At 45.7% G+C, this 57671-nt stretch carries 58 protein-coding genes, 2 tRNA genes and 1 CRISPR repeat array (2 of these 61 only partly in view); of the genes, 32 read left to right on the top strand and 28 right to left on the bottom strand.

All coding sequences use genetic code 11. The features are described from left to right. From LPQ35_RS00975 to LPQ35_RS00960, 4 genes are all read right to left on the bottom strand, one after another. Positions 1-295, bottom strand: partial view of a fumarate hydratase gene (locus LPQ35_RS00975; RefSeq protein ID WP_193806670.1) — the 5' portion only. It extends 527 nt beyond the left edge of the window; the window shows 295 of its 822 coding nt (coding positions 1-295); it begins with the start codon at positions 293-295; the stop codon falls past the left edge of the window. A gap of 48 nt (positions 296-343) precedes the next feature. After that, a complete protein-coding gene (gene dapB, locus LPQ35_RS00970) occupies positions 344-1114 on the bottom strand; it encodes a 4-hydroxy-tetrahydrodipicolinate reductase (RefSeq protein WP_193806671.1) in 771 nt (256 codons plus the stop codon). 140 nt (positions 1115-1254) lie between these two features. Further along, positions 1255-1518 carry an SHOCT domain-containing protein gene (locus LPQ35_RS00965; RefSeq protein ID WP_193806672.1) on the bottom strand — a complete coding sequence of 88 codons (264 nt, stop codon included), beginning with the start codon at positions 1516-1518 and terminating at the stop codon, positions 1255-1257. Between the two features lie 34 nt (positions 1519-1552). Further along, a complete protein-coding gene (locus LPQ35_RS00960) occupies positions 1553-2062 on the bottom strand; it encodes a hypothetical protein (protein ID WP_346297656.1) in 510 nt (169 codons plus the stop codon). Between the two features lie 374 nt (positions 2063-2436). Between LPQ35_RS00960 and LPQ35_RS00955 the strand changes: the two genes are divergently transcribed. Continuing rightward, entirely contained in the window at positions 2437-3084 is a 648-nt protein-coding gene (locus LPQ35_RS00955) for a 30S ribosomal protein S3ae (RefSeq protein WP_193808599.1), read from the top strand. A 66-nt stretch (positions 3085-3150) separates the two neighbouring features. On the opposite strand, the gene LPQ35_RS00950 is transcribed toward LPQ35_RS00955, so the two are convergent. From LPQ35_RS00950 to thpR, 6 genes are all read right to left on the bottom strand, one after another. Continuing rightward, on the bottom strand, positions 3151-4920 hold the full coding sequence (locus LPQ35_RS00950; protein WP_193808598.1) for a ribosome biogenesis/translation initiation ATPase RLI: 1770 nt from the start codon (positions 4918-4920) through the stop codon (positions 3151-3153). 93 nt (positions 4921-5013) lie between these two features. Further along, a complete protein-coding gene (locus LPQ35_RS00945) occupies positions 5014-5268 on the bottom strand; it encodes a hypothetical protein (protein ID WP_193808597.1) in 255 nt (84 codons plus the stop codon). Positions 5269-5272: 4 nt separating this feature from the next. After that, complete coding sequence (locus tag LPQ35_RS00940) at positions 5273-7129, bottom strand: threonine--tRNA ligase (protein WP_193808596.1); 1857 nt, start codon at positions 7127-7129, stop codon at positions 5273-5275. Between the two features lie 546 nt (positions 7130-7675). Beyond that, a CRISPR array of direct repeats spans positions 7676-8313; the repeat unit is 30 nt; unit sequence GTTGAAATCAGACCTTTAAGGGATTGAAAG. Positions 8314-8472: 159 nt separating this feature from the next. Then, a complete protein-coding gene (locus LPQ35_RS00935) occupies positions 8473-9183 on the bottom strand; it encodes an MBL fold metallo-hydrolase (protein WP_193808595.1) in 711 nt (236 codons plus the stop codon). After that, complete coding sequence (cca, locus tag LPQ35_RS00930; protein WP_193808594.1) at positions 9180-10508, bottom strand: CCA tRNA nucleotidyltransferase; 1329 nt, start codon at positions 10506-10508, stop codon at positions 9180-9182. Before cca ends, LPQ35_RS00935 begins: the two co-directional genes overlap by 4 nt. A 4-nt stretch (positions 10509-10512) precedes the next feature. Then, positions 10513-11055 carry an RNA 2',3'-cyclic phosphodiesterase gene (thpR, locus tag LPQ35_RS00925; protein WP_193808593.1) on the bottom strand — a complete coding sequence of 181 codons (543 nt, stop codon included), beginning with the start codon at positions 11053-11055 and terminating at the stop codon, positions 10513-10515. A gap of 44 nt (positions 11056-11099) precedes the next feature. Here thpR and LPQ35_RS00920 point away from each other — a divergent pair, with 44 nt between their 5' ends. From LPQ35_RS00920 to tsaA, 6 genes are all read left to right on the top strand, one after another. After that, on the top strand, positions 11100-12158 hold the full coding sequence (locus LPQ35_RS00920) for an AAA family ATPase (protein ID WP_193808592.1): 1059 nt from the start codon (positions 11100-11102) through the stop codon (positions 12156-12158). 146 nt (positions 12159-12304) lie between these two features. Continuing rightward, on the top strand, positions 12305-12439 hold the full coding sequence (locus LPQ35_RS00915) for a hypothetical protein (RefSeq protein ID WP_346297655.1): 135 nt from the start codon (positions 12305-12307) through the stop codon (positions 12437-12439). A 113-nt stretch (positions 12440-12552) separates the two neighbouring features. Beyond that, positions 12553-12627, top strand: a tRNA-Arg gene (locus LPQ35_RS00910). Positions 12628-12725: 98 nt separating this feature from the next. Further along, on the top strand, positions 12726-12971 hold the full coding sequence (locus LPQ35_RS00905; protein WP_193808591.1) for an AbrB/MazE/SpoVT family DNA-binding domain-containing protein: 246 nt from the start codon (positions 12726-12728) through the stop codon (positions 12969-12971). Further along, on the top strand, positions 12964-13374 hold the full coding sequence (locus LPQ35_RS00900; RefSeq protein ID WP_193808590.1) for a PIN domain-containing protein: 411 nt from the start codon (positions 12964-12966) through the stop codon (positions 13372-13374). Before LPQ35_RS00905 ends, LPQ35_RS00900 begins: the two co-directional genes overlap by 8 nt. 15 nt (positions 13375-13389) lie before the next feature. Next, complete coding sequence (gene tsaA / locus LPQ35_RS00895) at positions 13390-13785, top strand: tRNA (N6-threonylcarbamoyladenosine(37)-N6)-methyltransferase TrmO (RefSeq protein ID WP_193808589.1); 396 nt, start codon at positions 13390-13392, stop codon at positions 13783-13785. A 58-nt stretch (positions 13786-13843) separates the two neighbouring features. Here tsaA and LPQ35_RS00890 read toward each other — a convergent pair whose 3' ends face one another. After that, entirely contained in the window at positions 13844-15022 is a 1179-nt protein-coding gene (locus LPQ35_RS00890) for an inositol-3-phosphate synthase (RefSeq protein WP_193808588.1), read from the bottom strand. 62 nt (positions 15023-15084) lie between these two features. Between LPQ35_RS00890 and LPQ35_RS00885 the strand changes: the two genes are divergently transcribed. The 6 genes from LPQ35_RS00885 to LPQ35_RS00860 are packed head-to-tail and all read left to right on the top strand — an operon-like array spanning position 15085 to position 19496. Next, positions 15085-15303: a hypothetical protein gene (locus tag LPQ35_RS00885; RefSeq protein ID WP_193808587.1), complete on the top strand. Its 219-nt coding sequence runs from the start codon at positions 15085-15087 to the stop codon at positions 15301-15303. Between the two features lie 45 nt (positions 15304-15348). Beyond that, the gene (locus tag LPQ35_RS00880; protein WP_193808586.1) at positions 15349-16047 is read left to right on the top strand and encodes a helix-turn-helix domain-containing protein; all 699 of its coding nucleotides are present in this window, start codon (positions 15349-15351) and stop codon (positions 16045-16047) included. 2 nt (positions 16048-16049) lie between these two features. Beyond that, positions 16050-17087 (top strand): hydroxymethylglutaryl-CoA synthase, encoded by a 1038-nt coding sequence (locus tag LPQ35_RS00875; protein WP_193808600.1) that lies wholly within the window; start codon positions 16050-16052, stop codon positions 17085-17087. A gap of 5 nt (positions 17088-17092) precedes the next feature. Next, the gene (locus tag LPQ35_RS00870) at positions 17093-18247 is read left to right on the top strand and encodes a thiolase domain-containing protein (protein ID WP_193808585.1); all 1155 of its coding nucleotides are present in this window, start codon (positions 17093-17095) and stop codon (positions 18245-18247) included. Between the two features lie 5 nt (positions 18248-18252). Next, entirely contained in the window at positions 18253-18642 is a 390-nt protein-coding gene (locus LPQ35_RS00865) for an OB-fold domain-containing protein (RefSeq protein ID WP_193808584.1), read from the top strand. Positions 18643-18683: 41 nt separating this feature from the next. After that, positions 18684-19496, top strand: a complete 813-nt coding sequence (locus LPQ35_RS00860; RefSeq protein ID WP_193808583.1) for a TIM barrel protein — start codon at positions 18684-18686, stop codon at positions 19494-19496. Here the strand turns inward: LPQ35_RS00860 and LPQ35_RS00855 are convergent. From LPQ35_RS00855 to LPQ35_RS00845, 3 genes are read right to left on the bottom strand one after another with little or no spacing between them, the layout of a single operon-like run. After that, the gene (locus LPQ35_RS00855; protein WP_193808582.1) at positions 19487-19864 is read right to left on the bottom strand and encodes a helix-turn-helix domain-containing protein; all 378 of its coding nucleotides are present in this window, start codon (positions 19862-19864) and stop codon (positions 19487-19489) included. The genes LPQ35_RS00860 and LPQ35_RS00855 overlap by 10 nt on opposite strands. Before the next feature lie 5 nt (positions 19865-19869). After that, positions 19870-22470, bottom strand: a complete 2601-nt coding sequence (locus LPQ35_RS00850; RefSeq protein ID WP_193808581.1) for a valine--tRNA ligase — start codon at positions 22468-22470, stop codon at positions 19870-19872. Positions 22471-22474: 4 nt separating this feature from the next. Further along, positions 22475-23203, bottom strand: coding sequence for a fumarylacetoacetate hydrolase family protein (locus LPQ35_RS00845; RefSeq protein ID WP_193808580.1), 729 nt, complete (start codon positions 23201-23203; stop codon positions 22475-22477). Positions 23204-23283: 80 nt separating this feature from the next. On the opposite strand from LPQ35_RS00845, the gene cofD reads away from it, so the two are divergent. Beyond that, positions 23284-24177: a 2-phospho-L-lactate transferase gene (cofD, locus tag LPQ35_RS00840; RefSeq protein ID WP_193808579.1), complete on the top strand. Its 894-nt coding sequence runs from the start codon at positions 23284-23286 to the stop codon at positions 24175-24177. Here the strand turns inward: cofD and LPQ35_RS00835 are convergent. Further along, entirely contained in the window at positions 24158-24763 is a 606-nt protein-coding gene (locus LPQ35_RS00835; protein ID WP_193808578.1) for a helix-turn-helix domain-containing protein, read from the bottom strand. The two genes, cofD and LPQ35_RS00835, sit on opposite strands and share 20 nt — an antisense overlap. Positions 24764-24919: 156 nt before the next feature. Here LPQ35_RS00835 and LPQ35_RS00830 point away from each other — a divergent pair. Next, positions 24920-24994 (top strand) — tRNA-Asp (locus LPQ35_RS00830). Between the two features lie 237 nt (positions 24995-25231). Here the strand turns inward: LPQ35_RS00830 and LPQ35_RS00825 are convergent. Next, a complete protein-coding gene (locus tag LPQ35_RS00825; RefSeq protein WP_193808577.1) occupies positions 25232-25939 on the bottom strand; it encodes a DUF4234 domain-containing protein in 708 nt (235 codons plus the stop codon). 299 nt (positions 25940-26238) lie between these two features. Between LPQ35_RS00825 and LPQ35_RS00820 the strand changes: the two genes are divergently transcribed. The 9 genes from LPQ35_RS00820 (at position 26239) to LPQ35_RS00780 (ending at position 35136) form a co-directional block, all read left to right on the top strand. Then, the gene (locus LPQ35_RS00820) at positions 26239-27147 is read left to right on the top strand and encodes an ATP-binding cassette domain-containing protein (RefSeq protein ID WP_193808576.1); all 909 of its coding nucleotides are present in this window, start codon (positions 26239-26241) and stop codon (positions 27145-27147) included. Then, complete coding sequence (locus LPQ35_RS00815; protein ID WP_193808575.1) at positions 27122-27922, top strand: ABC transporter permease; 801 nt, start codon at positions 27122-27124, stop codon at positions 27920-27922. Before LPQ35_RS00820 ends, LPQ35_RS00815 begins: the two co-directional genes overlap by 26 nt. Positions 27923-27979: 57 nt before the next feature. Then, the gene (locus LPQ35_RS00810; RefSeq protein ID WP_193808574.1) at positions 27980-30055 is read left to right on the top strand and encodes an OB-fold nucleic acid binding domain-containing protein; all 2076 of its coding nucleotides are present in this window, start codon (positions 27980-27982) and stop codon (positions 30053-30055) included. A 106-nt stretch (positions 30056-30161) separates the two neighbouring features. Further along, positions 30162-30392, top strand: coding sequence for a CopG family transcriptional regulator (locus LPQ35_RS00805; protein ID WP_048093705.1), 231 nt, complete (start codon positions 30162-30164; stop codon positions 30390-30392). 15 nt (positions 30393-30407) lie between these two features. Next, positions 30408-31547 carry a sulfate adenylyltransferase gene (sat, locus tag LPQ35_RS00800; RefSeq protein ID WP_193808573.1) on the top strand — a complete coding sequence of 380 codons (1140 nt, stop codon included), beginning with the start codon at positions 30408-30410 and terminating at the stop codon, positions 31545-31547. Position 31548: 1 nt separating this feature from the next. Next, positions 31549-32505, top strand: coding sequence for a DHH family phosphoesterase (locus tag LPQ35_RS00795; RefSeq protein WP_193808572.1), 957 nt, complete (start codon positions 31549-31551; stop codon positions 32503-32505). After that, positions 32490-33866, top strand: coding sequence for an alkaline phosphatase family protein (locus tag LPQ35_RS00790; protein WP_193808571.1), 1377 nt, complete (start codon positions 32490-32492; stop codon positions 33864-33866). The genes LPQ35_RS00795 and LPQ35_RS00790 overlap by 16 nt, the downstream gene beginning before the upstream one ends. Then, positions 33863-34387, top strand: a complete 525-nt coding sequence (gene cysC, locus LPQ35_RS00785; protein ID WP_193808570.1) for an adenylyl-sulfate kinase — start codon at positions 33863-33865, stop codon at positions 34385-34387. The genes LPQ35_RS00790 and cysC overlap by 4 nt, the downstream gene beginning before the upstream one ends. A gap of 2 nt (positions 34388-34389) precedes the next feature. Then, entirely contained in the window at positions 34390-35136 is a 747-nt protein-coding gene (locus tag LPQ35_RS00780; protein ID WP_193808569.1) for a TSUP family transporter, read from the top strand. A 22-nt stretch (positions 35137-35158) separates the two neighbouring features. Here the strand turns inward: LPQ35_RS00780 and LPQ35_RS00775 are convergent, their stop codons facing one another. The 5 genes from LPQ35_RS00775 to asnB all read right to left on the bottom strand — a co-directional run bounded on the left by LPQ35_RS00775 (position 35159) and on the right by asnB (position 43279). Next, positions 35159-37678 carry an oligosaccharyl transferase, archaeosortase A system-associated gene (locus LPQ35_RS00775; protein WP_193808568.1) on the bottom strand — a complete coding sequence of 840 codons (2520 nt, stop codon included), beginning with the start codon at positions 37676-37678 and terminating at the stop codon, positions 35159-35161. A gap of 128 nt (positions 37679-37806) precedes the next feature. Then, positions 37807-38856, bottom strand: a complete 1050-nt coding sequence (locus tag LPQ35_RS00770; RefSeq protein WP_193808567.1) for a DUF354 domain-containing protein — start codon at positions 38854-38856, stop codon at positions 37807-37809. Next, positions 38840-40096, bottom strand: a complete 1257-nt coding sequence (locus LPQ35_RS00765; protein ID WP_193808566.1) for a nucleotide sugar dehydrogenase — start codon at positions 40094-40096, stop codon at positions 38840-38842. Before LPQ35_RS00765 ends, LPQ35_RS00770 begins: the two co-directional genes overlap by 17 nt. Then, entirely contained in the window at positions 40089-41135 is a 1047-nt protein-coding gene (gene wecB / locus LPQ35_RS00760; RefSeq protein ID WP_203219051.1) for a non-hydrolyzing UDP-N-acetylglucosamine 2-epimerase, read from the bottom strand. Before wecB ends, LPQ35_RS00765 begins: the two co-directional genes overlap by 8 nt. Positions 41136-41299: 164 nt before the next feature. Continuing rightward, complete coding sequence (gene asnB / locus LPQ35_RS00755) at positions 41300-43279, bottom strand: asparagine synthase (glutamine-hydrolyzing) (protein ID WP_193808564.1); 1980 nt, start codon at positions 43277-43279, stop codon at positions 41300-41302. A gap of 316 nt (positions 43280-43595) precedes the next feature. On the opposite strand from asnB, the gene LPQ35_RS00750 reads away from it, so the two are divergent. The 5 genes from LPQ35_RS00750 (at position 43596) to LPQ35_RS00730 (ending at position 48946) form a co-directional block, all read left to right on the top strand. Then, positions 43596-44696 carry a hypothetical protein gene (locus tag LPQ35_RS00750; RefSeq protein WP_193808563.1) on the top strand — a complete coding sequence of 367 codons (1101 nt, stop codon included), beginning with the start codon at positions 43596-43598 and terminating at the stop codon, positions 44694-44696. 64 nt (positions 44697-44760) lie between these two features. After that, on the top strand, positions 44761-45678 hold the full coding sequence (locus LPQ35_RS00745) for a sulfotransferase (protein WP_193808562.1): 918 nt from the start codon (positions 44761-44763) through the stop codon (positions 45676-45678). Further along, on the top strand, positions 45672-46646 hold the full coding sequence (locus LPQ35_RS00740; protein ID WP_193808561.1) for a hypothetical protein: 975 nt from the start codon (positions 45672-45674) through the stop codon (positions 46644-46646). Before LPQ35_RS00745 ends, LPQ35_RS00740 begins: the two co-directional genes overlap by 7 nt. Positions 46647-46650: 4 nt before the next feature. Further along, positions 46651-47766, top strand: a complete 1116-nt coding sequence (locus LPQ35_RS00735) for a glycosyltransferase (RefSeq protein ID WP_193808560.1) — start codon at positions 46651-46653, stop codon at positions 47764-47766. Further along, on the top strand, positions 47741-48946 hold the full coding sequence (locus LPQ35_RS00730; protein WP_193808559.1) for a glycosyltransferase: 1206 nt from the start codon (positions 47741-47743) through the stop codon (positions 48944-48946). Before LPQ35_RS00735 ends, LPQ35_RS00730 begins: the two co-directional genes overlap by 26 nt. On the opposite strand, the gene LPQ35_RS00725 is transcribed toward LPQ35_RS00730, so the two are convergent. The 3 genes from LPQ35_RS00725 to LPQ35_RS00715 are packed head-to-tail and all read right to left on the bottom strand — an operon-like array spanning position 48910 to position 50591. Continuing rightward, positions 48910-50004, bottom strand: a complete 1095-nt coding sequence (locus LPQ35_RS00725) for a glycosyltransferase (protein WP_193808558.1) — start codon at positions 50002-50004, stop codon at positions 48910-48912. The two genes, LPQ35_RS00730 and LPQ35_RS00725, sit on opposite strands and share 37 nt — an antisense overlap. Positions 50005-50011: 7 nt before the next feature. Then, positions 50012-50392, bottom strand: coding sequence for a PIN domain-containing protein (locus LPQ35_RS00720; RefSeq protein ID WP_193808557.1), 381 nt, complete (start codon positions 50390-50392; stop codon positions 50012-50014). Then, positions 50376-50591: a hypothetical protein gene (locus LPQ35_RS00715; protein WP_193808556.1), complete on the bottom strand. Its 216-nt coding sequence runs from the start codon at positions 50589-50591 to the stop codon at positions 50376-50378. The genes LPQ35_RS00720 and LPQ35_RS00715 overlap by 17 nt, the downstream gene beginning before the upstream one ends. Before the next feature lie 368 nt (positions 50592-50959). Between LPQ35_RS00715 and LPQ35_RS00710 the strand changes: the two genes are divergently transcribed. The 3 genes from LPQ35_RS00710 to LPQ35_RS00700 are packed head-to-tail and all read left to right on the top strand — an operon-like array spanning position 50960 to position 54802. Continuing rightward, complete coding sequence (locus tag LPQ35_RS00710; protein ID WP_193808555.1) at positions 50960-52570, top strand: alkaline phosphatase family protein; 1611 nt, start codon at positions 50960-50962, stop codon at positions 52568-52570. Positions 52571-52583: 13 nt separating this feature from the next. Beyond that, positions 52584-53807, top strand: a complete 1224-nt coding sequence (locus LPQ35_RS00705) for a glycosyltransferase (protein ID WP_193808554.1) — start codon at positions 52584-52586, stop codon at positions 53805-53807. Further along, a complete protein-coding gene (locus tag LPQ35_RS00700; protein WP_193808553.1) occupies positions 53804-54802 on the top strand; it encodes an FkbM family methyltransferase in 999 nt (332 codons plus the stop codon). Before LPQ35_RS00705 ends, LPQ35_RS00700 begins: the two co-directional genes overlap by 4 nt. A gap of 17 nt (positions 54803-54819) precedes the next feature. Here the strand turns inward: LPQ35_RS00700 and LPQ35_RS00695 are convergent, their stop codons facing one another. The 4 genes from LPQ35_RS00695 to LPQ35_RS00680 form a co-directional block, all read right to left on the bottom strand. Beyond that, entirely contained in the window at positions 54820-56346 is a 1527-nt protein-coding gene (locus LPQ35_RS00695; protein ID WP_193808552.1) for an oligosaccharide flippase family protein, read from the bottom strand. 50 nt (positions 56347-56396) lie between these two features. Continuing rightward, on the bottom strand, positions 56397-56822 hold the full coding sequence (locus tag LPQ35_RS00690; RefSeq protein ID WP_193808551.1) for a putative toxin-antitoxin system toxin component, PIN family: 426 nt from the start codon (positions 56820-56822) through the stop codon (positions 56397-56399). Further along, positions 56801-57061 carry an AbrB/MazE/SpoVT family DNA-binding domain-containing protein gene (locus tag LPQ35_RS00685; protein ID WP_193808550.1) on the bottom strand — a complete coding sequence of 87 codons (261 nt, stop codon included), beginning with the start codon at positions 57059-57061 and terminating at the stop codon, positions 56801-56803. The genes LPQ35_RS00690 and LPQ35_RS00685 overlap by 22 nt, the downstream gene beginning before the upstream one ends. A 232-nt stretch (positions 57062-57293) precedes the next feature. Further along, on the bottom strand, positions 57294-57671 hold the 3' portion of the coding sequence (locus LPQ35_RS00680; RefSeq protein WP_193808549.1) for a dTDP-4-dehydrorhamnose 3,5-epimerase family protein. It continues 120 nt past the right edge of the window; the window shows 378 of its 498 coding nt (coding positions 121-498); its start codon lies beyond the right edge, outside the window — the gene reads right to left on this strand; the stop codon is at positions 57294-57296.

The raw sequence follows: 57671 nt of genomic DNA, 5'->3' as shown, positions 1-57671 counted from the left end.
TTGTAGCTCTTCTTACACCCTCAATTATCGCATCTCTCAGATTGAAGTCCAGGCTGAAGTCCCTCCCAATCTCAGCGAATATTATTGGAAGGCCGGTGTCCTGGCACATGGGCACCTTCAAACCCCTTGCGGCCTCTATGTTCCTCAGAATTGCTCCAATCGTATTCCTCGCCACCTCATTGTCTTCCTGCTCGTATGCATTTTTCAAAGCCTGAATAACATCTTCGGGCAGCTCGGTTTCGGCCTTCCTGAAAAGCTCAACAACAGTCTCAGCAACCTCTTCAAAGGATACCATGACCATCCCCCCGAAAGGTTGGCGGGAAAAAAGATAAAGGCTTCGAAATTAAATGCCAAGAACGTCCTTCATGGAGTAAAGGCCCGGCTCATCAACACCCGCAATCCAGCCTGCAGCCTTCACGGCCCCTCTCGAAAACGCTTCTCTGTTCCAGGCCCTGTGAGTCAGCTCGATTCTCTCCCCGAATCCTATGAAAAATACCGTGTGCTCCCCAACCACATCTCCGCCTCTGACTGCAAACACGCCGATCTCTTCATCACTCCTGAGGCTCTCACCCTCTCTGCCGAACACAAACCTCAGGTTTTTGCCCGATGCTTCTCTTAAAATCTCTCCTGCTCTCAGCGCAGTCCCGCTTGGTGCATCTCTCTTAAAACGGTGGTGGATCTCAAAGATTTCCATGTCATAGTCGGAAAGCTTCTCAGCCAGCATCTCCAGTGCCTTCCAGAATATGTTCACGCCAACGCTGAAGTTAGGCGAGAGAACAACAGGAATTTTACTGGCAATTACTTCGATTCTCTTCTTCTGCTCCTCACTCAAACCGGTTGTCCCTACAACTGCCTTTACGCCCTTCTCAGCACACACCTCGAGCAGTTTCATGGTCGCAGATGGGACCGAGAAGTCAATCACGACGTCGCATGAAAGCTCTTCCACATTATCTGAAACAGGAACGCCAATATTTCCAATCCCGGCAACTTCTCCAGCATCTTCCCCTATCCTTGATACGTCAAAAGCCTGAACAACCTCAAAGCCCTCTTCAACTGCGTTCTTTATCACAAGTTTTCCCATTCTCCCTGCTGCGCCGTGTACAGCGATTTTCATGATTTTTTATTTGAATGGAATACAGAAAAAGGTTTTGTTCAAGCGACACAATCACATTACGCAAGGAGAAATCGATTGAGATGTATTTAACTCTGATAAATAGCATTAAGAGGGCGAGGAAAACCCCTGTTGGTATGAGGCTACCTCAAAAGTTCTTCTTTGAGCTTCCTGTACTCCTCAGCACTTATCTCTCCCCTTGCAAACCTCTCGTCAAGAATTCTGAGCGCTCTGCTTTCCTCTCCAGAGCTTGAACCGCCCCTGTTCTGGCTGAGAGCATTTATCACCAGATAAATTACTGCTATGATCACCACCAGCCAGATTATCTGCCAGATGAATCCAAGGCCATAGCCATAGCCCATGCCGTCGAACCCGTAGCCACCCATCATTCCACCGTAACCCATCATTTCACATCCACCTCCGTTAAAAATTTGAGAAATACTACCACCCCATCATGGGGCAGTGGGCGTAGCCGTATCCAGGTGAGAAGCCCTGAACTCCCTGCATCCATACTGGAATGTTCGAGTTCTCATCTCCAAGGCTCTGACCATTAACCTCGATGTACACAGGAATTATCGAGTTCCCGTATTCCAGGCCCTTAACCTTGACCTCATCTCCCTGCTTTATTCCAAGATTGGCTGCAAACCACCATGGCATCGTCACGTACTTTCCACTGTCCAGCACCACTCCCATGGGGTATACGGTCGACACCTTTCCACTGACATCGACCAGCTCAGCCTGTCCCTGGTTTCCGTAGGCGTAAGGGACGTATCCCTCATCTCCGTCATACCCGCCCATCATGGGATATCCATAGCCGTAACCCATCATGGGTCCCATCATGCCCGGCATGCCAAATCCATATCCAAACCCACCCATGTGGGCTGAAGCTGTATACACCGCAAGGGCCATCAGGCCTACAACCACACCCGCTATCAAACCACTCTTCTTCATCTCACATCACCTCTGAGCATTAGTATGTGCTCAGAGGCAATAGGTCTTGGGGGTGAAAACGAGGTGTGGAATGGGGAGGAGATGTTTCAGAACGGTTTACCTGGGGAGGGGATGGTTCATGATGGGTATTTGGGATGTGAGGTTCTTTTTTACAGGTGCAGAAACGATATGGTTTCTGTTTCTGGTGTAATGTTTTTCATCCCGTTGGTTATGCGGGCTACTGGTCAGGGCTGCACGGGAATGCTGTTTCGTCATCCTGCATACTGTCATCGGAGGTTTTATGGTACGGCCTGAAGAAACCTCCGGAACTGTACACTGGAAGCACAAAAAGTTTATTAATAGCGTCAGGTTTCCAGAGGTTAAGGGGTGTTAAGATGGCGAGGAGGAGACAGGCAAGAGTTAAGGACAAGTGGACGATGAAGAAATGGTTTACGCTCATCGCTCCGGAATACTTTGGAATGGCGGAAGTAGGTTACACGCCAGCGGATGACGAGAACAAGGTCCTCAACAGGACGGTGGAGGTTACGCTGGCAGAACTCACCAACGACTACTCAAACCAGAACCCGTACAAAAAGCTCGTATTCAAGGTTTACAGGGTTGCGGGAGAGAATGCATACACCAAGTTCCACAGGTTTGAGCTTACCAGAGACTATCTGAACAGCCTCACAAGGAGGAGGACGAGCAAGATAGAGGACATCGTGGATGTTCGGACAGCCGATGGTTACATCATCAGAGTTAAGACTGTTGCATTCACGGTCAAGAGGTGCCAGAGCTCTCAGAAGAGAGTCATCAGGAAGGTCATGAACGAGATCGTCAAGGATAAGGCCTCAAAGCTCAACTTCGTCCAGTTCCTGCAGGAGGCAATCCTCGGAAAGATACCATCCGAGATTTACAGGGAGGCAAAGAAGGTTTACCCGCTAAGAAGGGTCGAGATCAGGAAGATCGAACTGCTGAAGGAACCAAAGGTTACCGCCGAAAGCCTGGCAAAGTCCGGGGAGAAGGTTGAGGCAGAAGCTCAGTAATCCACTATTTTATTTTTCGATTTTAAATTAAAGAATTGATACGAATTTGGGCGTGTTTCATCCGTTTCAGTTTTCCCTCACGTAGTAGTAATACTCGCCAGCAGTTTTCTGCTCTCTGTCAAGTCTTGACTCCGGTTTGTTTATTCTCGGCCTTTTGGTCTCTTCATCCCTTCTGAACGTTATGTCGAGGTTCCTGAGGAATCTGTTCATCCCGTCCCTCAGACTGGCGGGCTTTCTTGCCACGCCCCTCTTTCCAGGCTCGCCCTCGAAGACCATAACTCTGTCCGAAAGCATGTCCACAAGGTATATGTCGTGGTCAACCACGAGCACGGTTTTGCTGTTATTCATGGCAAATCTTTTCAGAATTCTTGCAACCTCTGTTCTCTGCTCGACATCGAGGTGGGCTGAAGGCTCGTCGAGGAGGTAGAAATCAGCATCTCTCAGCAGACATGCAGCTATCGCCACCCTCTGCAGCTCTCCGCCGCTCAATTCATCAATATTCTTTTCGAGAATCTTCTCAAGCTGAAGGGGCTTTATGTATTCTGTTCTGTAGTACGATGACTCGACCATCGGGTTTATGCTTCTCAGAAAGCTTATGACAGGCATTGAGATGTCTCCTTTCACGTACTGGGGTTTATAGGACACCTTCACGTCCAGATCGACCTTCTTCTCGTCATCCTCAAGCACTCCGGCAAGAACCTTCACGAACGTACTTTTACCGGTTGCGTTTGGACCCAGAACGCCCACAACCTCTCCAACCCTGAAATCTCCTTTCTCAGCCTCGAGCGTGAAGTTCTCGAAGCTTTTTCTGAATGCCGGATATTCGATGAGGATATCTTCCTGAACACCCTCTGACGGCTGGAATATCTCGAATTCTATCTCTTTTTCCCTGATTCTTATGTTTTCCTCGGCCAGATGCCCTCTGAGGTACTGGTTGATTCCCACCCTGACGCCCTTTGCGTTTGTTATGACGCCGTAGACTGCTGGCTCGCCGTAGCTTATGTGGACATAATCTGCAAGCATGTCAAGTATGGCAAGGTCATGCTCAACTATCATCACCGGTCTCTTTTCCGCCACCTCTCTGACAACCTTTGCCGACTCTATCCTCTGGTATATGTCGAGATACGATGTTATCTCATCCAAGAAGTAGAAATCAGCATCTCTCAGCAGACATGCAGCTATCGCCACCCTCTGTAGCTCTCCGCCGCTCAGATCCTTTATGTCTCTGTTCACGGCGTTTGTCAGGTTCAGCTTGCCTATGTATTCGTCAAGTTCGCCTCTTTCATCAACCTTGGAGAGCAGGTCAATTGCCTTTCCCCTGTATACCTTGGGGATGCCCTCAATGTACTGGGGTTTAACGCTGACCCTCACACCACCGTCTGCGAGAGATTTAAGGTAGTCAAAAAGCTCGGTCCCCTGGAATCTGTCAAGAACCTCATCCCAGTCTGCTTTCTCCTTTCCGAGGTTGGGTATGAGCTGACCTGAGAGGATTTTCAGAGCCGTACTCTTACCCGTTCCATTCGGGCCGAGAATGCCGACAACATGTCCCTTTCTCGGTATGGGCAGATTGTACAGAACAAAACCGTTTTTACCGTAGCGATGAACCTCATGACCCTCAAGCTGGGATGGCAGGCCGACTATCGTTATCGCCCCGAACGGGCATTTTTTGACACATATGCCGCATCCCTGGCAGAGCTCCTCGCTTATGATGGCTTTTTCCTCGATAACTATTGCCTCTCCTCCCGTTCTTACAACGGGGCAGTACTTCAGACACTCCTGCCCGCACTTCTTGGGCTGACATCGCTCCCTGTCAACAACAGCGATCCTCAGGCTCATCCGGTTGTTGGAAAATTGGGCTGAATATAAGGGTTCCGGGAATACCTGCCGACCTCTGGAGTTATGACTGAAGGGAATTAAATTGGGGAATGTTCACATGTTCAGCAGAATCGTCCAGGAGATGTACCAGGTTGCGAGTGTCAGAAAGCCTATCCCCACCCAGTCCTTTGATTCGATTTCAACGCCATACTTCGGAAGTATGAGCTTGTGGAGATAGATGAAGAAAACGAGCACTATAATCCCCACGGGATCCCTTGTACGGAGGTCGCCCGTGACGAAGTACGACAGCACTCCGGCAACCAGACCAACAATCAGCGGCACAAACGTTTTCAGAAGATTTTTTTCCATATCATCACCTCATAGATGGTCTTTTAGATAGCAGTACGGGCATGGGGAGCGGCTTGTACGGTCTACCTTCGCACTCCTTTTTAACTTCTTCGATCAGCTCGTCAACGGTCATTTCAACCTTCTTCTGCTTTTCCTTGGTGGATTCCTTTCTAACGGTAACGCTCAGCTTTCCGCTCTCCAGCTCCCGGTCTCCCACAACGACCACATACGGGACCCACTGGGTTGCAGCATCCCTCACCTTCTTTCCTGTGGTTTCCTCCCTGTCATCGACATCTGCCCTTATTCTGTTTGCTCTGAGAACTTCTGCGATTTCAATGGCTTTTTCGAGATGCCTTTCGGCTATCGGAATTATCCTGACCTGTGTTGGGGAGAGCCATACGGGCAGCATGGGGAGTTTGCCCTCCTCCGCTTTCATGTACTCCTTTTCAAGCAGAGAGTACATCACTCTCTCTATTGCACCACTTGCAGAGCAGTGCAGGATGAGCGGGTGTTTTTCCTTACCGTCAGAATCCACGTAAGTAATGCCATATCTCTCCGCGTTCTCCACGTCAATCTGAACTGTTGAGAGAGCAGAGGCTTTGTCAAGTGCATCAACGAAATTGAACTCGAACTTCAGCACGAAGTAGAAGAACCTCCTGTCCCACATCTCGATGAGTATGGGCTTGTTCAGGACTTCGGCTATCGAGTGGATGAACTCCTTATTTTCTTCATAGAAGTCCTTGGTTATCCTGATAGCAACTTCATAGTCCTCAGGCTCAAGGCCTATTTCTCTCAGCACCTCGACCGACAGCTTGTACTGGTTATAGAACTCCTCCTTTGCCTCTTCAATGTCTCTGACTATTGTGTGCATGTCGGGCATGGTGAACGCTCTCAGCCTTCTCAGTCCTACAAGCTCGCCTCTCTGCTCTTTCCTGAATGAGTATCGAGTGAGTTCGTACATTTTCAAAGGCAGGTGCCTGTAGGTTATCGTGGCCTGAGACGTCATTAAAAACTGGCCGAAACAGGCGGCGAACCTCAGGAAGAAATCCCTCTTGTCGCCCTTGATTATGTACTGCCTGGCCGGGAACCTTTCCAAGTACTTCCTCAGGGTTGGATGGGCCCTATCGTACATTATTGGGGTCTCTACCTCCATCGCCCCGTACTCAATGCACTTCTCTGTTACAAACATCTCGAGAAGGCTCTTTATCAGTCTGCCGTTGGGATAGTAGCGCATGTGTCCGCTGTCTGATGCTTCCTCGTAATCTGCGATTTCGAGCCTTTTCATAAGCTCAACGTGCGGAGGAACCCTGTCCACGGCTCTCCTCTTTGATATCTCATAGTCCACGAACTTCTTCAGGTTTGGGTACTGACTGAAGTCAAAATCTTCAACCTGGGCAAGCTCCTTTTCCGGCGTGAGGATGTACCAGTAGCTTTTGGCCTTCTCCTCATCCCTCAACGCCTGGGTTACCTCAATATCCTCACCTTTGATCTCCCTGGAAAGCTCGCTGAGAGGGTGTCCCTTGCATGAGATTTTGAAGGCTTTGTACCATCCAAACGGCGAGCGATGAACCTCGAAGCTGGAGGAGAGTTTCTCTTCCATGAATTTCAGTAGCTTTACGGCAGTTTCTGGATCGGCAAGATTTGACGAAAGGTGAGCGTAAGGATAGAGAACAACCTTTTCGGCATTAACCTTTTTTGCGACTTCAGATATTTCCTCAACGGCTTTTAATGCTGTATCTTCCGTATCTCCTTTTTCGACAGAAATGAAAACCACAAGGGCCTCATCTACCCTCTCACCCTTGCCCTCAAATGGTTCGGCAAGTCTGGTCTTCTTCTTGACCTCATACTCGATGTAGTCCGAGTGAAGCAGGAGTATTTTCATGGGGGCTAAAAATACGGGAAGGCTTTAAAGTTTTCGACATTCCCGGTCATTCCTGCAATGCTGCTCTCCTGGAAATCCGGAACGTGGACGGAGCATAGGTGTGGTCAAGCCCTCCGGCCTGGACGCAGTTTTTCTTCCGGTGAGTCGAGTTGTGCCTCAGGCAAACACGGTTGTTTTCCAGTAAATCCCAGCCAGTATGGCTTCTTTACTGATTCTGGTTCTGTGCTGCCTCTCAATCGGGAAAATTGCCGTTTAAATTGAGTCGCAAATCTTTTAATCCATCATTTTTATAGTAAAACCTTTTAATTTTCACTTCCTTCTTTCCAGAATTCGGGCCAGATTATTTTTATCTCCCTTCTCTCCCCAGACAGAATTAATCAATTTCAGAATAGAACCTTCTAAATAACCCGAATTCAAAAACAAACTCCGGAATAAAAGTCGCATAACGTTATAAATGACCTGCATCACTGGGGGTTTGCTGCAGTATTTAAATGAAAGAAGCGAGAAGAAAGCTTTTTAAAGGATTTTAAGGGTATATTAGCGGAGGTTGAAATCAGACCTTTAAGGGATTGAAAGTTCCAAACCGGGTACTTCCTCGACCCGTGGTCTCCAACGTTGAAATCAGACCTTTAAGGGATTGAAAGGATCTATTTTTGACTAAACTCCACCTACTCAATTACACGTTGAAATCAGACCTTTAAGGGATTGAAAGAGAAATTGAAATCACGGGGACTACCAACATTGCAGAGAGTTGAAATCAGACCTTTAAGGGATTGAAAGGTAGGTGGGAAAATAATTGATGATAAGACGATCACACTACGTTGAAATCAGACCTTTAAGGGATTGAAAGATCTCAATCAACGTCGAGTCTGAGATATAGCTAGTCTGGTTGAAATCAGACCTTTAAGGGATTGAAAGTTTATAGTGTATAAGTGAGGGGGTGGGCGTAGTGGCGTTGAAATCAGACCTTTAAGGGATTGAAAGAGCAGACACACTGTACAAGTTAGTGGAGAGGTGGATGTTGAAATCAGACCTTTAAGGGATTGAAAGATTTCGGCAATAATTGGCAAGATATTCCTAACATGAGGGTTGAAATCAGACCTTTAAGGGATTGAAAGCATACTTTCTGAATTTTGAAGATACTTTCTTTTTAAGTTGAAATCAGACCTTTAAGGGATTGAAAGTACCCTTCCTAAACAATTCAATCACCTCCGTATTTGTTAAAATCAGACCGGTATTGGGTTAAAAACTGGAAGGAACTATCACGCATTATGGATCTGTGACTATCTAAGCTAAACGTGGATTAGTTTCTCTATCTGTGATGTGTTCTCTGCTTTGCTAAATCACAGCATCAAAACTTCGAGATCGTTCGGATACTCAGCTCTGACTCCTTTCTTTTCGAGAAACGCTGCAATATTTTTCCTGTTCCCGTACGCTGGGGGGTAGAGGTGTATGAAGTACGCCTTCCTGATGTTTCCGGCGTTTTCTGCGAAGTTCTCGGGTGAGGTGTGGAAGTCTGGCTTTCCGCCGAAGTCCAGGGACATTTCATGAATCACCGTATCGACATCGTGGTAAAGCCCTGAAAATGCTGACGTGTCCCCTGAAATCAGCACATCATTCACTGCATATCCCAAGCTCTCCAGAGAGTGTATCGTTTTCCTCGCCTCGAATTTCAGGTGTCCGATTGAAAAGATATCTCCGTCAGAAACCTCGTAAACTCTGAAGTCAGGTTTTCCGATTAGATATGGAGATGCTGAGAAAAAGCTGTCCATGAAGTTTCTGGCGCCTTCCGGGGCGTGGATGTCGATTTTCTTCGCACCGTTTAGCCACCTCGCCTTCAGAATTCCCATCAGCTCTCCGCAGTGGTCGAGATGAAAATGGGTGAGAACGATTGCGTCAATGTCTGTTGCATCATACCCTGCCTGCTGGAGTCTGAGCATTGTTCCGAATCCGCAGTCCACAAGCACGAGCTTATCGTCCTCTATCAGAATAGACTGCTGCGCCTTTCCGGCGAGGCTCACCGCAACACCCGTACCGAGGAAGGTTATTTTCATTCTTTCACCCCCAGAAAGTCAGCCAGGGTGTGGAGAAGGTCGTCGAGCTTCAGTATTTCCCTCCCAGAATACACGGATCCGTATCTTATGTAGTCAGAGACGTCCTTTCCCATCGACTCGTGCTGGGTTCTTATGGCGTGCTCTATCACCTGCTCCACCTTTTTCAGTCTCCTCGTTCTGTATGTGACGTATCTGCCGTTCTCGAAAAACCGGCTGTATTCTCTGTTCTTTCTGATAAACCTCATTGAATTCTCGTAGCTCTCTATCTTGGGGCCATAATGCTTTTTAACTCCGGAAACCTCTCCAGAAAGGGTTTCAAAGAGCAGGTAGCAATTCTGCCCAGCGTGGTGTCCCGTTCTCATCACCTGAAACTCGTTCTCCTCGAGCAGCTTTTTTATTCTCTTCTCTGCCCTCTCAAGCTGTGTGTAGAGGTTGTCCTCAACTATTGGCGGTCTCTCAAAAACAACCACGTAAACAAACCTGTTTTCAAGCTCGTAATTTAGTCTCTCCGCACTGACTGGACTCTCTCTTGCTATGAAAAACTCCTCGGAAGGCTCCTCAAGGAAGAGCCTGCACCGCTCTATGAACTTTGCAAGGCTGTCAACGCTCAGGTTTGCGGCGACGTTTCTCTTTCTGTCAACAGGGTCTATAACGAGAACGTTCTGAAGACCTTTCTTCACCCTGACCTCTTCGTTCTCGACATCTATGACGAGATCCCTTCTCCAGCGGGACGCATTCCTTACAAGGTTTTCAAAAGAGCCGTAAAAAACAATAAGAAGCTCGCACAGATAGCCAGAAAAACCCCTGACCCTGTATTCCGCACCGTAAATCCCGCCGGCTTTGAGGAATCTCTTCAGGAGCCTGACCTCGTTCTCCTTTCCTTTGATTCTGTCTTTAAGCCACTCGTGGTGAAACGGGGTTCTGTCTACCGCACTCTTAATTCTTTCGGGGCTTTTCAGCCTGTAACACGGCACGACGTCAATCTCGACTCCATCCACAGTCCCGTGGACGTAGGGATGTGCCGCATACCTCAATTCGTAGCTGTCCACAATCTGCTTTCCGATCTCTATTCCGACCTTTTCCAGCTCTTCAAAGCTGTAGCTTTCGGGAAAAAGCAGAAAAACGTCAATTTCAAGCCCTTCCGGGAGCCAGGTGTTTCTTGCATAACTCCCGAGGAATCTGTACTCGATTTCAGGATAATTTCCGAGTATTGTTTCAAGCCTGCTTTTGATGGTCTCTTCAACCGATTTTGCCTTTCTGACAAGGTTCTCATCGGGAATGACGTTGGGAATGACCCTCTGAATGACCTCTGCAACATCTGTCATCTCTCTACAACCCCCCGAAGACCTCAACGTCCTCGTAAATCGGTCCCTTAGGTGTGAGAGTTGACTTCTTCAGCCTGAAGTTATCCACCACCATCTCTCCATACTCTCTGCTGTACGTTTCCAGCTCTTTCAGGAGCTTGGCCTTGTCCTGGGGTCCGATCCTTTTAACTCTGCCGACTGTGAGGTGTGCCTTGAAGTCCTTGTCTTTCTTGAACCCGAGCTTCCTCATGCTTTCCTCCACGTCCTTTGCAAGGCTGTAAATCCCGTCTCCTTCAACTCCTATCCATATAACCCTCAGGTAATTTGAATTCGGGAAGAACCCGATACCTCTGAATCTTATTTTAAATGGCTCGAGTTGAATCTGCCTCAGCCTGTCCCTTATCAGCTCAGCCTTTGCGTCATTGACCTCTCCGAGAAACTTCAGTGTGATGTGGAGGTTCTCCGGTTCTACGGGTTTTATTCCTCTGTAACCTGACAGAAGGGATAGAAGTGGTAAAAGCTCTTTTCTGATGTCTTCGCTGATATCGATGGCAACAAACAGTCTCATAAGGGCAAAGATTATTAATAAGTTCAAATAGTTTTTCGGTTTGAATGACTGGCAAGAGTAGAGGAGAGGTCAGATACGTCATACTCAAACCTCTTGGTTATCCGCTCAAGGCGAGCTATCATGAGTATCCCAAGGTGGACAACCTGAAGGTATTTGACCGCTATGCAAAAGACCAGTGGAAGGGAGAGTATATCTTTAAGGGAAAGATGCTATTCGACGTTAGAATGTTTCCGGATTTTGCCTTCGAGGTTGTTAACTGCGAGCCGGAAGAGGGTATGATCGGTGACGGCACGATATTTCTCGTGGAGAGCAAATCAAACGATATAACTACCGAGCTTGTTGTGGATGTGGGGCTTGAGGATGTTGTTGGCCAGGATGAGGCGAAGAAGAAGGCAAGGATAATTCTCGAATATCTCAAAAATCCAAAGAAGTTTGGAAAATGGGCTCCGAAGAACGTCCTATTTTACGGTCCTCCCGGGACCGGAAAGACCATGACAGCAAAAGCCCTCGCAAACGAGGCTCACGTCCCGTTTCTCTCTGTGAAATCCACCAAGCTCATAGGCGAGCATGTTGGGGATGGTGCGAGGAGAATTCATGAGCTGTATGAAAGGGCGAGGCAGCTCTCCCCGTGCATTGTTTTCCTCGATGAATTTGACAGCATTGCCCTTGACAGGAGCTATCAGGACCTGAGGGGCGATGTGAGCGAGGTCGTGAACGCCCTTCTCACCGAGCTTGATGGAATAGAGATGAACGATGGTATCTGCACAATTGCGGCCACAAACAGAATAGATATGCTTGACGCATCCATCCGGAGCAGATTTGAGGAAGAGATAGAGTTCAGATTGCCGGGTCTTGAGGAGAGGCAGAAAATACTTGAGAAGAACCTTTCGGACTTTCCGGTTTCTGTCAACGCTGATCTGAATGAGATAGCAAGGGTCACTGAAGGTTTCTCCGGAAGGGACCTTGTTGAAAAGGTGATCAAAGCCTCTCTCCATCGTGCCATCGTCGAGGGCAAGGACGTGCTGAACACCGAGGACTTCATAATGTCCATAAGCAGAGTGTCCAAACCGTCGAAACAACCTCCAAAACAGATGTTTGTTTAGCTCTGCCTTTTTAGCATCTTCATTTTTGTCCGGTATTCTGCCACCATATCTGTTTTTTCAATGTCGTGGGTTCATTGGATTTTGAGCATACATAATGATTAATAACGAAAGATTTTTAAATCTTAACTATTTATCATTTAATAAGGGTGATTGAAATGGTGTGTCTCAACTGCGGTGATGGAAGGTTTTCCTACATGTCTGAGGATGAGAGGTTTTCGTATTACGTCTGCAGATCATGTGGGAACACGAGCGCTCTTCCTAAGGGTATGAGGATATCCTGAGGGATTGAACGGCTCACGGGTTTTAACTTTTTGCATTAATTTTCATTACCATTTGGCGCTCTGCCATAACTTTTATATTCCCTTGGTGGCCCCTTCTTAAAGTAATGTTTTCAGGGCCCGTAGCCTAGCTAGGATAAGGCGGCAGCCTCCTAAGCTGCAGATCGCGGGTTCGAATCCCGCCGGGCCCGCTTATTCTTCGGGTCAGCATTTCTGTAACCTCTGCGGGATTGGCTGTTTTATGCTGGACTGATAAGATTTATTAAGTACTACCGACAAACTGTAGTACATGGGTGTTGTAACAAGGAAGTATCAGATAACGATTCCACCGGAGGTTAGAAAGTCACTCAATATAAAAATTGGAGATAGAGTCGAGATAGTCAGAAATGAAAGAGGGGAGTTTGTGCTGAGAAAAGTTGGAAGAGACTTAGGTGAGTATATCGAGATTCTTGAGGATGCTGCAGGTTCGCTAAAAATGAATAAAGAAAAGTTGAAGAAACTTCAGGAAACTATTGGGGAGAGTTTTGATGTCTGATGTGTTTTTAGATACTAATGTTCTGGTAAGGGTGTTAAACAGAGAAGAAGGTTACAAAGATACGATAAAAAGCCTCGCAAAAATAAAGGTGAATAATTTCACCTTTAAAATGTCCTGCATAGTACATTTCGAGATACTCTGGGGATTTTCGTTGTATGGGGGCGAGGTTGAAAAATACGAAAATATACTGAAAAAATATGAATTTGAGATAGTTCCATTAACGAAGGAGGATGTTGAACTTGCCTCAAAATACTGCAACGAAAAAAGCAGGATTAGGGATTATTTCATAGGTGCTACAGTTAAAAACAGAAAGGGGACACTCCTTACGTACAATCTGTCTGACTTCAAATGGATCGGCGATGTTCACACTCCGGAAGAATTTGTCGAGAATCTTCTGAAATGAATGGGGTCCGGGCGTATGAGACTTACTCCAATAGGCGAGGTTGTGGAAGGCTATCCCAGCACGGAATCTGCCCCGAGACAGGGTATCTTTGGCGATAAAGTATCGAGAATAAAAATCTACGACGAGTTTTCAGACGGTCTGGAGGGGCTTGAAGGGTTTGACAGAATTATCGTTCTGTACTGGTTCCACCTCTCCAGGAGAGATGTTTTGAAGGTGAAACCATCCTGGACAGATGGTGTCAGGGGTGTGTTTTCAATAAGGTCTCCGGAGAGACCAAATCCGATTGGACTTTCGGTCGTTGAGCTTCTTGGAATCGAGAATAATGTGCTGGTGGTCAGGAATCTCGATGCGGTAACGGGAACTCCTGTTATTGACATAAAACCGTTTTTTATGGAGATCGACTGTTACTGAATACTGCAAGGCCACCGATCCATGGAAAAAAGTGGAAAGCGTGTTGAATGATGCAGGGTTAGATGTTTTCTCTGAACCACTCGACCAGCTCAACGAACTGAGAATGGGTATTCACGTTGTTCGTGTCCATCGGACTCTTGAAGAAGAATCCCATTTCTTTTATGACTCCGTAGAGGCCTTTCTTCTTGGCGAACAGCAGAAATCTGGCGATGTCTATGGTGAGCGGTGCCGCGACAATGGCATCGATCGCATCCCAGATGAAGTAGAACTTCATCTGCGTTCCCATGAATCCCTGGAAGTGTATGAAGTCAAAGGCGGTCTTGTTGTCCACCAGCGACGGGAAGTACTCTATCTGGGTGATGCTGAAAGGTGAATAGCCGTAAATCTTTTCGAGAACCTTGTCTTTGCTTATGACCTTGCTCTCCTTGTTCTCCCTGTGGCTCAGCACAAGGCCGTCGAGGTCTCCCAGGATGTTGTAGCTCATCCAGCCCAGCACCTTCAGATTCCTGTAGGCAAACATGGGTGCGAGGGTTGTTTTTACCAGTGTCTCTCCGGTCTTGCCGTCGTTGCCGGCATGCGGTACCTTTTTCTCAATTGCAAGCTCCTTGAGTGCAGGGATTGATGAGCCTGCGCTTGGAGTGAAGTTCCCGTAGGGGATGCGGTTCTTCAGCGCAACGTAGGCATAGAGTATGCTTGCGCTTGCATGCTCCTTGACATCGTTTTCGATCATCTCTTCAAAACCGTCGAGGGACCCATGATATTTTTCGCTGTAATTGAGCAGCGGCTCTGTGGAGGCCGAGTTGATGACAACCGTGTCATCGTCTGCGAAGGATTTGAGGTCTTTCTCCAGCTGTTCCACTATCTCTGCAAGGGTTTTTTTCTCGTTTTCCAGGATGTCAAGCTCGCCAAGAGCTTGAACTCCACTGCCGCAGTTTATGGCAGTTCCCCTGCTCGCTCTGATCTGCTCAAGCTCACTTCTAACTTCTTCAAGGTGTTCTTTCTCGAAGTGCCTGTTCTGCTCCCAGTGCTGGAGTGCTGCCACGTAGGCATTGTCCGCCTTTCTTACCTCATGACCTCCAAACTCGAAGTTGAGTGGAGCGTATTTTTCTATTCCTTCAAACTGAGGAAGTGAACTGACGAGTCCCGTGGTATCTATCCTGCCCTGCTCTATGAGCTTTCCACCAGCCATTGCAGTAGTAGAAACAATACCATAAGCACCGATGAACCAGATTCTCATAGCATCACCTCCCATAAGTGTGAATCTGAAAAGTTTTAATTCGGAAAGGTTTAAAAATTTTTGTGAAAGAGATTGAGGAAATTGGCGGGATTCTTGCAGAATTTGAATTGATTGATGGCAGAGTCTGCATAAAAAAGGAGTTTTTCCACGAATTGCTCAAAGTTCTGGGGAAGATAGCGGCTCAGATCGACATGGGGTTTCATGATGATGCCAGGGAGACTGTATCTCTTCTCGGCGAGGTGATTTACTCCGGCACCAAATCGTTGTTGGACGAAACATAGTTCGCCAATCGAAGAATTTATAAAGTTCATTTCTACACTTGCCACATGGAACTGATAGCCAGACGATTTGCAGAGATCATTGCTGGAAATATAGTTTTTTCTGAAAATTATGGTGAGTCCATAAAGAAGTGGAGGGCTCTGTTTGAGGTCTCACAGAAGGAACTTGCAGAGAGGCTTGGTATAACTCCATCCGTTATAAGCGATTATGAGGCTGGAAGAAGAAAATCTCCGGGCATGAGTTTTATCAAAAAGCTTGTTGAGTCTCTCCTTGACATAGACAGGGAGAGGGGCTGGAAGACCGTCTCCAGGTATAAGGATTTACTGGGTGTGGAGTTTGACGTTATTCAGGATATAACGGAGTACTCCGGACCGGTACCGTCAAAGAGGCTTGCCGAAATCATTGACGGTGAGCTGATAACCGATTTTGGCAGAATGGCGATGGGCCATACGGTTGTTGACAGCCTTAGGGCAATACTGTCCCTGAGCAGCTATGACTTTTACAAGCTTTACGGCCTTACGAGCGAGAGGGCTTTGATTTTCACCGGTGTTACCACCGGAAGATCCCCGATGGTCGCCGTGAGGGTCGCCAACCTCAAACCCTCTGTCGTAGTTCTGAATCCAATTAACGGTGAAAATGTGGACAGACTGGCAGTCAGAATTGCTGAAATTGAGGGAATAGACCTGATTGCAAGCGATGTTGAGAGGGATGAGCTTGTTGAGAGGTTGAAGCAGCTGGAGGTGTGATGATGGTCGGGCTGGTGTCTTACGGGACGTACATTCCAAAATTCAGAATAAAGGTCGAGGAAATAGCGAGAATCTGGGGTGAAAATCCTGAAACGATAAAGAACGGCCTTGGAGTTTATGAAAAGAGCGTTCCCAGCATAGATGAGGATGCGGCCACAATAGCCGTTGAGTGTGCAAGGGAAGCAGTGAGAAGAGCAGATATCGACCGAAATTACATTGGAGCGGTTTTTGTGGGCTCCGAAAGTCACCCCTATGCTGTAAAGCCCACTGCAACAATAGTTGGTGAGGCACTGAATTTGAACAGCTTTTTCCACGCCGCGGACCTTGAATTTGCCTGTAAGGCAGGAACTGCAGGAATCCAGAACTGTGTTGCCATGGTGAACGCGGGAATGATAAGGTACGGTCTGGCCATCGGTACGGACACGAGCCAGGGCGCCCCCGGCGACCCTTTGGAATACTCAGCAGCAGCGGGAGGTGCTGCTTTTCTGGTCGGAAAAGATAACGTTATAGCCGAGCTTAAGGACACACTCAGCTTTACCACCGACACCCCCGACTTCTGGAGAAGGGAGGGGCAGCCCTATCCGAGTCATGGGGGAAGGTTCACAGGAGAGCCGGCGTACTTCAGGCATGTATCAACCGCTGCAAAGCGCATCATGGAAAGGAATGGGTTATCGCCAGAGGATTTCAGCTATGCGGTTTTCCACATGCCCAACGGAAAGTTTCCTGTCAGGGTGGCGAGGATGCTGGGCTTTACCGGAAAACAGATAGAGCAGGGTCTTGTGGTCAGATACATAGGTAACACCTACTCCGGCTCATCTCTGCTCGGTTTTTCTGCAGTTCTCGATATCGCGAAGCCTGGAGACAGGATCCTCCTTGTTTCATTCGGAAGTGGAGCAGGCAGCGACGCATTCGTTTTTGAGATTACCGACAACATTGAAAGCATCGAAAGAAAGCCTGAGGTCTGGGAGAAGATAAGAAAAGGAGTTTACATAGACTACGGCACGTATGCGAAGCTGAGAAGGAAGATAAGGATGGGGTGATGAAATTGAAGAGAGTGGCGGTCATAGGGGCCGGAATGTCGAGATTTGGAGAGCTCTGGAACATGAGCTTCAGGGATATTGTGATCTCCGCAGGGCTTGAGGCTCTCGAAGATGCAAATCTTGAAGGCAGGGAGATCGAGGCGATGTATGTGGGGAACATGAGTGCCGGAAGATTCATAGCTCAGGAGCACGTTTCGGCCCTCATCGCAGATTATTCGGGCCTTGCGTCCATCAACATTCCTGCAATAAGGGTCGAAGCAGGTGATGCGAGCGGTGGAGTTGCTCTGAAGGAGGCGTACATAGCCGTTGCGTCGGGTATTCACGATATTGTCATCGCTGCGGGGGTGGAGAAGGTTACGGATGTCGGCTCGTCGAGTGAAATAATGGATTCATCCATAGACAAGGAATGGGAGGCGTTCAACGGTGCAACCCTTGCAGGGCTGTTTGCAATGATGGCAAGACTCCACATGCACGAGTATGGCAGCAGTGAGGAAGACCTCGCCAGAATAAGTGTTAAGAATCATAAAAATGCCGTAAACAATCCCAAAGCACAGTTCAGAAGAGAAATCACTGTTGAAAGCGTTCTCAATTCACCATACGTTGCCGAACCGCTCAAGGTTCTCGATTCAGCACCGATAAGTGATGGAGCCGCCGTTCTGATACTTGCGAGTGAGGATGTGGCCAGGAAGTACACGGATACGCCCGTATTTCTTGATGCGGTTGTTCAGTCCAGCGATTACCTTGCACTGCAGAACCGGAGGGACATCCTTGAAATGAGGGCAGTTAAAACAGCTACAAGAAAGGCACTGAAGCTTGCTGGCTGCAGCCTTGACGATGTGGGTGTTTTCGAGCTTCACGACTCGTTTACAATTGCTGAGATGCTCCTCTATGAGAACGTGGGCATCGCTGAGAGGGGCAAGGGTCATGAGGCCATCAGAGAGGGCGTGGTTGAGCTTGGAGGAAGCAACCCGGTGAACCCTTCTGGAGGGTTGAAAGCCTGCGGGCATGCTGTGGGTGCCACTGGAATAAGGCAGGCCGTGGAAATAGTCTATCAGCTGAGAGGGGATGCTGGAAAGAGACAGGTTGATGCTGAGACTGGCATGGCCGTGAATATTGGAGGTACAGGAGCAACAGCCGTGACTTCTGTATTCAGGAGGTGAAAATCATGCTTCCCAGATTCTGGAGGAAGATAAAGTACCGGTACAACCTCGTGGGGACGAAATGTGAGAACTGTGGCAGCATTTACTATCCTCCCAGAAACATCTGCCCGGAGTGCAGAAGAAAGAGCAGGATGGTCGAGGTTGAGCTTGGTGAAAGGGGCAGGGTGGTGACCTACACCGTAATCCACGATGTGCCTGAAAGCAGCAAGCTGATGAAGCCCTATGTGGTTGGAATTGTGGAGCTTGACAGCGGTGCCAGAGTTACTGCCCAGATTGTTGAGGACCCTGAAAGGGTCGAAATAGGGTCGAGGGTTAGGGCAGTCTTCAGAAAGTACGGTGAAGAAGGGGAGGATGGAATAATCTACTATGGCACGAAATTTGTGCTTGATGAGTGAACCTGTAAAATTTTTTAATTTTCCCGACCATTATGTGAGTGATGTTTTTCGGAACTGCCGGTGTGCCAAACACCTCTGCAGGGAGAAGCACCCTGGATGGAATCAAAGCCATCAAAGAGCTTGGGCTGGATTGCATGGAGGTCCAGTTTGTCAGGGGAGTGAGGATGAGAGATGACACTGCCAGAAATGTAGGCCTGCTGGCAGAGTCACTTGGCATAAGGCTGAGTGTTCATGCCCCCTATTACATTAACCTCAATGCGGACAGCGAGGTTAAGGTGAGGCAGAGTCTTCAGAGGCTCATGGACTCGGCAAGGATCGGTAGCCTGATGGGTGCCAGAAGCATAGTTTTTCATCCCGGATACTACATGAGGAGGCCGAGAGATGAGGCCTACAGGAGAATCAGGGACGCTCTGGTTGAAGTTTCTGACGCTGTTGCAGAAATGGGCGTGATTTTGAGGCCTGAAACTTCGGGAAGGAGAGAGCAGTTTGGGGAGCTTGAGGAGATACTCAACCTATGTTCCGAGGTGGAGAACACGCTTCCATGCATCGACATAAGCCACATCCATGCCAGAACCATGGCTTACAACAGCTACGAAGAGTTCTCAGAACTGCTGGAGGTTGTGGAATCCCTGCTCGGCAAAGAGGCTATCAGAAACTTGCATGTTCACGTGAGTGGAATAGATTATGGTGCGAAGGGTGAGGTCAGACACCTCAACCTGAGAGAATCTGACTTCAAGTATGTGGAGTTTTTAAAGGCTCTTAAGGACTTTTCGGCGGGCGGGCTGGTTGTGTGCGAAAGCCCGAACCTCGAAGAAGATGCTGCTATGCTTAAGGAACTGTATTCTCAGCTCTGAGCCTGATGGAGCGAGAACTTCTCCACAACCTCATTCAGCTTGTTGAACCAGTTTTCAAGCTCGGCTTTCAGTCTGTCCTTCAGAACGTCGATGGGGATGGGGACGTAGAGATACTTGTATCCCCCGTGTTTCAGTATCCTGTATTCTCTCTCAACGAGGCCCTTTTCCATAAGTGAGTGGAGGCTTCTGTAAACTCCACTCCTGTCCTTTCCTATTATCTCTGCAAGCTCATCAACGCCGGTGTTCGGATGCTCGTGGAGGGCGAGGTACACCTCTATCTCTGACGGAGTCAGGTTTAGAATGCATTTTAAAATATTTTGAAAGGTTGTTTCACTGGAAAACAACTCTCTGAGCTTTTCCTCATCCATCTCAATCACCTTTTCTCGATTATTATTACTGCGGAGGATGTTTCGACAACATCGACGTTTTTGCCGCTTATCGATTTCTCAAACTTGAACTCGAACCACTCGCTTTCCAGCTCGTATTCCTCGCCGTTTATGCTTAAAGTAACTCGTCCCTCATTTATAAACTTTAGGATTTCTGCCTCGCTCATCTGTTTTACTGCATTTATGACCGCTCCAGCTCTGTCTCTGAACTTTGGACCGATTATGCTGAATTTCGGTTTAACCTCCGCAATCCTCATCTGGATTTCAGGCATCTCTTCAATGATCTCGACTTCGGCATTCACGGCCCCCGCAATATCTCTTGTATCTATGCTCTCCTTCACAAATATGCCGATTCTGCCCATGGGGGCGTTCAGGGCAAGCCCACTGTCGTGCTTGTACCTCCTTATTGCCTCCACGATCTCCTTTATCATCTCGCCCTTTTTCTCTGCAGCTTCATCAATCAGGGTTTCATCTGCCTCAGGATACCTCTGAAGATGCACGCTTCCGTCTCCGGAGAACACCTGCCAGCATTCCTCCGCCATAAAGGGTGTTATTGGAGCAATCAATCTTATCAGGGCAGAGAGAATCCTGTGGAGCGTGTATTTGGCGGGGATTTTCTCCTCGTCGCTGCCGGAATACAGCCTGTTCTTCACGATTTCAATGTAGTTGTCTGCAAGCTCGTACCAGGTGAAGCTCCTTATTGCCTTCAGGGCGTTGCTGAAGTTGTACTCCTCCATGCTCCTGTCAACCTCGATAATGAGCCTGTTCAGCTTTGAGAGGATCCATCTGTCCGCATCTCTCAGCAGTTCTCTGTGGGTTTCGTCCGGCTCATAGCCTTCAAGGTGCATCATTCCGAATCTCAGAATGCTCCAGAACTTCTGCTGGAATCTTGACGCCGCAACGACTTCCTTCCAGCTGAAGATGACGTCTGTACCCATGATTCCGCCTATTGCCGCCCACTGTCTCAGCGCATCTGCACCGTACTTTTCTATAACCTCTTCAGGAGAAATGACGTTTCCGAGACTCTTGCTCATTTTCCTGCCATCTTCCCCGAGAACCATTCCGTTTATCACGATTTCATGCCAGGGTATCTCTCCAACAAGTGCAATGCTCCTCAGTATGGTGTAGAATGCCCATGTTCTGATTATGTCGTGGCCCTGGGGCCTCAGATGAGTGGGATATTCCTTCTGGTCATCCGGCCACCCGGTGATTGCGAGCGAGGTTATGCTCGAGTCCATCCAGGTGTCCAGTACATCGTCCTCCCCATCGAACTCGCTTCCACCGCAATTCGGACACGATTCTCTGGGCTTGTCCCGTGTTGGGTCTACAGGCAACCACTCCTCCTTCGCAACAACAACCTCTCCACAGTTCCTGCAGTACCATACGGGAATGGGTGTTGCGAAAACTCTCTGCCTGCTTATGACCCAGTCCCAGTCCATGCTCTCCACCCAGCTTTCGAGTCTGGAGAGCATGTGTTCCGGGACCCACCTCACCTTCCTTGCAGCCTCCAGTATCTTTTCCTTCTCGATTTTGACGAACCACTGTTTCTCGGGCACAATCTCTACGGGGGTCTTGCACCTCCAGCAGACTCCAACGTTATGGTCCACCTCTTCCTGCTTTATCAGTCTGCCCTCCTTTTCCATGTCTTCGAGGATCTTCTCTCTCGCTTCCCTGACACTCAGCCCTGCATATTTCCCGGCTTTTTCATTCAGCCTCCCGTCTCTTGTCAGAACGTCTCTAAGCTCAAGCCTGTGCTTCTTCCACCATCTAACGTCCTGTCTGTCTCCAAAGGTACAGATCATCACCATTCCCGTACCGTATTCCGGATCGACGTCCTCGTCGGCAATGACCTTCACCTCATGCCCCGTTCCGGGCACTCTCACGGTTTTGCCCACGACGTCCCTGTAGCGTTCGTCTTCGGGATGGACGGCTACTGCCACACACGCCGGTATGAGTTCCGGTCGGGTTGTTGCGATGATCACATCCTCATCGAACTTTATGTAGTTGAGCTTGGTCTTACCGCTCTTGTATTCGATTTCGGCAAGAGCTATGGTGGTTTCACACCTCGGACAGTGGATCACGGGGTGCTCTCCCCTGTAGATAAGCCCCCTGCTGTACATTCTTACGAAGCTGACCTGCGTCTTTCTGTAGTATTCGGGGTACATGGTTATGTATTCCTTGCTCCAGTCAATGCTGAACCCCACCCTGCGCATCGTTTTTCTCATCTTCTCTATGTTGCCCTCTGTAAACTCCACGCACAGTTCTCTGAACTTCTCTCTCGGAACATCGTTTTTCTTTATTCCGTATTTCTCCTCAACCTTCACCTCTGTTGGCAGTCCGTGGCAGTCCCACCCCTGAGGAAACATGACCTCGTAACCCTTCATTCTCCTGTATCTTGCTATAAAGTCAATATAGCACCAGTTGAGGGTGTTGCCAATGTGGAACGTCCCCGTGGGGTATGGGGGAGGTGTGTCTATGATGAAATGAGGCTTTTTGGAATTCCAGTCAAAATAATACATTTCATCCTTCCACTGCTCAACCCATTTCTCCTCGACCTTATGAGCGTTGTATTCTTTCTCCATTTCCATTCGATCACCTCACATGATTTGTCAGCTTTCCGATATTTTCAATCTCAACCGTAACCACGTCCCCACTGCTGAGCTTTCCAACACCCGCGGGGGTCCCGGTGGATATGACGTCCCCTTCCTTCAGGGTCATGATTGAGGATACATACGACACAAGCTCAAAAACGCTGAAAATGAGGTGTGACGTGTTCGACTCCTGAACGACCTTCCCGTTTAGAACGGTTTTTATTTTCAGGTTGTCTGGCTCTATGTCTGTGGCAATGTAGGGGCCAATTGGTGAGAATGTGTCGAAGGATTTGGCAATGCCCCACTGCCACCCCTTCTGCTGGAGGTCTCTTGCGGTTACGTCATTGAAGCATGTGTATCCGAGAACAACCTCTTCAGCCTCCTTCACGGTCACGTCCTTGCACCTCTCTCCAATAACCACAGCAAGCTCACCCTCGTAGTCCACCCTCATGCTTTTTTCAGGCAGAATTATTGCATCTCCGTCTCCAATTATTGAAGAAGGTGATTTCATGAAAAGCACCGGCTCGTCGGGAATGCTCATGTTCAGCTCTTCCGCGTGGTCTCTGTAATTCAGCCCGACGGCGATTATTTTCTCGGGGGTTACGGGGGGCAGAAACCTCACATCGTCGATGCTGAAATGGGATGAATCGAGAAAAATTTTCCCATTGACAATTTCAAAGTAATCTTCGATAATCTCTCCTCCAGCAATAAACCTCCCGTATGCAATCATTGACTTAGCCTCCCGCTCACAAAATATATTGGTTTCTGTATGACTCAACATTTTTATTTCCTTCCTGCATTCCCGTTCTGATGCTGACTTTTCTCTCTGGCGGGACGGGAACACCGAAGCTCCTTGCCGGGATGAAGGAGGTGGAAAGAGACTTCGCTGTCGTGGTGAACACAGCCGAGGATGTGTGGGTTTCAGGAAATAAAATCTGCCCGGACATAGATTCTGTCATTTACGCTCTTGCGGGCATTATAGACGATTTAAAGTGGTGGGGCATAAAGGATGACACCTTCCACACACACAACCGGCTGAAGGAGCTTGGAATCGATGAGGGTATGATGATTGGAGATGCAGACAGAGCTACGCATGTCTTCAGGAGTGAGATGCTCAGAAGGGGCTTGAGCCTCAGAGAGGTAACCGGGAAGCTTGCCAGGGCTATGGGTGTGGAGCAGAAAGTCCTGCCAATGTGCGAGGAGGATGTGGCAACGCAGGTGATAACTAAAGAAGGCAGAATGCACTTTCAGGAGTTCTGGGTTAAAAGGAAAGGCGAACCTGAGGTTGTGGGCATAGAGGTGGAGGGGATCGACAAGGCAAAACCTGCTGAAGGAGTTCTGGAGACGATAGCGGAAAGCAGAGCAGTTATTATTGGACCCAGCAACCCTGTTACGAGTATTGGTCCAATTCTGATGATTAACGAAATCAGGAAGGCTTTAGAGAATAAAAAGGTCATAGCAGTGTCTCCGATAGTCGGAAAAAACCCTGTAAGCGGACCTGCGGGAAAATTCATGAAGGCTCTGGGTTACGAAGTTTCTCCCGAAGGAGTTCTGGATTTTTACCAGGGGTTGGTAGATGTGTTTGTTGTGCAGCATGGAGACGGGTTCAAGAGCGATTCAGCAGAGGTCGTCGAGACCAACACCATCATGAAAACAGGAAAAGATGCGGTAAACCTGGCGAAGTTCATTCTGAACCTTCTTTGAAGTGCCTTTCGAGAACCTTTTTCATTCCCCTCCTCAGGATTTCCGAAAGGGTTGAAGAGGCGATTCCGAAGTGGTCCGCTATCTCTTCAAGTCTGATCTTTTTCGGAAAGTCGAAGTAGCCCCTTTCCAGAGCGAATCTCAGGATTTCCTCCTCTCTGTAGGTGGTTCCGGTCTTGGACGGCTTCCCCTTGTAAAGGATGTCGAACTCCACACCGTAGTCCTCAAGTTTTGACATCAGGGACTTGAACGCCTCGTCATCGCAGATGAGGTCCCATATCAGCGTACTGTCCGAAACGTCAACGTTTTTGAGAATGCATCCCGACTGAAGTATTGGCAGTGCCACCATGCATGTGTGCTCCTTTATCAGAATTTTTGCCTCATCCTTCGAGAGGACGATGCTGTCGCATGTTTCCGGAAGCTCCGACAGGGATCTGCTGATGTCTCGCCCCTTGATCTGGAATAGACCTTTAATTGACTCACCAACGTCGGTCAGACCCTCCACCTTTGTTATCACATTCTGCATGGCCTTTATAACGCCAAGGGCGCAGTTTTCGGGAAGTTTTGTTCTGATCTGGAGTTCAATCACGGATAAAACTCCCGCAATGCTGTATTTAAACAAATCGAAAATCTGATCTGGCAGCATGTCTCTTAAGTTCTGTAACCTCTACCCCCATCTGCATGCCTGCCTGCTGACCAAAATGCTTAAAAACCCTGCTTGACTGAGAGAGAAACAGCTTCTGATGCCCGGGTGGTGTAGCCAGGCCTAACATGCGGGCCTGTCGAGCCCGCGCCTCGGGTTCAAATCCCGGCCCGGGCGCTTTCACCTCTGGTTCGACTCCTTGCAGCAGTATTTTTGCTTGAGTGCTGAGTTTTCTGTGTTAGAATGTCAAAAACTTTTTAAGTATTTGTCTAGATTCTTTGAAGTAGCTTCAAGTATGCTCTTGTAGCAAAATTTTATTATTGGGTCATTGTTTATCTGACACTTTTTCTGGAGGCTGCAAATACTCGAAGATTGCACCTCTGTTTATTTGCATAAAAAATAGGTGATGATGAATTATGGGGTATCGCGGTCTCTGTATTTCAGGGTTTCAAGTATCTTCATTTCTACTAGTCTATGGTCTTTAAAATGTTCGTTGGGATCGTTTATAAGTGTATATATCCAGTAGATTTCAAACAAACCCAGAGTTATGATTGTTAGTACTGTGTAAACTATGGTATTTCTCTCGGGGAATTTTCCAATTTTTGAAAGCTTTATGGAATCTCCAACTGGTAAAATATCTGAGAGCTGTTCAAGAAATATTCTTTCATTACGGTCATGCTTTACAAAATCTCTATTTAAAAAGTGGAAGATATATATCGTTACCAACAGACCGATGAATGGGATCATGTTGGATAGGAAATATATAACGATCCATATTACTGGGTTCTTTTCGTCGCCCTGCTCACTTTTCATCCTCATTACTGTGTCTTTCAATCTGTGTGAGTTAAGATAATTTGATATTGATTCGTAAAGCACTGCTGTCCTTTCGAAATGTGTATTTCTTCTAGAGATCAGAATATAGAACAAGTAAACACCGACTACCGTGCCCAAAACCAACAGGATCAATCCAAAACTCAATGACGAGGGGTCATTCAACCCTCCTAGAATGAATAGGATTCCGAAGAACATTAAGATCGGGGGAACAAACATCAGGGCCCATGGGACCATTCTGTCACTTTCCTCACTTTTTCTGACCAATCTCTCTATAACATCTACATTCATGTACTTCATAGCCAGGTGCTATTGAAAAATATTTCTATTTCTCATGAATATGTTTTATGAAGATTCAGTATTGTGATCTGCTAGAAAATCACTAAATACAACGATCTGATAATGTGTCGGAATGATATGGGTATGTCTTTCTGTTTCTCCCGTGCCTTGGTCTCAATGGTTGGCCTATAAGCTCATCTTTATCTGATCGAGATGATGCTTTACTTTCTGCTGAGAAATGGATTTTACATTACTACAATCACAACCTATGGACAAATAATGTTTAAAATCCATGATAACCAGTAGTGGTGGTGAACGCTGTAGAGTGCAGAGATATCTGGATGGTCTACAGGAACTTCATGGAGGAGCCGTTTACTGCGCTGAAGGGGATATCGCTTGAGATTGGCGAGGGAGAGGTTTACTGCATCCTCGGACCGAACGGTGCGGGAAAAACGACTCTCATCTCGATTCTCTCGACCATTCTGATCCCGACAAGGGGAGAGGTCAGGATTCTTGGTATGGATGCCCTCCGGCAGACAAAGGAGGTCAGGAGAAGGATCAACATATCGAGCGGAACGAGGCTGCCGTGGGGGATGAGGGTTTACGAGATCCTCAGGTTTTACGCTCTCGCCTACGGCATCTCTGATAAGAACGTTGTAGACAGGGCGCTGGCAGAATTTGAGCTTGAGAAATACAGAGATCTGAGGTTTGACGAGCTTTCTGCAGGTAACAGGCAGAAACTCAATCTTGCAAGAGCTTTCATAAACGATCCTGAGGTCGTGTTTCTTGACGAACCGACCGCAAATCTCGATCCGGACATAGCAAGGAAAGTCAGGGAAATGGTGCTTGGGATAAAGGAGGAGAGAAACGTTACGCTCATCCTCACAACGCACAACATGGGTGAGGCTGAAATGCTCGCAGACAGAATAGCCTTTATCAAAAACGGTGAAATAGTCGCCGAAGGCACCTCGGATGAGCTGAAGAGGTTCGTGAGGTCGAGAGACAGGATAATCGTTGAGGTTGAAAATCCGGAGATTGGAGAGATTTCGCTGAGCCGCCCTTACGAAATTGACGGCAGCAGGATTGTTTTCTATTCGGAAAGTGCGGAAAAAGAGCTTGCAGAAATAGTCTTTGGGCTAAAACGTGCTGGGTTTGAGATAAAAAGCGTTAAAACGGAGGAGGTTACGCTTGAGGATGTCTTCATCGAGCTTGCGAAGTAGTGTAGCGGAGCTAATTGCCTTTGCGTACAGAAACTATGCGGTTACCAAAAACGAGTTTTACGCTTTATTTGAAATGCTTTTCTGGCCGGTGGTCAGCCTTTTTACGATCGGCCTTCTTGGGGAGTTCTTAACCCTGAAAAGCGAGGAAATTTCCTTCATTCTCATAGGTGTGATAGCCCTGAGCGTGATCCAGATAGTGCAGATTGACGTAACTTATGTCATGCTTTACGACATGTGGAGTATGAGTTTAGAGTATTCGGTAGTCTCATCGGCACCATTCTCGAAAATGGTTCTCGGAGCGTGGCTTTTTGGAGTGCTGAGGGGATTTGTGGCGTACGTCCTGCTTGTGATTTCGAGTACCGGGCTTTTTGGTCTTGAGTACACTTTGCCCCTTCTCAGCTCAGCCCTGTTCATTTTCGGGATTTTTCTCGGGGCTCTGATCATAGGACTTGTGAACTGCATTTTCATTCTGGTTTTTGGCAGGAGGGCGGAGATTTTTGCATGGACCCTTGCAGCCATAGTCATGATCTTCTGCGGAATTTACTATCCCGTTGAGATACTCCCGGAGCCCTTCAGGACTGCTGGTTACCTGATACCCATCACGCACTTTCTGGAATACTTCAGGTCCTTTTACGGCTACCAGCCTGCATTTGGAAATCCACTGTTTATCGGATTTGCAGAGTCTCTCGTTTACCTCGTGCTTCTGTTTTACACCGCAGAAATAAGTCTGAAGAGGGCGAGAAAAACCGGGCTTGTGCTGAAACTTTCAGGTTAATGAAGTCAACACTCTTCATAAAATTTTTTAAGAACGCATCTCCATGTTTGAGACCAGATGAAGTGCGATACCTGTGATGGTAAAGGCTACATTGAGGTCGAGCAGGAGTGCAGGATCTGTTCCGGCACCGGAAAATCGAAGAGCTTTGATCCCAAAATCACTGCAGAGCTTTCAGAGGAGCAGCTAAAGCTTTTCATGCAGGGTATATGCGGCGTATGCGGAGGCACAGGTATGGAAAAAAGAATGGAGGTCTGCCAGGATTGCAGGGGTACAGGGAAGGCAGGGAAATGCAGGGTGTGCGGAAAGAAGGTTGTGGGGAATCACGACCTCTGTTCTGACTGCAGGAGAAAACCCCACGCCTATCTGCTCAAGAACAGCTGCGGCCTTGAGGACGTCCGTCTGGGAAAGATATATGCGGGCAGGGTCTCGAGCGTTACGGATATTGGAGCATTTGTCAATCTGAACAAAAGGCTCAGGGGGTTGGTTCACAGGAGAAACCTCAGAAACACCCCTCTTAAGGAAAACGACGATGTTTTTGTCAGGGTTGAGAACATCAGGCCCACAGGTGAGATTGATCTTGCTGTTGCGGAAGGAAAGGATTATCTGATCGTTGAGGTGTCAAAAGAAGCTCCACTACTGAAAATATCTCAGCTTGAATCAGCTACCGGCAGAATGGTCGAGGTGAGGGGGAGGGTGGAGCACATCAAGCTCACAGGTGGTCCAACGATATTCACGATTGCAGACGAAACCGGACTGGTAAACTGTGCCGCTTTTGAGGCCGGTGAGAGGGCATATCCTGAAATAAATGCTGATGACGTTGTGAGGGTCATCGGGATTGTGAAGAGGAGGGATTCCAAGCTTCAGATAGAAGTTCTCGAGATGGAAAGGCTGCTCGGGAAGGAGGCAAGTGAAATCGAAAGGCTCATCGAAAGGGAGATCGAAAGGAAGGCTGAGCCGGAATTCAGGGGATTTCTGATTGAGAGCGAGGTTCTTGAGAATTTGAAGGATCAGATGATGAACGTTGCGAGGGAGCTTAAAAAAGCCGTCCTCGAGTCAAGACCAATCATTCTGAGGCACCACTGGGATGCTGATGGTGTTTGCGGTGGTGTGGCCCTGGAAATCGCCCTGCTGGATTACATTGAGAGGGTACATCCGGACCCGGATGCAAAGAACTATCTTGTTAGGAGGAAGGTTTCAAGGGCGCCGTTTTATGAGCTTGAGGACGTTGTCAAGGATCTCGATGAGAGTCTTGAAGACATGGCGAAATTTGGTGATAAAATTCCGCTGGTCGTTCTCGTTGATAACGGCTCAGGGCAGGAGGATATTCCTGCGATAGAGCAGATGCTGATTTTTGGGGCTGATGTCATAACTGTTGACCACCACTTCCCGGATGACGAGGTTGACAGGTATCTGCTCATACATGTGAATCCATACAAGGCGGGAGGAGACAGCAGCTACACCTCAGGCGTTTTATGCACGGAGATAGCGAGGATGATAACCGACAGAGATCTGAAAATTTTGCCGGCGGTTTCGGTGGTTGCAGACAGGGCTGAGGGTGAGGTTGAGAGATACATAGAGCTTTCCGGCTATGAAAGGGATTACCTGCACGACATAGGCCTGGCCTTGGAGTTCGAGGGATTTTACCTGAGATTCAGGCCTGCAAGCCAGATAGTCCACGAAATACTGGGCTTCGGCAGAAAGGACAGGATGCAGAAGCTTGTCAGGACTCTCTCGTCACACGCAAAGGAAGCCATCGAGGGCAACGTCAGAACGGCGATGGATGGTGTCAGGGTGCAGATGCTGCCCAACGGGATAGCCCTCGCAGCCCTGGATGTGGAGAACTATGCTAAGAAGTTTACCTTCCCGCCGCCCGGCAAGCTCACCGGAGAGGTGCATGACAGGCTGAAGAGGCAGTATGACAGGCTTGTAACCGTGGGCTATGGCCCGGACTTTGCTGTGATAAGGAGCGAGGGCGTGAACCTCGACATACCCAGGATTGTGAAAGAGCTGGAGGAGGAAATAAATGCTGGAGTGGACGGAGGAGGACATCTGGTCGTTGGAAGCCTGAAGTTCATACAGGCGAAAAGGAAAGAGGTTCTCGCAAAGCTTGCTGCGAAGATAGGGAACATTTGATCCTTTTAAAAGAGAATGCTATCTTTCAAAATCCTTTTGTTTCTTTTAATTTAAATTCCGAAAAACTTTTTAATGCTATTTAATTAAATGTAATTAGGTGATGGAGATGAGCGATGAGAAGAGGAAATACACAACCGTGAGCATACCGGTGCAGCTTTATGAGAAGATCAAGCAGAGGATAGAGGGAACGGGGTTTACGTCTGTGTCGGATTATGTTACATATGTTCTGAGGGAAGTCCTCGCCAGCCTTGAGGAAGAGGAAAAGGAGGAAGTCTTCAGCAAGGAGGAAGAGGAGAAGGTCAAGGAAAGGTTGCGGGCTCTGGGATATCTGGACTGAGTACAGGGACCCTTTATGGTATCCAGACCTCACGGAGGCAGGCTTGTCAGACGCACAGTCTCGGATAACACGAGGGAGAGAATCGTCGGTGAGCAGCACGAGTATCCTGCAGTAACAATCGATCGGGGAACGGCCATAGATCTCGAAAACATAGCACACGGAGTTTACTCACCTTTGGATGGCTTTCTTACAGGGGAGGACTACGAATCCGTCCTCGACCACATGAGGTTGAGCGATGATACACCTTGGACAATCCCGGTCCTGCTGGATGCTGATGAACCTGGGTTTGTTGAAGGGGATGCCATACTTCTTTTCCATGCCGGCACTCCGGTTGCAAGGATGCATGTTGAGGACATCTATCGTTACGATAAGAGACACCTTGCCCTGAAGGTCTTTGGAACCGACGATCCCGAACACCCGGGAGTTATGAAGGTTCACTCGATGAATGATTACCTTGTGGGTGGTGAAATCGAGCTTCTCAACGAAATTCCGAACGAGTTTGGCAGATACACTCTCAGACCGGTGGAAACAAGAGTTCTGTTCCGGGAGAGAGGGTGGGACACGGTTGTTGCGTTCCAGACGAGAAACGTTCCCCACACCGGACATGAGTACGTTCAGAAAGCTGCGCTGACGTTCGTTGATGGTCTTTTCATCAATCCCGTTCTTGGAAAGAAAAAGCCCGGAGATTACAGGGATGAGGTAATAATTAAGGCCTATGAGGTTCTTTTTGAACATTACTATCCAAAGGATGCCGCAACCCTTGCAACCGTCAGATACGAGATGAGGTATGCCGGACCGAGGGAGGCAATACACCACGCAATAATGCGCAAGAACTTCGGATGCACCCACTTCATTGTGGGAAGGGACCATGCAGGGGTTGGAGATTACTATGGCCCGTACGATGCCTGGAAAATATTTGACGAGTTTCCCGACCTGGGCATAACCCCGATGTTCATCCGGGAGGCGTTCTACTGCAGGAAGTGTGCCGGAATGGTCAACGCGAAAATCTGCCCTCATGGTGGGGAACATCACGAGAAGATAAGCGGGACGAGGTTGAGGAGGATGATAACTGGAGGTATACAGCCTCCAGAGCACCTCATGAGGCCTGAGGTTTTTGAGGTGATAAGTAGCTTTGAAAAACCGTTTGTTGAGTAGCATGAACCTGCTGATCCATCACTGGGATACAGATGGAATATGCTCTGCTGCACTGCTGGTGGAATCTCTTAAAGACGAGGAATTTGAGAACATATCTCTTTTTCCAGGGATTTTCGAGTTCGATGGGCGAATAAGGGGTCACATAGCCGAGGCTGAACGGATCTACATCGTGGATGTGAATATGGTTGATGAAGCTGAGGTGATAGTGAAGCCACTTTATTTCTTCGACCATCACATTCAGCGGAGAATTGAAAATGAAAACGCCACGCATGTCAATCCCCTGCTTGAAGGAAAACCTGCTCCTTCTGCTTCGTACGTGGTGTCTGATTACTTTAACCACTGGGGCTGGCAGTCTGCCATTGGGGCGGTCGGGGATCTGGGAAGAGGTGCTTTCCAGTTTGACTGGGTCAGGAAATTGCTTGACAGACATGGACTTTCGGAGAATCAGGCTCTGCATCTCGCCAGACTCATCAACTCTCCATCCATGGTCTGCGATCTGGATGGTGTGGAAGGTGCGGTTGAAAGGATAACCCATTCTGACCCGTTGGAACTGCTGAACGATGACGAATGGACTAACAACCTCGACCTCCTCGAAAGTGAAATTGCAGAGATAGTTGAGAGGGCGGAGGATAAAGGTGATTTTGTTTATGCAAGATACTCGAGCAGGTATAACGTAACATCTATTGTTGCGAGAAGGCTCGTGTGGGACCTCAAATTCCCGATCGCGATTGTGGTTAATGAGGACTATAATGGCCACGCTCAGATTTATATCAGGGTCGATAAAGCACTGGCGGACAGACTCGGGATTGCCGATCTCATCCGGAGACTCAAAAGCCTTGGATTCAACGCTGGTGGAAAATCAGATGTTCTGGGAATTATTTGTGCAAAAACGAGGCTTGATGAAGCCCTCAGTATTGTTGGTGATCATTTCGGGTGGTTGTTATGGTGGAAAGAGTGATTGTTTTTGGACTTGATTCGGCTCCTCCGGAACTGCTTTTCAGCGAGTTCATCGATGAGCTTCCCACTATTAGGAAGCTGATGGAAAATGCGGTTTACGGCCCGATGAAAAGCTGCATCCCGGCAATAACGATTCCGGCTTGGATGGTGATGGCAACCGGGAAAACACCGGGGGAGCTTGGACTTTACGGTTTCAGACACAGGAAGGCTGGTAGCTATACCGACATGTGGTTAGCGAACAGCAGAAAAATCGCCGAACCTGCTATATGGGATTACCTTGCAATGGAAGGCAAGAAAAGCGCTCTCATTGGTGTACCGCCAACGTACCCTCCGAGAAAGGTAAACGGCTGGCTGATAAGCTGTTTCATAACTCCAGATGCGAGCGTGGACTACACTTACCCGGCTGAACTGAAGAATGAGGTGGAGGGGCTCGTGGGTGAATACATCTTCGATGTGGTCTTCAGGAAGGATGACAGGGACGAGGTTAAGGAAAAAATCTGGGAAATGACTGAAAAGAGGTTTGAGGTGGCGAGATACCTCATTCAGGAAAAGGACTGGGATTACTTCCAGATTGTGGAAATAGGTCTTGACAGAATACACCATGCATTCTGGAAGTACTTTGACAGGGAACACCACCTGTACGAGGAGGGCGGCAAATACCGGAACGTGATAAGGGACTATTACAGGCTTCTTGACAGAGAGATTGGAAAGACTCTCGAGCTTCTGGATGACGATGTTGCTGTTGCAATCGTCTCGGACCACGGTGTCAAGAGGATGAAGGGCGCATTTGCCATCAACCAGTGGCTGATAGACGAGGGTTTTCTGAAAATAAGGAACCCGGAGGTTTTGGAAAAGGGCAGAGCTGTGAAGTTTGAGGACCTCGATGTGGACTGGGGCAGAACGACTGCGTGGGCATGGGGTGGTTACTATTCGAGAATCTTCCTGAACGTGGAAGGAAGGGAGAAGAATGGAACAGTAGGCAAATCCGAATACGAAAAAGTCAGGGATGAGCTGGCAGATCATTTGAGGTCCATAAGGGGACCTGATGGCGAGAAATGGGACACAAAGATCTTTTATCCTGAGGAAATCTACCCAGTTGCTCTCGGCGATAAGCCGGATATGATGGTTTACTTTGATGATCTCTACTGGAGGGCTGCGGGAACTCTCGGGCATGGAACGAACTACCTTGCCGAGAATGACACCGGACCGGATGACGCTGTTCATTCAGAATACGGCGTGTTCATGCTCAGTCATCCGGAACTGGACAGCAGGCATGTGAACTGCTCTATTTACGATTTTGCACCCACAATCCTGAAAATTTACGGCATTGACGTGGAAATGAGAGGTGAGCATGTAATATGAGCTTTGTGATATGGCTTACAGGTCCGAGCGGTGCGGGCAAAACTACGCTCGCAAAAGCACTCGAAAAGGAGCTTAAGGGAAGAGGGATGAAGGTCGAGGTGCTGGACGGGGATGAGATCAGGAGAACCCTCTACCCTGACATAGGTTTCAGCAGGGAAGCGAGGGAAATGCACAATCGCGTTGTGATACACATGGCCAAGCTTTTATCGAGAAACGGAATTGTTGCAGTCGTCTCCCTGATTTCTCCTTACAGGTCTGTCAGGATGAAGGCGAGAGGGGAGATTGGCAGGTTTGTGGAGGTTTACCTGAAATGCCCACTTGAAGTGAGGATAGAGAGGGATCCCAAGGGACTTTATGCAAAGGCGCTCAGAGGAGAGATCAAGGGGCTGACGGGGTATGATGGGGTTTACGAGGAGCCAGAAAACCCCGAGGTCGTTCTTGAATCTCACAGAATGAGCGTTGAGGAAGAGGTCAGAGAAGTTCTGAAAAAGGCAGAGGAGCTGGGGTATCTGGAGGTGTAGTGTTGGAAATCGTTTATTTTCTCGGCTTCGCTGTCGGGTTTCTTGTTGGGCTAACGGGGATGGGTGGTGGGGCCGTTCTAACCCCTGCATTAATTTTTCTTGGCGTTCAGCCGAGGGTTGCGGTTGGGACTGATCTGCTGTACAGTGCTGTAACGAGGTTCTTTGCAGCACTAATGCACTACCGGAAGGGAAATGTGAACGTCAAAGTTTCTTCAACTCTCTTGGCAGGCTCCATACCCGGACTCTTAGTCTCAGCATATCTTATGACTCTCCTAAAGAATTTCTGGGGTGTTGAATTTTTGAACAGATTTTTAACACAGATTCTGGCTTTTGTGCTTGTGATATCTTCTCTTGCGACGATTTACAGGACGTATTTCTTAAAATCGACCGATAAGACCCCTGATGATTTGTCTCTCGTCTTAACCGGATTCGTTGTTGGTGCGCTCGTTCAGCTAACGTCTGTTGGGAGCGGTGTTCTGGTAACTCTGTTTCTTCTGCTGTTCACCGGTATGGTTTCCAGAGTTATTGTGGGTACGGAGCTTCTTTTTGGCTTTGCACTGACGTTTTTTGCGTCGATCATCCACGCCAGGATGGGGAATGTTGATTACAACTTAGCTCTTATTCTAATATTCTCCTCTGTTCCTGGGGTGGTAGTAGGGGTTTACGCTGGCCCTAAGGTTGGTGATAGGGCTTTGAGGATGATGCTTTCTGTATTAATTTTGCTGATGGGCTTATTGCTCCTTCTTTAGGCTGTAATAAATGGAAAGAAGTTTATGTTAAATCGAGTGTTAGCAGTTCTCCATTCTCCACCTGCTTTTCTGTAAGCTCGAGTGTCTTCGCGATTCCACCACTCTCTATGGTGTATGCTGTTACCGGTTTGACGGGGTAGCTCGTATCCTGGGCGTACGGGAGTACAAGCTCGTATTTTCCATTTACAACAGGCACTTTCTGAATGTAGTCGAAGGTTCTACCCTGATTTGTTTTAATGGTGACCTTTGCAATGACATAGTCTCCATTGGCCTTGCCCGTAATCCTTGCACCCTCAACAAATTCGAAAACCTTGACGTAACCAGAATATGCTGTCGGAATCCTGCCGTAATCAAATTTGTTTGCATACATCGAATTGTAGATGTTCTTGTACACAAGCTCATTGAGCCCGGATAGCGTGTTCGTGCTGAATCCACTCTCGTAAACCATTCTGTAGTGCTTCAGACCACTGCCATCGAATATGTGGAACTTTGCCTCCATGGTTCTGTAGTAATCTTCACGGGGTATGCTCACATGGGTGATCACTCTCCCTCCTGCTGGTATCTGCCCTGTAAGAGAGAGTCCAAGATTTCCGTTGGCATCAACATATACTATTCCCCCACCGGCATAGTATGTTCTCTCGGCTTTGCCAAGCTCACCTTCTGCCCACACCGCCATCGCGTAGAATTTGCCTGTCGCCATCTCTACATCGCTGACAACGTATTTGACACCCAGTTTTTCAGCAATCCTGTCTGCGTAGCTCTCATTGAACGCGGTGAAGAACGGCGCTGCTCCGGGCACATCGTTGTATTTATTGCCTATGCCCTGCTGGAAAGGATTCGCAACAGGTATGCGGTGTGCGATTGCCGTAATCCAGTGACCGTAATCCCACCAGCTTATTATACTGTAAACTCCATCCGGGTAGTATGGATATCGGTCTCCGGAACTCTCTGGCGGTTTATACAGCTGATAGTAAAATTCATCGTAGACCTCTTTGCCAGGAGTGTTGTCCCTCATCCACTCAAGCGTATCATACCACTGCTTGTTTATCCCCCCTGCAGACCACTTGCTGTAGAAGTTGGCCTGAGAAAATGTGGGGTATATGAGTACGAGAAGCAGAAGCACACCGGCAATCACAGCCTTGATGCCGATTTTTTTCATTTTCTTCTGGTTGTTGTTAATTGCTGCTTCGAGGTATTCGTAGAACCTCACTCTGCCAAGAATTTCACTAACGATCGCGGAGGAAAATACAGCCGAAACAACACCGAAGTAATACGCGAATCTGTTCTGCCCCATAAGAGCTATGAGCATTGCAAAGGCCCAGATGGATATGTACAGGTACCTTTCGTTCCTGTCCCTTAATGCTCTGAATGCGTAGTAGAACATTGCAGGAAGGGCAAAGAAGAATGTAATGCTGAAGTTCTGCCATGCCGGTTCAAAGCTGAATTTTCCTCCGAGACTGAAGAATGGTTGGACTTCTGCTATGGTTAATTGTCCACCTTTTGGCTGGACAACCCTTAGTATGAACTGCAGATTTCTGATAAATTCGGGTGAAAGTATGTAGAGTAGTATAGTTGAGATCGCGATTATTGCAACGGCAGACACTGGGTATGTCCATTTGCTCTCAAATTTATTGTTCTTGATAACTCTTGTCTCAACAATATATAATACTGCGACGATGGCTGCAGCTCCAAGTAGCACGCTAAGCTGAAACGGAGAGTAATATGTTACTGCAAAACTGGGGAATTTGTTTGAAAAGGGCAGGTAGATTACTGAAGCCACCAGAAATGAGATTACGGAAACTTTTGCAAGTGCCACAGTGTCTACCTGTATGTAGGTTCTCAGCAGAGAGGAGAGAATAATAAAAAAGGTAATCATTATGACTGATATGAACCCGGCACCCCAGGCGAGAAAATACATTCCCATACATATCCCTGCAATAATAGGATATGCGAGCATTCTGGAGTTTCTCAAATTGCCACTGTACGCTTTCCATCTATTGTATGCAAGGATGAATGTTCCTAGGGTCGCAACCTGCCAGAATACTTCCCAGATGTGGTGATCGTTAAAACTGAGGACACTTCTTGCCATCAACTGTCCCGGAATCAGCACTACAACGAACGCTGAAATGATTCCTGCCTTCTTTCCAAAGATTTCTTTTGTTAGGAGATATGTTGGTACTGCCAAGAGCGCTCCACCGACTGCTGGTATAAACGCTACAACTGTTCTAATCTCTGCAGGAGTCGTCGCTCCAGCAATCATGGATGCCAATACTCCAAGATAAACGAGGAACGGTCCGAAATGAATGTATGTTCCGTAGGGGTAATGAGTGAAAGCGTCGAACCAAATTCTGTTCGGAAAATTCTGGATTGCAGAGTCTATGAGTCTGAAATAATACCATGGGTCGTTTCCGCTCAGCCTTGCTCCCTCCATCCATGAAACAAACACTGCATCCCAGGGGTTTATGATTCTCAAATAAAGGCCTGTGATAATTGCGAGAACGAGGAATGGAACATGCCAGTACCTCTCCATTTTCTCTTTCATTGGCAGAGGTAAGTTGGGAGGGATAAAAATTTTTTCATCACATTCAATTTACCCGCAAAGAGGATTATTGTTTCGGGAATTGATGTTTGCACATGCTTTTGAGATGGGTGTTGGGTCTCCATGCGCTGTCATGCACCATCCAGATGGTTTGTTATCTCCTCAGTCAGATTTTTTACAATTTTTTTACAGACATCAAATTCAGGCAATCTTTTTTTGTTCCAATTTGACAAAACATGGTTGATAATTTCATTTACGTCTCTGGAGTGAAACAGTCTTTTTTTGGAAATCAGGTCTATGTCTACTGCAAGAAGTTTTTTACTTGGAAAGAATGATACCGCTGTAGTTCCCAAAAGCGAAGCTTCCCGGGCCATCGTTCCAGAGCCGGTTAATACAGCTTTTGCATAATATGAAATATTTAGACCATCTACAGCACCATCTGGTATGAAGATGTTATCGTATTTTTTGATGAAACTTTTGCTCAAGTATTCAAAATCTCCCTTTCTTGGAAGATAGACCACATTTACATTTTCTCGATAGAATCTTTTTATTAGATCGGGTACAATGGATTTTTTCTCTCGCACATACATCGCCGAGAGTGCCTCTGGTCTAATCACTACGAATTCCGAGAATGGAATGTTGTTCAACTCTGAGGGATCCGGCCTGAAAATCGAGATTGAGATGTGTTCTTTGTATCCATCATAATGTATTATTTTTTCTTCCGGGACGACCTTTCCGAAACTTTTTACGGCGACTTTTGGGACAATAACATAGTTTGAAAGAGTTTTAACTTTAACTTCAAGTTTTTGGAACATCCCCGGCTCATATACCTTTAAATCATTATCAAGAAATATCAGAGACCTTCGCCTTTTGATTTTGGATACAGCAACACCCATCGGCAACTCCGAGCAGAGGCAGATGTCATAATCTGGAACCTTAAGCGATAATGCCAGCGTTCTGGCGACCGTTTTGGAGATTTTTAATATGCTGTGTGGGGAATCTGATCCAGTGATGCTGAAATTTGATAAATATTTTTTAGCGAGAGCTACAGTTTCTCCTCTATCTCTGACGGTAACATATACACTATAACCTTTTTTTACGAGCTCTTTTATAATTGGTGTGAAAAAGAAGACCTGAGGGGGGGAGGTAATATCCACCCAGAAATCATACTTTCCTGCCATCTCCTAACACCTTCACTTTGAACCCTGCTCTGTTCCATTTTTCTCGGTTTACGATGTTTCTGGTGTCCAGTATTTGTTTATGCCTCATAAATTTTCCAACATAATTTGGGTCAATCTCCTTAAACACGCTGTGGTCAGTCATGACCACTATGCAGTCTGACTCTCTTACAGCGTCTTCCAGAGAGCATAACTCGAATTCGAACTCGCTTACATAGGGGTCATAACACTTTACTTCATACCCCTCATTTTTTGCAAGTCTGATGAACTTTAATGCCGGAGTCTCTCGCGTATCATCCACGTTGCCTTTATATGCAACACCAAACACTGTGATAGTTGCATCCCTGATGCTTTCGAGCATTTTCCTGACATTTTGAAGGACATAATTTGGCATGTAGTCATTGACATCTCTGGCCATTAATACCAGCTTACCTCTGGTCGTATGCTCGGTTAGAAACCAGGGATCGATAGCTATACAATGCCCTCCTACTCCAGGTCCTGGATTCAGGATATTCACTCTCGGGTGCCTGTTGGCGAGTTCAATAGCCTTCCACACATCTATACCACATTCTTCTGCAATCAATGCGAATTCATTTGCCAGCGCAATATTCACATCCCGATACGTATTTTCTATTAATTTGACGAACTCTGCAGTTTTTAAGTCTGTAATATGTATTTCGCCCTTAACAAAAGAAGCGTATACCTCTTTTGCCAGCTTTCCGGACAATTGGTCGTATCCACCAACCACTCGGTCATTGTGCACCATTTCGTAAAGGGTTCTCCCGGGGATGGCCCTTTCCGGACAATATGCGAAATAGAAATCACCAATTTCCAAACCGCTTTTTTCAAGTATTGGTATTACGAGCCTTTCGCCCGTGCCTGGGGGAACTGTAGATTCCAGTATGACAAGATTTTTCTGCTTTAAAACCGGGACGATCATTTCAGAAGCCAGTCTGACATAACTCAGATCAGAAACTTTCGTGAACTTTTCAATAGGGGTGGGGACGGCCACTATGAAAACATCAGCCCTCTCAACTTGCGTTTTTGCGGTAAAGTTTTTGCCTGCATTTTCGAGCAGTTCTCTCAAGCCTGGCTCTTTAAATGGTAGCTCACCACTATTCAGCGTTTTGACCACTTTCTCGTTTATGTCGACGCCGGTCACACTATAACCGCTATTGGCCAAAAGTAATGCTGTTGGGAGGCCTATATATCCCAAGCCAAGTACACAAATCTTTTTAGGCATAGTTCTGGTTATGATATCCAGTCAGTATATTAACTATTCTCTCCCCAGCTCTCCCGTCCCCGAATGGATTTCTCCAGCTACCCCTTCTGCTGAGCATTATTTTTACACTCTTTAGAATTCTTTCGGGAATCGTTCCTGCCAATATATTCGATCCAACCTCCAGTGTTTCAGGCCTCTCTGTATTGTCTCTCAGCGTGACACACGGAACGCCCAAGATACACGTTTCCTCCTGCACACCTCCTGAATCCGTCAAAACCAACCCTGCATTTGCTTCAAGCAGCAAAAATTCGAGAAAGCCCAATGGTTTAACAATTTTAATGCTGTCTAAACTGAGCTTGAACTCTTTCACCCTTTTCTGGGTTCTCGGATGCATTGGGAATACTATCGGTATCGAAAACTCCGTGTGAATCAGCTCCAGACCTTTCAAAATCCCTTTCAATCTCTCCTTAACATCGACGTTTTCCTGCCTGTGAGCGGTTACAAGAAAATATTCTCTGGGTTTCAGTCCCAAATCTTCTAACACGTTCACTTTTTTCTCAGCGATCTCCAAATTCTGGTAGACTGCATCGACGATGGTGTTTCCTGTGACGAATATCTTGTTTTCATCTATACCTTCTTTCATTAAATTCTGCTTGGCATTTTCAGTGGGGGCAAAGAGGTAATCTGATACATGGTCTGCCAGAACTCTATTAACTTCCTCCGGCATCCTTCTGTCATAGCTCCTTAGTCCCGCCTCGACATGTCCAACCTTTATGTGGAGTTTGGTAGCCGCCAAGGCTCCCGCTAAAACGGTGTTGGTATCTCCCTGCACTAAAACGACATCGGGCCTTTCTTGGAGTAGAATTCTCTCAACCCCTATCATAATTTTGCCCGTCTGCTCTGCATGCGTTCCTGAGCCCACGTCCAGATTGTATTTTGGTTGGGGCAATTCTAATTCTTCGAAAAATACTTTATCCATCTCGTGGGAGTAATGCTGTCCAGTGTGCAGGATAAAATACTCGACCCCTCTTTTTTCACACTCCCTTATCACGGGGCTCATTTTGATTATCTCTGGACGAGTGCCAAGAATTACTGCTATTTTCACAAGCTCGATGAGATCAGTAAGGATATTTAGTTTTTTGTCTCCTCTTTATCGCTGACCACTTTCATTAAACAAATGTATTGCGTAACTGCCAAAACAAATGGCTCTCATTTTAATGGTAATTACTGTGGTGGCTTAACGTTGAAAACTTTCATCCACAATATTGTGTTAATCAACCTCCACAGGGCGTTTAGGCCTCTGTTTGGTAAGTTGGCTACGAGGGTATCGTAATCAGCAACGAGTTTTTCTGTGTCTATGTATGGGTTCTTGTAGTTTATTAATTTCTTTATTTCGTCGCTCATTTTTGATAACCAGATTTTTTCGGGAGTTTCGAATCCCACCTTATCTGTTCGTTTCTTAATCTCCGCAGGTAATAGATCAGATAGTGCCTCTCTCAAAATAAACTTGCTCCATCCGCGATGTATTTTGTATGTGCCGGGTATCATGAATACATACTCTATGAGTTCGGTGTCATCGGAAAAAGGAACTCTTGCCTCTATGCTGTGGGCCATGGAGTTCCTGTCTTCGTATCTGAGGAGTTGCTGTAAATTGTGTTTAGTAAACCACTGGTAACAGATCTCGTTCAAGGATGTAGAGGTGATCTCTCTCGTGTAGTCCCTGTATTTAAACTTGCTCAGAAAATCTTTGTTTATGTACTTCATTTCAGGATACATTCGGCGCACGATAGTCCATTTGAGGGCGGACGGAATCACCTTCGCGAAAATTATTCTGGACACCTGCGTGATGAGGTCTTTTAGATCCACGGGTGAGTTTCGCAAATTTCTCAATTCTTTCATTAGTGTCCATATCTTCAAGTTCTTCAGCAAATCCAGAAAATATGCTCCGTAAAATATCTTGTAGCCTGCAAACAGCTCGTCCCCCCCCTGGCCGTCGAGGAGAACTTTGATGCCGTTCTCTTTTGCCAGCCTCATTACTCGGTACTGACTGTACATGCTGGTTGAAATAAATGGTTCTTCCTGGTAGTATACAAGGTCCAGCAAGTCTTTCAGCAAGTCTTCTGCAGTGGGTGCAACTCTGTACCACTCGGCACCGATGCTTTCAACAACTTTTTCGGCATATTTGCTTTCGTCCATTGGCTCTCCGGAGTAGTAGGCTGTGAAGACTTTCTGTTTTTTTCCAATCTGGGGGACTTTTTTTCTTTTTAAGATGGAGTTAATCACAACTGCTATGGATGAGGAATCTATTCCTCCACTCAGGCATGTTCCCACAGGGACATCAGATCGAAGTCTAAGTTCTATGGCTCTGAAAATTCTGCTCTTTACGTTGTCTCTGTATTCTTTAAATTCTTTTTCTGAAAATTTAGAAAGTTCTGAACAGTATTTCAGCCTGTAATGCTTGAATATCTTCAGCTCATTTTTCTTTATGTAGTATACGAAACTGTGGGAAGGCAGCAATTTGTAAATTCCACTGAAAAATGTCTCATTCGTATGCTCAAGGACGCCGAAAATTAAGTAGTCGTAAAGTACACTCTCGTTAACGGTTCGCTTAATAAATGGAAGTGCCAGTATTGCTTTTATTTCTGAAGCGAACACGAAAAAATTTCTGCCCCTCGTATAGTAGAGTGGTTTTATTCCAAATCTGTCTCGCGATCCGAAGAGTATGTTGTTTTCTGGGTCGTAAATAACGAATGCCCACATTCCGTTGAATTTCTTGACGCAATCGAAGCCCCATTCGAGATACGCTGCCAGAACGACTTCAGTATCCGAGTCAGTTTTAAATTCGTATCCCTTTCTTTTCAGTTCCTCTTTGATTTCCAGATAATTGTAAATCTCTCCGTTGTAGACAATCCAGACTACTCGGTCTTTCTCGTACTTCATTGGCTGATGCCCTGCAGGGGTTGGATCGAGTATTGACAACCTCCTATGACCGAGAACAAGATCTACATCAAAATTAACAGACTCTTCGATGCATTTTAGGGGAATTTTTGAATCCCTCCCTCCACGTTCCTCGAATATTTTTTTGTCGGTATTTACGAGTAGGTACCCCTCGTCGTCAGGGCCCCTGTGCTTTAAAGATTCTGCCATGGTGAATATCCACTGTTTGTTTAAGTCCTTACCAGCGATTCCAGCAATTCCACACATGCTTCTTACTCCTTACTCCGACTTTTTCACCGAATTGATATCCTACGAGTATTGATTGTGACTTATTAAAATTGTTTTTGCTGACACTGTTCCTGAGTGTAGCCAAAATGGTTTTATATTCCTATTCTGCCAAGAAGTCTCCAGCACATAACAATGTGGAGCTTTACAGGGCGGGTAGATAGTAATGCGTGCTCTTAGTGATGTCCCAGAGAAACAGGTTTGGAAAACAATCGAAACTCTGCGTTCTTGGGTACGGAAGGAACGCTACGCTGGGTGGGATCCGTATGATGCGTTAAGCGGGCGTTTGGCTGAAATTATGCCAGAAAGCTGGATAGTAAGAGTTCTCGCCATTCAGTTTAATCTGTATTCCCCGGTAAATTTCAGGCCAGTGCTTGGAATAGGAAAGGACATTACCAACAAATCTCTACTTCTGTTTTCCAGGGCATATTCGTACCTTTTTGCAGTAACAAAAGAAGATGCATATAAAGTGGAATCCGAGAAACTCTTAAGATTGGTAGAGGGCAAACGACTTAAAAACAGTATTGGTGCTGAAAAAGATGTTTTTCTCTGCTCCAGCTATTATTTCAAATACATAGCACCAAAGCATTTGCTCTCTCCGGAGATTCCAGACATAATATGTATCACCGAATTCATAAAATCGGCTGTGGCAGCATACGAGGTCTTGGGCAGGAAACAGTATCTGCTCATGGCAAAAAAAGGTATTAAGGGTCTTGTTAAGGCACTATTATGCGAAAAAGAACAGGGAACGTATTTCAAGTACACCCCTTTTGAGGAAAACCGAATAGTTTTTGATGTCTCTGGACTCGCGCTTGAGGCAATGTCTGGGGTTTTGCGACACAGCTACAATCCTGAGCTGGTGTCAATCGGAAATAAAGTCGTCAAACTGCTGGTCGATTATCAGAGGGGCGATGGGGCATGGCCGTTCTCGTATGATCTGGAAAAGAGGTCCTATTACTGGCAGCTGGATTATCATCAGGGGTTTATAATTGACGGACTTCTGGCGTTTTATCCGTATGTTGACGGTGAGCTTAAAAAATCGTGCATGGTGGCAATTAGGAAGGGTGTTGAATTCTTCCAGGAAAAGCAGCTTTGTCCCGAGGGGTATTTTTACTACCGGTATCCTCTGAAGTACCCAATAAACATCCACAACCAGGCTCAGGGAATAATAACGTTTGCGAACCTGTACAGGTTTTTTAGAGATGCTGAATATTTAAGGATGGCAGAAAAAATTCTTAAATGGACGATTGACAACATGCGAGACCCATCAGGCTACTTTTATTCTCACAAGTGGCCGGGTTTTGTTAACAAGATACCTTACATGAGGTGGGCACAGGCTTGGATTATGCTCGCCATGTCTTATTATCTTTATACAACACATCAAGACAAATTGCACTAACGGGAGAAACAATAAAAACTGCAAAATAGAAAAAGCTGATCAGATGGGTATTCGAGGCGGGCGCGTGGAGGTTGATAGTCCAGTCTTCATTGTGACTATTTACAGAACCGGATCAACATTGCTGAGAAACATACTGGACAGAAGCAGGTTCGTAGCTATGGCTCCAGAAGAGCTCCACCTCTGGAACCCGTACCCCTGGAGACAAGACGCCGTTACACTCTGCAAAAAATTCGGTAAAATCCGTGAAAAAAAGAAACTCGAAAAGCTGGTCGAAGTTTTATTCTCCAAAAAGCTTTATGGTGCCTTCTGGAAGAAAATTGATAGATATGGGATAAGCAAAGACCGCGTACTGAGCCGGGCTTCGCAAATTCTGAAGCAATCTGGAGAGGTTTCCTGCATGGACGTCGTAAACCTCGTTCTGCTTGACTATCTTGAGAGAACAGATAAACCAATTTTTGGCGGAAAAAATCCGGTGTATGCCACAAACATCGAGTTTCTGGAGAATCATTATCCGGACTGCAAGGTTCTCCTCCTGTTCCGTGATCCCCGGGCAGTTTACCTGTCGAAGACCAACGACGAGTTCTCCAGATGGCTGAAGGGCAGGTTGCCCAGACCCCTCCACCACGTTTACGATTTTATAACTTTACTGAGAGTGTCCATCGAATACCGCTGGCTTTACAGAACCTGCGTCAAAAACAGGCACAGGGACAACGTCAGAGTCGTCAAGTACGAGGATTTGCTGTCCAATCCTGTTCCCATGCTTAAGGCCGTATGCAGGTTCATAGGTGTCCCGTTCGAGTCCGGGATGCTGTACACGACTGGTAAGGAGTCGAGCATAGAAAACGTCAGGAGGAGGGGAATAGACTCGCGCGGTGCACACCTGTGGAGGAAGAGGATAAAACCGTGGGAGTGCATGTTAATAGATGCGTTGCTTGGGGATGTGATGAGTGACCTTGGATACGGGAAGTGTCGAACATGCTGAACCTGATCATCACAATAGATTACGAGATCTTTGGAAACGGGAGGGGTGATGTAATTAGGCACATGATCATTCCGATGGGCAGGATTGCATCAATAGCGGAAGCTCACAACGTTCCGGTAACCGTGATGGCCGAGATGTGCGAGTACATACAGTTCGAGAAATATGATGAAGCCCTCGTGAACGACTTGGGTTACAGCCCCAGTGAAAGAATCTCAACGCAGATTCTGGAAATGCACGAGCGGGGACATGACGTGCAACTCCACATCCACCCCCAGTTCCTCGACGCGGAATACAGCAGAGGGAGGTTCCACCTCAGAAATCCCAAACTCTCAGTCTTTGACATGAGCTACGAGGATGTGCGTAGCATGATCGAGATGTGCAAGGATACGCTGGAATCTCTCGTTCCCTCGGGCAGTTACAGGTGTCTCGCACTCAGGCTGAGCAACATGGGGTGGGTTGAGCCACCATACCATGTCGCAAAGGCTATGGAGGATTTGGGGATAGTGGTCCACTCCCTTTCAGACATTCCCGCCCCAGCCGGAAATAACGGGCTGTGGAGGCTGTACGACCTACAGGTTTACGAGGTCCCAATCTACTCAATCCCGGCAAAGCTGCACTCGTTCCTCAAACCAGGATTTCTGCTCCCTCTGCTTTACGTGTGGGTACACGATCCGCCCACATCGCCAACAGGCAGATCCTCGCTGAAGGGCTCTGGTGGGAGTGGAAGAGTGATGAAGTTCGACATCTCAAAGCTGTCGTGGAGAGAGATGGTGGGGATGCTCGATCACGCACTCAACGTTTACGACACTGCCGAAAATGAAGTGCCCGTGGTTGCGATCGGGCACACGAAGGACTTTTTCAATAGCAGCAATTTCAAAAAGTTTCTTGAGATCGTTACGAGAGATTACTCCCACGCCGTTAGGTTCACAACTTTCTCGGAGTTTGTGGAGCAGGTTCTTTCAGGGTGATCTGATGAGGGTGCTGATGGTTGGAACAAAGAAGATCAGGGGTGCAGGTGGGATGGCGACTCACACTGAAGAGCTCATCGCCCACCTTCGAAAGCTCGGCGTAGAGGTTGAGCACTGCCTGACCTCTCCCTCTAGAGAGTACGATATTGTCAGGGACAGGCTCATTCGCCTTTACACAAGAACACTTGGCCTCTCACTGAAGCTTCTGAAGGATTCGAAAAAATTCAACATAGTGCATATTCAAGCTTCAGGTCCGCTCGGTGGATTTTTGCCGGCAATCGTTGGAGCGTTATGGAAGAAACTGCTCGGATTCAGACTGGTTGTGACATTTCATTACTCCGACACCGAGAATTTTGTGAAAAAGCACAAGAAACTGATGTCATTCGTTCTCGATAACACGGACCTTCTGATCGTCGTCTCGCATCTCCAGAAGAAGGTGATCTCGTCCGAGGTTGGTGGAGAGGGCAAGATTGTGGTCGTACCGAACGGTTACAACCCGGAGAAGTTCACACCAGTAGATAAGAGGGAAGCAAGAGAAAAACTGGGGTTGCCAGAGGACTCGAAGATACTCGTCAACGTCGGAAATCTACTCCCCCAGAAGGGACAGGAGTTTCTCATCGAGGCTGTGGATGTGGTGGTAAACGAGGTCGGGAGGAGGGACGTGCTGTGTGTAATCATCGGCAAGGGCTCTCTTTACGAGAAATTGGCCGGACTGGTCAGAGAGAAAGGTCTCGAGGGCCACGTGAGGCTTACCGGCTGGGTGTCCTTTGAAGACCTCAACCTCTACCTGCACGCGGCGGACCTCTTCGTGCTATCAAGCCTGCACGAAGGGAATCCCACCGTGATGTTCGAGGCAATGGGATGCGGGCTACCCTTCGTAGGGACGGGTGTGGGGGGTGTGCCTGAAATAATAACGTCCGGCGATTACGGCCTGATAGCAAAACCTGCAGATGCCAGAGATCTTGCGGAGAAGATTTTAATGGCGCTCGAGAAAGGGTGGGATGCCGAAAAAATCAGAGACTATGCAAGGAGATTTACTTGGGAGAATGTTGCGAGAAGAACTTGTGAGTTTTACCGTTATGTCGAACGGTTTGGTGACACTGATAGAGCAACAAATTGAATGGAGGGTAAATATGCGAATTCTTAGTGTGGTGTATCTTTGGAACTTAGGACAATTGGAGTACAACGCCATGTGGAACCGGATTTTCAACATTGCAAATCAGTTGAATAGGTGTGGAGCTGACGTAGATATTGTTGCCTTTGTTTCCAGCATTAATCAAGTGCTAAACCTGCGTTTGAGGGAAAACATTCCCGAGAATGATGTAGGTATTGATTGGTTTTACGATCATTCTATGGTTTGCGAATTGGCCAAAAGGGATTATGATATCGTATATGCGAATTTATCTGTTTCTGGTGGTATTTTGGCCCCTATTCTTAGGACTCCGGGAAGGAGCTCTCTTATTGTTACCGACTTTCATGGCATCGCAGAATTTGAGTTCCCATTGATTCACGATCTCGCCAATGTGGTAAATTATCTCAAATATTGTGTAGTAAAGACACTCGAATCTAAATCAGTAAAATTGACTGATTTGGCCGTGTCAGTCTCATATAAGATGAAAAACATGCTTGTTGGTAGGTATGGTATGGAGCCTGAGCGGATAGTTTACGCAACAAACGGTGTTGACTTCTCGAATTTTGATTTAGGGAGTATTTCTAGCACTGAATTGTGGGAACTTAAAGAAAATTTGGGAATTGAGGATAAGTTCCTTTTTGGGTATTTTGGTGGTTTTCAAAAATGGCAGGGTGTTGAAAATTTTATTAAAGCTGCTCGAATTGTGAAATCGGATGAAATTGGGTTTGTAATTGGAGGTCTTCAAATCAAGCGGCCAGTAAGAGATGAGAAGGGATCCATAATATATCTTCCAAAAATTAGCCAGAGTGAAATCTTTAAGTACTATAGGCTATGCGATGTTTTGGTACTTCCAAGACCTCATCATCCTGCTGCAGAAGTGGCGGCGCCAACTAAGTTTGCAGAATATTCAGCCGCTGGAAGGCCAGTATTGGCTACTGAGGTCGGAGATGCTGCTGATTTTGTTAGAAATTATGGTTCAGGAATTGTGGTAGCTGATAACAGTCCTGAAAATTTGGTTAGAGGGATAGAATATCTGCATTCTCTTCCGAAATCCAAATTGGCTAAAATGGGGTATAGATCGAGGAAGCTGGCTGAAAAAGAATTTGATTGGGAGAGTGTTGGAAAAACTATTTATTTAAGAATTGAAGAGAGTATGGGAGTTCTCTGATTTTTAAGTGTATGAATATTATTCATGATTCCCTCTATGTGCCCCATTAGTAGACTGATCACACATCGCTTGCAATTATATTTTATCCAGTAGACTATCACCGAAATTAGAGCATCTATACTTGAATATATTATCAAAATTGAAAGATTTAGTACATTATAATGATTTTTAATAATTATGTGTTTGTTTCTTGCCATGTAGTACAGCTTAATGGGATGTGTTTTTCCAATTGACGAAGATACTTTGTGCCATATTTTTGACGATGTTGTACACACTACTCTATGTTTACTTTCTATCGCTTTCAGACAAAAATCTACTTCTTCCCAATACGAAAACAATGTTTCGTTTAACAATCCTATGTTCTTAATGATCTTAGATTTTGCCAGTAAGCAAGAACCCTCAACATAATCCACATCATATGGGGGGCATACGGCATAGTTTGTGTCTACTTCAGAATTCCCTATTGGCGGTGCTAATCCAAGTTTTGGCAAAACTTTGCCCCCTCTTGAATGCACAACGTTTGATTTACCATCGAAATCGTAATAATATACTTTGGGACCTATAATACCTATGCTCTTATCGCTTTCAGCAACTTTCACGAGTTCATTTAGGAAGTTTTTATCAACCACAGTATCGTTGTTCAAAAGCAAAACGTAATCAGGATTCAAAACACTCAAAGCAAACTTTATGCCCACATTATTTCCCTTGGCGAAACCATAATTTTCTTTATTTTCAATAAGGATCAGTCGCCTATCAACGTCGAACTTCTCATAAAGTGGTCGGTTAAATTTTCCCTTTCTTGCCTTATCTTCTGATATCTCGAACACTTTTATGGGCTTGTTTTTTGGATTGTATTCAAAGAATTTAGAGTTCACTTCCATCCTACTCTCACAGTATTCCTTTATTTTCTGAACTGAGTCATCTTCAGAACCGTTATCTACGACAATGACATCATAGTTTGGATACGTAATCTGATAAAGCGACTCCAAGCATTCTATTGTGTCCTTCCAGCCGTTCCAGTTGAGGATGATGATGGAGACTCTCGGGAATTTCTTCATCGTGGCGTCACCACACGGTTTCGACCATTCCCGATTCTCTGATTTCTTCATCTTTTGTGATGAGTTTGGCATCGAGAATCCTCGCGGTTGCGACGATTATCCTGTCGTGAAGTTCTTTCAGCTTTACTTCGGGGAGGAGTTTCAGAACCTTAAAGTTGAAGGATACTGGAACGAAGTTTCTGCCCACTTCCAGCCTGCCGAGCAGGTCTTCGAAATCAATTTCTATCCTTCCACTTTCCGCAAGATACATGCACTCCGCAAGCACAATTGTGGGGATGTAGATTATGGCGTCTCCTTTTTCCGCAGATGTGAAAATGCGGTCTGCGTTTTCCGGCAGCCTGTCCATCAGATACCAGACAAGTGGATGGGTGTCAGTTACGTAAATCATCCTCGATCTTCGGGAAAATTGATTTCTTTGCCTCCTCTATTGCGTTTTCTATTTCGTCGTCCTCAGCCAGAGGTTTTCCCATCCCTCTGAGAGACACGAGCTTTTTCTCAAGGGCTGGATCCTCCTTTGAGAATATCAGACTCTTCAGATCCCGGATCTCTCTTTCAAGCAACTCCAGTCTTCTGACGATTTCTGTCATCAGTAAACTTATTGTCTTTTATGTTTTAAAAATGTTGGTGCTTCGAAGGCGACAACTCGATTGCAGATCGACCATCAAATTGATGGCAGAGTTACCATTCTGAGTCTGTGTGGGAGTTATATACGTGACGATCAATCTGGAACTTGTGCCTACTACCATTCTCTTAATGTGGAATGTAAAATTACGGCAAGGAGAGTTTGTTGGTCTATAAAAGGTTGCCCCGAATATTTTTATTGTATCCTTCCAGCTGTTCCGGTTGAGGATTATGATTGAGACACGGAGAAACACAAAATTACGCCCCCTGAAAAATTAAAATTCCCAAAAATTTAAAAGCATTATTCTCTGTCAGACTTAAGAGGAGGTGTGTTATGGTCGATTCTCAAAAGCTACTGATCATCGGCCTCGACGGAGCAACGTGGGACATCTTAATTCCTTTAATAAATCAGAAGAAACTTCCAACGCTTGAAGAATTGCTCAGAAACGGAAGTTACGGAGTTCTGGAATCAACTATCCCTCCGGTAACCGGTGGAGCCTGGCTTTCATTGGCAACGGGGAAAACTCCCGGGAAAACAGGGGTAATTGACTTCCTGAACAGAAAGGACGAGGGTTATAAGCTACATCCGGCAACTTCTTCCGACTTTAAGGGGCACTCTTTCTGGGACTATTTAAGCAAAGCAAACAAAAAAGTCGGCATCTTCAATTACCCAATGCTGTTCCCCCCGTATAAAGTGAACGGCTTTATGATTTCTGGGTTGGGGTCTTCTCCTGATGACGAGGTTTCGTATCCGCAATCTCTAAAAAAGGAACTCGAAAAAATTGAAAGCCCGTATGAAATTTATGTTGACTATCACAACAAAAAATACGAGAATCTCGATCTTTTCATTTACGACTTGAATGAATTCCTGAGCAAATTTGAAAAATGGGTACAATACTTGGTCGAAAACGAAGAATGGGATCTGCTCTTCCTCGTTTTTTCGGTAACTGACTGGATGCAGCACATAATCTGGAGGCACATAGATGAAAACCATCCAATGTTTGATCCGGAAACGTCGCCAAGGTATAAAGACGAGTTCGTTAAATTCTGGCAGAGAATAGATAGAATTCTTGGAAACATCTTGAATATGCTCTCAGAAGATACAATCGTTTTTCTCGCATCCGATCACGGATTTGGACCCAACGACCAGACATTTAACCTTGCGAAGTGGTTGGTTTCGAAGGGATACATGGTCAGGATAAGAGACGTAAAGAAGTTCATCAAAAAATATGCATACAAAATCGCCACAATCGTGGCAAAAACACCAGTAAGGAGACTATTTTCTGCTGAAACAAGAAAAAGCGTCGGAGATGCACTGAAAACAAGCATAGTGGACGAAATTGACATTGAGAAAAGTAAAGCCTTCTGTTTAAGACACACGATTCCCTTCGGTGCCATTTACATAAACGCAAACAGTGAAAAAGAAAGGGATGAAATTAAAGCCAGATTGATACATGACTTGAAAAACTTAAGCAAAGATATTGGAAAAGAAGTCGAAGTCCAGATATACGAACCCAAAAGACTATACTCTGGAGAAAAAGTTAACCTCTTGCCTGACATAATCTTTACGATTAACGATTGGAGATGTGTTATAATCGAAGATAACTTTGATAGGCCATTATTCGAGGAAAAGCCCTTTTCGACAAGACACACAGGTGCCCATAGGTTAAATGGAATCTTCCTTGCTTATGGCCTAGGAATCAAAAAAGGCCACAAAATCGAAAGAGCAAAAATCTATGACATTGCTCCAACAATCCTCCACATCTTCGGCTTGCCAATTCCAAACGATATGGACGGGAGGGTTTTGATGGAAATATTCGAAGAAGATTCGGAGCTCGCAAAAAGAGAGCCGAAATACATTAATCCAAGCTACTACGAGAGGAAACAAGAAGATGAAAAGCTTAAAAAGGCAATAAAAAGCTTAAAGCTAAAAGGGAGGATTTAGCTTGGTGAATCATATGAAAATTGCAATTATTACTGATTCAATAGAAAAAGGTCCGACCAGTGTAGGGAAATACACAGAAAATTTGGTTAGAAATTTGTTGGAAATAAATATTGATAAAAAAGTTGATATAATTTTAATCCATGGAGAAAGGAGAAATATTGATATTTACAAAAAAGCTCGCGAGATTATGATTCCATTTTTTAAAAAGAGAAAGCAGTCATTTTTCCCTATTAGGGTTTTAGTTTTCCTTCTAACGAGTCTTTGGAATATTAAACGAAATTTTGAAATTATAAAATTTTATAAAAAAGAGGATGCCGATGTTTTACATATTCCTCACCTAGGAAGGCCTGCTCCCCCAATTGCGTATTTAGTGTTTGATTTTGACAATACATCTCTCATTGTTACTAATCATGGAATGGCCAATTTGGCACTTCCCCCTAGACTATGTTGGGGGAAATTTTTCACGGTATCAAGAATTATTTATTATATCGAATATTTGAAGTGGAAATATCTATTTAGAACACGTTTTAAAATTATGATTACTGTCTCACATTCAGAAAAAAAGAATATTGTAAAAAGCCTAGGAATTTCGCCTGAGAAAATCAAAGTTATCTATCATGGAGCCGATTACAAAAATTGTAAGTCAAAAAGAAACAGAGAAGCTGGAAAGATATTATATCAAAACTATGGAATAAATTTTCCCTTTATATTCCATCTCAGTGCATACCAACCAAAAAAGAATGTCGAGAATATAATAAAGGCCTTTGCTATTGCAAAGAAAAAGTATAATAAAATTTTAAAGAAGAAAAAACTAATAATAGGTGGTAAACAGCCAAATCGCTTAAAGAGATTAGCAAAGGACTTAGGAATTGAAGATGATGTTATTTTCGTTGGGTTTATACCAGAAGAAGAGTTACCTCTATTTTATAGCGTAGCAGAAGCCTTTGTTTTTCCTTCTTTCCATGAAAGTTTTGGAATGCCAATATTAGAAGCCATGGCTTGTGGTTGTCCAGTAATCACTTCTAATGTTTTTTCAATGCCTGAAGTAGCAGGAAAAACTGCTATTCTTGTGGATCCTTACAACCCAGAGAAAATTGCTAATGCGATCTATAAAGTTGTAAGTGACAAAAAACTAAGAAGAAAATTAACCAAATGGGGAATAGAAAGAGCTAAAAAGTTTACCTGGAAAAGATGTGCTAAGGAACATTTAAAATGTTATGTGGAGGGTGATATATGATAAAGAATTTACTAAAGAAGTCTGGTATTATTGTCTTGAAAAGTTTGGATGCAATGGAGCATCTGTTCATACCAAATAAATTGGTAGAATTTATTATCGATAAGGGACAAAAATTTTTCACTGTCCCTACTTTTTCTGCCCAAGGTTATTATCTATTCCTAACAAAGAAGTATGGTGCTGGATCCGAATTAGAGTTTCAAAAGATATTTGCTTCCATTATCAAAGAGGGGTATATCGTTGTAGATGTTGGGGCTCACTTTGGATTCTACACTTTAATAGCAGCAGAAAGGGTTGGAGATTCTGGGATAGTATTAGCTTTTGAACCTAGCTCGTTTAATTATGAAATTCTAACTTTAAATATTAACAGTAACAACTACAAAAACATAGAAACATTCAATTTTGCACTTGGGGATACAAATACAATAGCAAAGCTAGCTTTACCCAAGGGAAGCAAATCTGGTGAGAATACTATGGGAATTGCAGAAAATGCAGAAATTGTTGAAAATGTGCAAGTAAAACGATTTGATTCGATATTTTATGAAGATAAGTTATTAACCAGGGCCCCAGATATTATTAAAATAGATGTCGAAGGAGCTGAAGTTTTGGTACTAAGAGGTTTTGGGGATATACTACATAATGTAAAATATATTCTATGTGAGATTCATCCAAATCAAATGAAATTGTTGGATACGGATACTAGAGAACTCTTCGAAATATTCCAGTCTAAGGGGTTTGGGATATACATAATTCAAGATAATAAAAAACTTGCAAAATTAGTTACCCACAAGGCTATTGAAAAGAGATGCCATATAGTAGCTATAAATACTCACATCTTTAATGAAAAGGAGGAACTTCAGAAAATTTCTGATGCCTTACAACAGCCATACACCTTAGGGGCTAAGAAGCTAACATCATTCATTGCTACGTATTATATTGCCAAGCTGATATATTTAATCCAGAAAACTCTTGTTTCAAGTTATAGGAGGTTGTTTTGAAGAAACGTAAAATCTCATTAAATAATCTTCCTTATTATTTTTATTATTTTTAAATTTACTCCTAGCTTCTTTTCTATCGATGCAAGTAAGTCAATGTCCTCTTTATCAATACTTTTGCTTAATAGCACTAAAAGGAGATATAATATAAGAAAAACTACTAAGATTAGAACAGCATACCATATATTCGGCACTTTTAATTGCAAACTCTGAAGTAGTCCTAACAAAACAAAGCTAATAGCCAAAGACTTCACATAATTCCAGCTGAAGGGGTGGATTTTAGTCTTTTGGTAAAGCTTCCAAGAATTTAAAATGTTAGCAACCAAGTATGAAACTGCTGTAGCAACAGCAGCTCCTTCTATTCCATAGGATGGTATTAGCAGAGCATTTAGAATGACATTCAGCACTGCTGAAACTGATGAGGATTTTAGACCAAACCTTGTTTCTCCAATTACAACCAAACTCAATCCATTTAAGCCAAGAAAAGTATGAAACATAGAACCCAAAGCCAGAATTCTCAAGGCTTGACTTGCTGGCAAATACTTTGTCCCAAAGAGAAGTCCTATTGTTACTTCTGGAAAAAGAAACATAACACTGAATATTGGTAATGTTGATAGAAAAATCCACTTAGTTAATATTTGATATGTTCTCTTCAATTCCTTAAGTCTGTCTTTAGCATAAAGTGAAGCGGCAATTGGGGGATAAAGGAAAGCTGCAGAATTCAAGAATATAGGAATCAGCCTAGCTAGAGGTGTTGCAGCATTGTAGAGACCAACAACCTCAGAGGTTCCGTAATAGCCAAGCATTAATGTGTCTGTCCAATTCATAACAAAAATCAAAATTCCACCTAACATTAATGGAAGAGAGAATGTTAAAAGTTTCTTTCCAATTTTCATGTTGAAAGAAAGCTTAAACTCAAATAGCTTAATCTTCCACACATCAAAAGTTAGTACCAAAAGCGTGAGGGCTTGAGCAACAACATAAGCAAAAAATACATATGTGAAAGATAGCTCTAGAAAAGCTCCACCTACAACGAGGACTAAAAACACAGTGGGGTAAAGTATATTCTGAAAATAGACCTTTTCTCTAACCCTACCAAAACCTTGGGAGATTGAAATCATCATTCCAATTAAGGCCGAAAACGGCAGTGCAAAAGCCATTATTTTTAGAGCGTAAACTAATCTTTCTTCATTAAAAACTTGGGAAATGTTCTCTGCTCCAAAAATTAAAACTTTTGTCCAAATTAAACTATTTAATGCCACAATTATCAAAGCCATGGATATTAAATCCATAATTCTTGAAGATTCTCTTTCTTTATAAAAAGCAATTTCTCTAGGTAGAGCATTCTGAAGTCCAAGAGTAGATACCACAAGGGCTATGTTAAGAACTGTAAGGGCCAAATTGAAGACTCCGTACTCTCCAACCGAAAGGTATCTGGCTATTACTGCCCTGCTGATGAACCCGAAGAACATCGAAATGATTGTTCCAGCAAATACTATTCCTGTTCCTCTTGCTATTCTCTGGAGGGCATGACTGACCTCGTTCATTCTATTACCTGCCTTGGTTTTTTAATCTCCTCGCTATTTGGGGATGATCGCTATTTCATTCTCTCTATGAATTCTCTTGCAGGGATTATTTTAATTCCTTCGAATTCTCCAGCTCCCAGCAGGTGCTTATCACCACTCACTATATACTCCGCCCCGCTTTCGAGTGCGCACTCTAAGAACTTGTTATCCTCGGGGTCCTCCCGTATGATTTCCAGTTTTTTCTCTGGATTCACAACCTTAGATATTCCTGAAATTTCCTTTAGAACTTCTTTTGAATCCATCCCGGCTTTTTCCAGTACGGTCTTTATTTTCGGATACTCAAGAACTCGAGCTATTTCTTTTAAAATCTCTTCTGAGACATAAACCTCGATCTTTCCACTCCTGAATAGATCGCCGAATTCCTTACTCAAAGTCTTGTTGAAGAATATCGAGATCCAGATGTTTGTATCTAAAACTATCTTTGTTTTCTTGCCCACTCAACAGCCTCCATTACCAGTTTATCCACGTCAATATTCTCTTTTTCAACCACAGATGAAATTCTGGAACTCATCTCCAAAAGATCCAGCCGTTCTATCTTTCTCAGAATTATCTCGTCATCTCTTACAATAACTGCCAGCTTTCCACCAGACTTTATGCCCAGCGCATCCCTTACCTCCTTGGGTATCACTATCTGTCCTTTTCCAGACACTTTCACAATGCTTTCCAACTTTTCCATAATGTTGGACTGGTTGGAATCGTATAAATAGTTTAACCTACTACATGGTGATTTGCCAGCAAACATTCTTCTTGACTCTCTCGTTATTCTCTGGAGAGGTTGATTGACCTCGCTCATGCATTCACTGGCGTTTCCCCTGTTGATTTTTTAAAGTCGGTTAGAGACCCTCACACCGACCATTCCACCATGGCACAGACCACTCACTCTTCGACCTTGCCTGTAACTTCATGGATTATTTGTGTGGCGGGTAAAACCAGTCCCAGGGCTTACCACACCTTGGATCATCCTTTCGTCCATTTATGACTTTTGGAACTATTGCTGGATTGTTCCACGGCCTCCTCACTTCATCCGGATTTTCGTAGTCGTAGAGTCTGCTCACAAAGTAAACCAGCATAGCAGGTTCATTGCCAACAGCCTTGAACCCGTGCCAGTAGTGTCCCGGAACCCTCACCACCTGCGGGTTCTCTCCGGTCGAGACGATCTCGGCAAGCTCCTGCGTTTCATCATCGTATGCGCATATCTTGATGGCTCCTTTAACGCAGACGAAGTAGTCAACCTGTCCCCTCTCGTGTTTGTGCCATGCCCTGACGATTCCGGGATACGTGATGGA

Origin of the sequence: Geoglobus acetivorans (assembly GCF_039641995.1) — an archaeon.
Lineage (GTDB): Archaea > Halobacteriota > Archaeoglobi > Archaeoglobales > Archaeoglobaceae > Geoglobus > Geoglobus acetivorans.
Note: the sequence above shows the minus strand (reverse complement) of the source record. Positions and strands in the feature narration are given on the sequence as shown.

Coding starts and splice junctions, on each gene's coding strand:
- dapB (WP_193806671.1), bottom strand. CDS start 1,114: ATGAAAATCGCTGTACACGGCGCAGCAGGGAGAATGGGAAAACTTGTG.
- LPQ35_RS00965 (WP_193806672.1), bottom strand. CDS start 1,518: ATGATGGGTTACGGTGGAATGATGGGTGGCTACGGGTTCGACGGCATG.
- LPQ35_RS00960 (WP_346297656.1), bottom strand. CDS start 2,062: ATGAAGAAGAGTGGTTTGATAGCGGGTGTGGTTGTAGGCCTGATGGCC.
- LPQ35_RS00955 (WP_193808599.1), top strand. CDS start 2,437: ATGGCGAGGAGGAGACAGGCAAGAGTTAAGGACAAGTGGACGATGAAG.
- LPQ35_RS00950 (WP_193808598.1), bottom strand. CDS start 4,920: ATGAGCCTGAGGATCGCTGTTGTTGACAGGGAGCGATGTCAGCCCAAG.
- LPQ35_RS00945 (WP_193808597.1), bottom strand. CDS start 5,268: ATGGAAAAAAATCTTCTGAAAACGTTTGTGCCGCTGATTGTTGGTCTG.
- LPQ35_RS00940 (WP_193808596.1), bottom strand. CDS start 7,129: ATGAAAATACTCCTGCTTCACTCGGACTACATCGAGTATGAGGTCAAG.
- LPQ35_RS00935 (WP_193808595.1), bottom strand. CDS start 9,183: ATGAAAATAACCTTCCTCGGTACGGGTGTTGCGGTGAGCCTCGCCGGA.
- cca (WP_193808594.1), bottom strand. CDS start 10,508: ATGACAGATGTTGCAGAGGTCATTCAGAGGGTCATTCCCAACGTCATT.
- thpR (WP_193808593.1), bottom strand. CDS start 11,055: ATGAGACTGTTTGTTGCCATCGATATCAGCGAAGACATCAGAAAAGAG.
- LPQ35_RS00920 (WP_193808592.1), top strand. CDS start 11,100: ATGACTGGCAAGAGTAGAGGAGAGGTCAGATACGTCATACTCAAACCT.
- LPQ35_RS00905 (WP_193808591.1), top strand. CDS start 12,726: ATGGGTGTTGTAACAAGGAAGTATCAGATAACGATTCCACCGGAGGTT.
- LPQ35_RS00900 (WP_193808590.1), top strand. CDS start 12,964: ATGTCTGATGTGTTTTTAGATACTAATGTTCTGGTAAGGGTGTTAAAC.
- tsaA (WP_193808589.1), top strand. CDS start 13,390: ATGAGACTTACTCCAATAGGCGAGGTTGTGGAAGGCTATCCCAGCACG.
- LPQ35_RS00890 (WP_193808588.1), bottom strand. CDS start 15,022: ATGAGAATCTGGTTCATCGGTGCTTATGGTATTGTTTCTACTACTGCA.
- LPQ35_RS00880 (WP_193808586.1), top strand. CDS start 15,349: ATGGAACTGATAGCCAGACGATTTGCAGAGATCATTGCTGGAAATATA.
- LPQ35_RS00875 (WP_193808600.1), top strand. CDS start 16,050: ATGGTCGGGCTGGTGTCTTACGGGACGTACATTCCAAAATTCAGAATA.
- LPQ35_RS00865 (WP_193808584.1), top strand. CDS start 18,253: ATGCTTCCCAGATTCTGGAGGAAGATAAAGTACCGGTACAACCTCGTG.
- LPQ35_RS00860 (WP_193808583.1), top strand. CDS start 18,684: ATGTTTTTCGGAACTGCCGGTGTGCCAAACACCTCTGCAGGGAGAAGC.
- LPQ35_RS00855 (WP_193808582.1), bottom strand. CDS start 19,864: ATGGATGAGGAAAAGCTCAGAGAGTTGTTTTCCAGTGAAACAACCTTT.
- LPQ35_RS00850 (WP_193808581.1), bottom strand. CDS start 22,470: ATGGAAATGGAGAAAGAATACAACGCTCATAAGGTCGAGGAGAAATGG.
- LPQ35_RS00845 (WP_193808580.1), bottom strand. CDS start 23,203: ATGATTGCATACGGGAGGTTTATTGCTGGAGGAGAGATTATCGAAGAT.
- cofD (WP_193808579.1), top strand. CDS start 23,284: ATGCTGACTTTTCTCTCTGGCGGGACGGGAACACCGAAGCTCCTTGCC.
- LPQ35_RS00825 (WP_193808577.1), bottom strand. CDS start 25,939: ATGAATGTAGATGTTATAGAGAGATTGGTCAGAAAAAGTGAGGAAAGT.
- LPQ35_RS00815 (WP_193808575.1), top strand. CDS start 27,122: ATGTCTTCATCGAGCTTGCGAAGTAGTGTAGCGGAGCTAATTGCCTTT.
- LPQ35_RS00810 (WP_193808574.1), top strand. CDS start 27,980: ATGAAGTGCGATACCTGTGATGGTAAAGGCTACATTGAGGTCGAGCAG.
- LPQ35_RS00805 (WP_048093705.1), top strand. CDS start 30,162: ATGAGCGATGAGAAGAGGAAATACACAACCGTGAGCATACCGGTGCAG.
- sat (WP_193808573.1), top strand. CDS start 30,408: ATGGTATCCAGACCTCACGGAGGCAGGCTTGTCAGACGCACAGTCTCG.
- LPQ35_RS00795 (WP_193808572.1), top strand. CDS start 31,549: ATGAACCTGCTGATCCATCACTGGGATACAGATGGAATATGCTCTGCT.
- LPQ35_RS00790 (WP_193808571.1), top strand. CDS start 32,490: ATGGTGGAAAGAGTGATTGTTTTTGGACTTGATTCGGCTCCTCCGGAA.
- cysC (WP_193808570.1), top strand. CDS start 33,863: ATGAGCTTTGTGATATGGCTTACAGGTCCGAGCGGTGCGGGCAAAACT.
- LPQ35_RS00775 (WP_193808568.1), bottom strand. CDS start 37,678: ATGAAAGAGAAAATGGAGAGGTACTGGCATGTTCCATTCCTCGTTCTC.
- LPQ35_RS00770 (WP_193808567.1), bottom strand. CDS start 38,856: ATGGCAGGAAAGTATGATTTCTGGGTGGATATTACCTCCCCCCCTCAG.
- LPQ35_RS00765 (WP_193808566.1), bottom strand. CDS start 40,096: ATGCCTAAAAAGATTTGTGTACTTGGCTTGGGATATATAGGCCTCCCA.
- wecB (WP_203219051.1), bottom strand. CDS start 41,135: ATGAGCCCCGTGATAAGGGAGTGTGAAAAAAGAGGGGTCGAGTATTTT.
- asnB (WP_193808564.1), bottom strand. CDS start 43,279: ATGTGTGGAATTGCTGGAATCGCTGGTAAGGACTTAAACAAACAGTGG.
- LPQ35_RS00750 (WP_193808563.1), top strand. CDS start 43,596: ATGCCAGAAAGCTGGATAGTAAGAGTTCTCGCCATTCAGTTTAATCTG.
- LPQ35_RS00740 (WP_193808561.1), top strand. CDS start 45,672: ATGCTGAACCTGATCATCACAATAGATTACGAGATCTTTGGAAACGGG.
- LPQ35_RS00735 (WP_193808560.1), top strand. CDS start 46,651: ATGAGGGTGCTGATGGTTGGAACAAAGAAGATCAGGGGTGCAGGTGGG.
- LPQ35_RS00725 (WP_193808558.1), bottom strand. CDS start 50,004: ATGAAGAAATTCCCGAGAGTCTCCATCATCATCCTCAACTGGAACGGC.
- LPQ35_RS00720 (WP_193808557.1), bottom strand. CDS start 50,392: ATGATTTACGTAACTGACACCCATCCACTTGTCTGGTATCTGATGGAC.
- LPQ35_RS00715 (WP_193808556.1), bottom strand. CDS start 50,591: ATGACAGAAATCGTCAGAAGACTGGAGTTGCTTGAAAGAGAGATCCGG.
- LPQ35_RS00710 (WP_193808555.1), top strand. CDS start 50,960: ATGGTCGATTCTCAAAAGCTACTGATCATCGGCCTCGACGGAGCAACG.
- LPQ35_RS00705 (WP_193808554.1), top strand. CDS start 52,584: ATGAAAATTGCAATTATTACTGATTCAATAGAAAAAGGTCCGACCAGT.
- LPQ35_RS00700 (WP_193808553.1), top strand. CDS start 53,804: ATGATAAAGAATTTACTAAAGAAGTCTGGTATTATTGTCTTGAAAAGT.
- LPQ35_RS00695 (WP_193808552.1), bottom strand. CDS start 56,346: ATGAACGAGGTCAGTCATGCCCTCCAGAGAATAGCAAGAGGAACAGGA.
- LPQ35_RS00685 (WP_193808550.1), bottom strand. CDS start 57,061: ATGGAAAAGTTGGAAAGCATTGTGAAAGTGTCTGGAAAAGGACAGATA.